This window comes from Bacteroidia bacterium (assembly GCA_027493955.1).
Lineage (GTDB): Bacteria > Bacteroidota > Ignavibacteria > SZUA-365 > SZUA-365 > JAOSJT01.
Window position 1 is genome coordinate 2,018,504 of sequence record JAOSJT010000001.1, and the last position, 57,671, is coordinate 2,076,174.

At 57.9% G+C, this 57,671-nt stretch carries 39 protein-coding genes (1 of these 39 cut by a window edge); 8 read left to right on the forward strand and 31 right to left on the reverse strand.

The features are described 5' to 3' along the window. Positions 1-111: 111 nt before the first annotated feature. The 3 genes from M5R41_07765 to M5R41_07775 all read left to right on the forward strand — a co-directional run bounded on the left by M5R41_07765 (position 112) and on the right by M5R41_07775 (position 2,841). Positions 112-1,131, forward strand: coding sequence for a histidine kinase (locus tag M5R41_07765; protein ID MCZ7556280.1), 1,020 nt, complete (start codon positions 112-114; stop codon positions 1,129-1,131). Continuing rightward, positions 1,128-1,826, forward strand: coding sequence for a response regulator transcription factor (locus M5R41_07770; protein ID MCZ7556281.1), 699 nt, complete (start codon positions 1,128-1,130; stop codon positions 1,824-1,826). The genes M5R41_07765 and M5R41_07770 overlap by 4 nt, the downstream gene beginning before the upstream one ends. A gap of 64 nt (positions 1,827-1,890) precedes the next feature. Next, the gene (locus M5R41_07775) at positions 1,891-2,841 is read left to right on the forward strand and encodes a hypothetical protein (GenBank protein ID MCZ7556282.1); all 951 of its coding nucleotides are present in this window, start codon (positions 1,891-1,893) and stop codon (positions 2,839-2,841) included. Between the two features lie 513 nt (positions 2,842-3,354). Here M5R41_07775 and M5R41_07780 read toward each other — a convergent pair. After that, a complete protein-coding gene (locus tag M5R41_07780; GenBank protein ID MCZ7556283.1) occupies positions 3,355-3,540 on the reverse strand; it encodes a hypothetical protein in 186 nt (61 codons plus the stop codon). A gap of 378 nt (positions 3,541-3,918) precedes the next feature. On the opposite strand from M5R41_07780, the gene M5R41_07785 reads away from it, so the two are divergent. Continuing rightward, positions 3,919-4,776, forward strand: a complete 858-nt coding sequence (locus M5R41_07785) for an ion transporter (protein ID MCZ7556284.1) — start codon at positions 3,919-3,921, stop codon at positions 4,774-4,776. Between the two features lie 143 nt (positions 4,777-4,919). On the opposite strand, the gene M5R41_07790 is transcribed toward M5R41_07785, so the two are convergent. From M5R41_07790 to M5R41_07805, 4 genes are all read right to left on the reverse strand, one after another. After that, positions 4,920-7,778 (reverse strand): T9SS type A sorting domain-containing protein, encoded by a 2,859-nt coding sequence (locus tag M5R41_07790; GenBank protein ID MCZ7556285.1) that lies wholly within the window; start codon positions 7,776-7,778, stop codon positions 4,920-4,922. 191 nt (positions 7,779-7,969) lie between these two features. Beyond that, complete coding sequence (locus M5R41_07795; GenBank protein MCZ7556286.1) at positions 7,970-8,572, reverse strand: DUF4126 domain-containing protein; 603 nt, start codon at positions 8,570-8,572, stop codon at positions 7,970-7,972. Next, positions 8,569-8,907, reverse strand: coding sequence for a neutral zinc metallopeptidase (locus tag M5R41_07800; GenBank protein ID MCZ7556287.1), 339 nt, complete (start codon positions 8,905-8,907; stop codon positions 8,569-8,571). Before M5R41_07800 ends, M5R41_07795 begins: the two co-directional genes overlap by 4 nt. 358 nt (positions 8,908-9,265) lie before the next feature. After that, complete coding sequence (locus tag M5R41_07805) at positions 9,266-9,874, reverse strand: hypothetical protein (GenBank protein MCZ7556288.1); 609 nt, start codon at positions 9,872-9,874, stop codon at positions 9,266-9,268. Positions 9,875-10,243: 369 nt separating this feature from the next. Here M5R41_07805 and M5R41_07810 point away from each other — a divergent pair, with 369 nt between their 5' ends. After that, complete coding sequence (locus M5R41_07810) at positions 10,244-12,676, forward strand: fibronectin type III domain-containing protein (protein MCZ7556289.1); 2,433 nt, start codon at positions 10,244-10,246, stop codon at positions 12,674-12,676. 378 nt (positions 12,677-13,054) lie between these two features. Here the strand turns inward: M5R41_07810 and M5R41_07815 are convergent, their stop codons facing one another. The 7 genes from M5R41_07815 to M5R41_07845 form a co-directional block, all read right to left on the reverse strand. Next, complete coding sequence (locus tag M5R41_07815; GenBank protein ID MCZ7556290.1) at positions 13,055-13,771, reverse strand: PIG-L family deacetylase; 717 nt, start codon at positions 13,769-13,771, stop codon at positions 13,055-13,057. Between the two features lie 76 nt (positions 13,772-13,847). Next, positions 13,848-15,188, reverse strand: coding sequence for a hypothetical protein (locus M5R41_07820; protein MCZ7556291.1), 1,341 nt, complete (start codon positions 15,186-15,188; stop codon positions 13,848-13,850). Between the two features lie 369 nt (positions 15,189-15,557). Beyond that, on the reverse strand, positions 15,558-18,743 hold the full coding sequence (locus M5R41_07825) for a LysM peptidoglycan-binding domain-containing protein (protein MCZ7556292.1): 3,186 nt from the start codon (positions 18,741-18,743) through the stop codon (positions 15,558-15,560). Positions 18,744-18,902: 159 nt separating this feature from the next. Continuing rightward, a complete protein-coding gene (locus M5R41_07830) occupies positions 18,903-20,588 on the reverse strand; it encodes a hypothetical protein (GenBank protein ID MCZ7556293.1) in 1,686 nt (561 codons plus the stop codon). Between the two features lie 6 nt (positions 20,589-20,594). Next, positions 20,595-21,758: a glycosyltransferase gene (locus M5R41_07835; protein MCZ7556294.1), complete on the reverse strand. Its 1,164-nt coding sequence runs from the start codon at positions 21,756-21,758 to the stop codon at positions 20,595-20,597. Further along, complete coding sequence (locus tag M5R41_07840) at positions 21,755-22,876, reverse strand: glycosyltransferase family 9 protein (protein MCZ7556295.1); 1,122 nt, start codon at positions 22,874-22,876, stop codon at positions 21,755-21,757. Before M5R41_07840 ends, M5R41_07835 begins: the two co-directional genes overlap by 4 nt. Before the next feature lie 26 nt (positions 22,877-22,902). Next, on the reverse strand, positions 22,903-23,859 hold the full coding sequence (locus M5R41_07845; GenBank protein ID MCZ7556296.1) for a glycosyltransferase family 2 protein: 957 nt from the start codon (positions 23,857-23,859) through the stop codon (positions 22,903-22,905). 323 nt (positions 23,860-24,182) lie between these two features. On the opposite strand from M5R41_07845, the gene M5R41_07850 reads away from it, so the two are divergent. Then, positions 24,183-25,451, forward strand: a complete 1,269-nt coding sequence (locus M5R41_07850; protein MCZ7556297.1) for a 3-deoxy-D-manno-octulosonic acid transferase — start codon at positions 24,183-24,185, stop codon at positions 25,449-25,451. Positions 25,452-26,616: 1,165 nt separating this feature from the next. Here the strand turns inward: M5R41_07850 and M5R41_07855 are convergent. The 18 genes from M5R41_07855 to fni all read right to left on the reverse strand — a co-directional run bounded on the left by M5R41_07855 (position 26,617) and on the right by fni (position 53,268). Continuing rightward, positions 26,617-27,375, reverse strand: coding sequence for a hypothetical protein (locus M5R41_07855; protein MCZ7556298.1), 759 nt, complete (start codon positions 27,373-27,375; stop codon positions 26,617-26,619). A gap of 18 nt (positions 27,376-27,393) precedes the next feature. After that, positions 27,394-27,882: a sigma-70 family RNA polymerase sigma factor gene (locus M5R41_07860; GenBank protein ID MCZ7556299.1), complete on the reverse strand. Its 489-nt coding sequence runs from the start codon at positions 27,880-27,882 to the stop codon at positions 27,394-27,396. Between the two features lie 355 nt (positions 27,883-28,237). Further along, positions 28,238-30,016 (reverse strand): 30S ribosomal protein S1, encoded by a 1,779-nt coding sequence (rpsA, locus tag M5R41_07865; GenBank protein ID MCZ7556300.1) that lies wholly within the window; start codon positions 30,014-30,016, stop codon positions 28,238-28,240. Between the two features lie 81 nt (positions 30,017-30,097). Then, positions 30,098-31,048 carry a 4-hydroxy-3-methylbut-2-enyl diphosphate reductase gene (locus M5R41_07870; protein ID MCZ7556301.1) on the reverse strand — a complete coding sequence of 317 codons (951 nt, stop codon included), beginning with the start codon at positions 31,046-31,048 and terminating at the stop codon, positions 30,098-30,100. Further along, positions 31,045-31,761, reverse strand: coding sequence for a (d)CMP kinase (gene cmk / locus M5R41_07875; GenBank protein MCZ7556302.1), 717 nt, complete (start codon positions 31,759-31,761; stop codon positions 31,045-31,047). The genes M5R41_07870 and cmk overlap by 4 nt, the downstream gene beginning before the upstream one ends. Positions 31,762-32,538: 777 nt before the next feature. Then, a complete protein-coding gene (locus M5R41_07880; protein ID MCZ7556303.1) occupies positions 32,539-37,770 on the reverse strand; it encodes a hypothetical protein in 5,232 nt (1,743 codons plus the stop codon). A 303-nt stretch (positions 37,771-38,073) separates the two neighbouring features. Then, positions 38,074-40,335, reverse strand: coding sequence for a hypothetical protein (locus M5R41_07885; protein MCZ7556304.1), 2,262 nt, complete (start codon positions 40,333-40,335; stop codon positions 38,074-38,076). After that, a complete protein-coding gene (ribH, locus tag M5R41_07890) occupies positions 40,332-40,814 on the reverse strand; it encodes a 6,7-dimethyl-8-ribityllumazine synthase (protein ID MCZ7556305.1) in 483 nt (160 codons plus the stop codon). The genes M5R41_07885 and ribH overlap by 4 nt, the downstream gene beginning before the upstream one ends. Before the next feature lie 14 nt (positions 40,815-40,828). Then, on the reverse strand, positions 40,829-41,656 hold the full coding sequence (locus tag M5R41_07895) for a PHP domain-containing protein (GenBank protein MCZ7556306.1): 828 nt from the start codon (positions 41,654-41,656) through the stop codon (positions 40,829-40,831). Positions 41,657-41,709: 53 nt separating this feature from the next. Continuing rightward, positions 41,710-42,480: a PEGA domain-containing protein gene (locus M5R41_07900; protein ID MCZ7556307.1), complete on the reverse strand. Its 771-nt coding sequence runs from the start codon at positions 42,478-42,480 to the stop codon at positions 41,710-41,712. Next, positions 42,467-43,597 carry a PQQ-binding-like beta-propeller repeat protein gene (locus tag M5R41_07905; GenBank protein MCZ7556308.1) on the reverse strand — a complete coding sequence of 377 codons (1,131 nt, stop codon included), beginning with the start codon at positions 43,595-43,597 and terminating at the stop codon, positions 42,467-42,469. The genes M5R41_07900 and M5R41_07905 overlap by 14 nt, the downstream gene beginning before the upstream one ends. After that, the gene (locus M5R41_07910; GenBank protein ID MCZ7556309.1) at positions 43,597-46,470 is read right to left on the reverse strand and encodes a BamA/TamA family outer membrane protein; all 2,874 of its coding nucleotides are present in this window, start codon (positions 46,468-46,470) and stop codon (positions 43,597-43,599) included. Before M5R41_07910 ends, M5R41_07905 begins: the two co-directional genes overlap by 1 nt. 30 nt (positions 46,471-46,500) lie before the next feature. Next, complete coding sequence (locus M5R41_07915; protein ID MCZ7556310.1) at positions 46,501-47,562, reverse strand: bifunctional phosphoglucose/phosphomannose isomerase; 1,062 nt, start codon at positions 47,560-47,562, stop codon at positions 46,501-46,503. A 253-nt stretch (positions 47,563-47,815) separates the two neighbouring features. After that, complete coding sequence (locus tag M5R41_07920; protein MCZ7556311.1) at positions 47,816-49,147, reverse strand: glucose-6-phosphate isomerase; 1,332 nt, start codon at positions 49,145-49,147, stop codon at positions 47,816-47,818. Between the two features lie 7 nt (positions 49,148-49,154). Continuing rightward, positions 49,155-50,945: a phosphoenolpyruvate--protein phosphotransferase gene (ptsP, locus tag M5R41_07925; protein MCZ7556312.1), complete on the reverse strand. Its 1,791-nt coding sequence runs from the start codon at positions 50,943-50,945 to the stop codon at positions 49,155-49,157. Between the two features lie 35 nt (positions 50,946-50,980). Next, positions 50,981-51,247: an HPr family phosphocarrier protein gene (locus M5R41_07930; protein MCZ7556313.1), complete on the reverse strand. Its 267-nt coding sequence runs from the start codon at positions 51,245-51,247 to the stop codon at positions 50,981-50,983. A 3-nt stretch (positions 51,248-51,250) separates the two neighbouring features. Then, entirely contained in the window at positions 51,251-52,231 is a 981-nt protein-coding gene (locus M5R41_07935; GenBank protein ID MCZ7556314.1) for a polyprenyl synthetase family protein, read from the reverse strand. After that, positions 52,228-53,268: a type 2 isopentenyl-diphosphate Delta-isomerase gene (gene fni, locus M5R41_07940; GenBank protein ID MCZ7556315.1), complete on the reverse strand. Its 1,041-nt coding sequence runs from the start codon at positions 53,266-53,268 to the stop codon at positions 52,228-52,230. Before fni ends, M5R41_07935 begins: the two co-directional genes overlap by 4 nt. 260 nt (positions 53,269-53,528) lie before the next feature. Here fni and M5R41_07945 point away from each other — a divergent pair, with 260 nt between their 5' ends. Beyond that, positions 53,529-54,704, forward strand: coding sequence for a DUF1624 domain-containing protein (locus M5R41_07945; protein ID MCZ7556316.1), 1,176 nt, complete (start codon positions 53,529-53,531; stop codon positions 54,702-54,704). 379 nt (positions 54,705-55,083) lie between these two features. Further along, positions 55,084-57,651: a patatin-like phospholipase family protein gene (locus M5R41_07950; protein MCZ7556317.1), complete on the forward strand. Its 2,568-nt coding sequence runs from the start codon at positions 55,084-55,086 to the stop codon at positions 57,649-57,651. Positions 57,652-57,657: 6 nt separating this feature from the next. On the opposite strand, the gene M5R41_07955 is transcribed toward M5R41_07950, so the two are convergent. Beyond that, a protein-coding gene (locus M5R41_07955) for a leucyl aminopeptidase (GenBank protein MCZ7556318.1) crosses the window boundary here: on the reverse strand, positions 57,658-57,671 show its 3' portion. The gene runs 1,489 nt beyond the window's last position; only the last 14 of its 1,503 coding nucleotides appear in the window; its start codon lies beyond the right edge, outside the window; its stop codon occupies positions 57,658-57,660.

Sequence of the window (57,671 nt, forward strand, 5' to 3'; positions counted from 1 at the left end):
CACTTTTCACACCGTCCGCACACACATCTCGTGGATGGGCGTTCACAGATCAAATGGGCCTTTTGCCAGCATTTTTCTTGCATTGACGCAAGCGGCGTACAATATTGGCACATGCTGCGATTCAAAGAGATACTCATACACGCAGGAGCATGGCTGCTGTATTCGGCCAACTCGGTGCTGACGTATCCGGCTGAGTATCTCGAACGATATGGCGTGCAGAGCATCGCTCTCAAGCAGGGGACATTTTACGCGGTCATGACCGTTGGCTTCTACATCAATTACTTTTTCGTGACACCGAAACTGCTCGCGAAAAAGCAGTACTGGGGTTTCAGCGCTGCGGTCGCCTTGCTTATCCCTCTGATGCTCGGTCTCTTTCTTCTGCATGCACTATTCCTGGACTGGTATTTCGATGCAGGTACGTTTTTCATCGATGATCGCATCCCCGCATTGTCGACCATCGCATTTCAGGTTCTTTTCTTTCTCCTCCTCAGCACCGGCGCTCGATTCACCAGAGACTGGTTTCGTTTGCAGCGGTTGAGTGCCGAATTGAAGCGCGAGCGCGAGAATGCGGAACTGGCGTTACTCCGTCAGCAGCTCAGCCCACATTTCCTTTTCAACGCACTGAACAATATTTATTCGCTTGTCATCAATAAATCAGAAGCGGCACCGCGCGCCATCGTCGTGCTTTCGGAATTGATGCGTGCCCTGCTCCGCACCGTAGACGAGAACGAAAGCACCTTACGCGAGGAAATCACGCAGTTGACCAGCTATCTGGATCTCAAACGTCTGCAGTACCCTGACGACAATCGAATAGCCTTCACCGTGGATGGAGACATTGATGAGAGAAAGGTCTATCCTCTGCTGTTGCTTCCCTTCGTGGAGAATGCCTTCAAGCATGGCGACCTGCATTCTCACGGAACAACGGTGAACATCCAACTCCGAGTGCAACCAGACCAGTTGCAGCTGATTGTGGCGAACACTCCGTCCGCAGGCAGGAAGGATGACACCAGCGGCATCGGCCTGCACAATGTGCGGAAACGGCTGCGCCTGCTGTACCCCAACCGCCACAAACTGGACATTTCCGCAGAACAGCACTTGTACCGCATCGATCTTATTCTGAAAACATCATGACCATTTCTTGCCTTGCCGTTGACGACGAACCCCTGGCGCTTGACGTGATCGAAACCTTTGTGCAGAAAATCAGCTGGCTCACATTGGTCGGCCGCTGCGGCACATCGATGGAAGCATTGCAGATTCTTCGCTCGCGTGAAATCGATCTACTCTTTCTCGACATTCAGCTTCCCGATCTCACGGGCTTCGAATTGCTGCGTACGCTGAGCAAGCCTCCGATGGTCGTCTTTACCACTGCCTACGCACATTTTGCCGCTGAAAGCTACACCCTGGATGCGTTGGATTACCTCGTGAAACCGTTTACGTTCGAACGTTTCGTACGCGCGGCACAGAAAGCGGCGGAAGAACGTACCGACAGACACGTGCACAACGGCTCGTCGCAGTTTTTCATTCATACCGATCAGGGAGATGTCTGTATCGACGTGCATGACATCCTCTACATCAAAGGCCTGAATGAATACGCGATCATTAAAACCGGATTGCGGGAGTTCGTCGTGCGGGAGTCGTTGCGCGATATCGAAGAACGTATCGCGCACTACGGATATCTCCGTGTGCACAAATCATGGATTGTCTCAATCAAGAGCATCGCGGTGATCGATCGGACCTTTCTCCGGGTTGGCGATGCCGTAATTCCCATCGGAAGAACCTATCACGAGCGTGTCCGGCAAGTCGTTGAAGAACGACGTCTGGGCTGATGGCGAAGGAATGAATCTGCAACTCATAGAGTACTTTTCCACGCACATGTACAGGAGAATCGTTATGCGTTTATTGCTCCTCATTGCACTGTTGGTTGTCATGCCCGCCGTGATGTTGCACGGACAAGGGCATGCCGGTAGTCCCCTCACCGATGCACGGGACGGCCAGACGTATCGTACAGTTATCATCGGCACGCAAACCTGGATGGCCGAGAATCTGAACATCGGATCCGTAATTCCATCCAATGCGCCGGGCTCCCTTATGAAGGACAACGGCGTTATCGAGAAATACTGTTGGGGAGATGACGAAGGAAACTGCGACGGAACCGGCGGAGTGATGAAACGTGGCGGATTCTATGAATGGCAGGAAGCGATGCAATACTGGAATGGTCAGCCGTCGCTCCCTGTTCAGGGGATCTGTCCCCAGGGATGGCATATCCCGTCAAATAGCGAATGGAACACCCTGCTCAATTATCTCGGAGGCGCGGGTGCGTATGCCGTATTGAACGATGGCGGAGCATCTGGTTTTGACGCCCTGATGACCGGGTATCGCTGCACGATGAACGGAGGCTTTCGCGTCAGCGCCATGTCTTCAGACACGCGCACCTATTTCTGGACCGCCGAACAGACTGATGCCGGAAATGCCCCCTTCATCGAGTTAGGGAAAAACTCTCTCCAGGCCATCAGCTTCCAGAAATCCATCGGGCTTTGCGTGCGCTGCGTCAAGGATGCCGTCAATTCGACCGGCAGGCTGGACGTACCGCGGGATCTTACCATACACTCCCTAACCGTTTCTTCACAGCGTCTTCTGACGGTGCGGTACACTGCGCAGGCTGGAGTGCTGGATGTGATTGTTGCGGATATTCTCGGTCGCGTCCTGTATCAGGGAACGCGGCAGGCCCTCCCGGGCGACAATGTTTTGCAGATTGATCTCGGAAACGCCGCCGCGGGTACGTGCATCATTCGACTGTCTGCTCATGGGCAGGCAGAGGCACGCATGCTACAATTTCCGTAGGTGCTACGGACTGGTAATGTCACAGCGCGATAATCATCGGCATTCCTCTGATGATTGTCACCGTTCTTCCCTCACACCTTTCGTAATATCGTAAGGGCTACGACAGAGGTAGTACCCTTATCACCAGCGTATCAACGAGGGATTAGGGAGTGTGTATCGCAGTTTCAGCACCAGGCCCCGTGTCTGGCGGCCTATCGTCCGCTCCGTAAAAAGTCCCTCAGTGAGGGACTTTTTCATTCCTTCAGAATCACGGAAATTGCAAACACAGATTGCCTCCTTCCTGTAGTGCATCTTGACGAAGAAGTGTGAACCGCTCCGCCGGGGCGATGTACACAGGTGCTGGTTCGGATGGAACAGTGGCCGGAGCAGATCGCCGAAATCGGACATTCTCCATCGGCTTGTCGGCAAGGCCGATCGAATGCAAACCCGCAGATCAATCCTTTTCCTCACAACACGCCGGAGTCATTATCCATCACCCTGGAACACGGAAGCACTGGGGGCTCGGACGTCCGGTTATCCCTTCTTTTCGCGCTCGCCGCCCGACTTCCACCCGGCAATGAATTGACGCGCGGCGACCCCTGCGACAATGATGCCGATGACCACGGCACCGTTCTTGCTCGCATCGATACCGCCGATGATCAGCACGAGACCCAGGAGTACCGCGACAGCGGTCAGGACCAGACGCACATTTCGCGACATGACACACCTCCATCCAATAATTCGATAACATTACATATACGACATGCTCACCTCGGAGTTTCGCGCGCGCCACATGAACGAACGATCCCGGTACACAACTCTTATCCATACTGCGGTGCAATATAACCAATCGCATCCTCCCCCGTCCTCTCCAGCAGTGCACACTCCTTGCCGCGTGACAGCGCGATGACGCGTGCCGATGCGAGCCGAAGGTTTTCCTTCCCGCCATGGCGCCCTAGTCCAGCGGTCTGCGACCGGAGTGATACTATTCCTGTGTTCTCAGCCAAATGCCGGCAACACCTGTAGCATACTCTGTGCAAAGCTCACCGTAAACCGCTATCTTTGCACGAAATCCCCAAACAACTTCCTGGAACTGCCATGGGCGCACTGAAACGGAAAATCTGGGAACTGATCGAAGCGGAGGACAGCGGTTCGAGCAGTCGCATGCGCTACGACTGGGTGGACCTGTTCCTGATGACGCTCATTTCGCTGAACGTCGTTGCGGTGGTGCTCGAGACGGTTCCGGAGTTGGGCCGCTCCTACGCCGCCGCGTTTCGATGGTTTGAGACGTTTTCCGTGATCGTCTTCACTGTCGAGTACATTATCCGCATCGCGGTGTGCACGGAGAACCCGCTGTTCAAAGGTGCTCTGCGCGGACGACTCCGCTTCGCTCTCACTCCCTTCGCTATCATTGACCTGCTCGCCATCCTGCCTTCCCTGCTGCCGCTGTTCTTCGCGCTCGATCTGCGCATACTCCGCATTCTGCGCATTTTCCGTTTCCTGCGCGTGCTCAAGCTCGGCCGCTACTCGCATTCCCTGCGGGTGATCGGCAGGGTGCTGGCGGCAAAACGTGCGGATCTCGCTGTCACCATTGTCGTCGTCTTGCTCTTGCTCACACTTGCGTCGAGCGCGATCTACGTGCTGGAGAGCGACGCGCAGCCGGAGGCCTTTACGAGCATTCCCATGTCCATGTGGTGGGGCATCGCCACGCTGACTACCGTGGGTTACGGCGATGTGTACCCCATCACCACGCTCGGAAAAATATTCGCCGCCATCATCGCATTGCTCGGTGTGGGTATCGTGGCTCTCCCCGCGGGCATACTCGCATCGGGATTCTCGGAGGAAATGAACAGGCGTGGCTCGATGTCCGCAACGACGGTCTGTCCTGTCTGTGGACATCGTTTCACCACCGACAACGGCGGGGTTGAGCACGCGCCGGGGCACCTTGAGCCATGATCATGTGACAATTGCGCAAGGAGATTCTGAACACGCAGGTCCCCTGCTTTTGACATCGGAGGATCCGGATAATGGATGCCATCCGAGATAGGGACCACAATCAAACGCCGGCAGACGCATGTATTCCGACGATGCGACAGCGCCTAACGGGCGACGACGATGCGGGATGTGCTGAGCGCATCGCCACTGTGCACGCAGAGGAGATACACGCCGGCCGCGAGATCATCCACAGCTGCCTGCACGTGCAGCGTCTCCGCTCCGTGCATTCCGTCGGAGAAGACACGGAGTTCACGTCCGAGAGCGTCGCGCAGCGATACGCGGTGCTGTCCGCTCGTCGGGAAATTGACGGCGATGTCGAGTCGTGCCACCACCGGATTGGGCCAGCAGTGGACCCGTATGCTTTGCGGCCGGCCGCCTCGTGCGGCGGGAACGACAAGAACGATATCGCTAATCTTTACGACAAACTCATCCGCTTCACCCGCACTTTGCAGCGCGCGTCCCCCGATGCTCGCGCTCTCCTGAAATACACCTCCGGCGTAAACAGCCCCGCTGCTATCCACCGTGATGCAGGTGATGCCGTCCTGGCCGCTGCCGCCGAGACTCGTTGACCAGCGCGCTACTCCTTTCTCGTCATAGCGGAGGATGAAGCCGTCGGAAATCCCGCGACTGACGAGGGACTGATCTCCGAAGGCCACTGCTCCAACGAAGGCGCCGGCAAGGAAACAGCCGCCCTCGGGGAGCGCCATCACCGTCGCTCCGCCATCGATATACACCCCGCCGCCGGATTGCGCCCACAGCGGCTGTCCGTCCGGTGCGAGCTTGATCACCGCTGCATCCTGCATCCCCTTTCCCTGCAACTGAAGGGGCCCGATGTCGGCGCTCCCCTGGAACACCACAGCGACGTACACATTGCCGCTGCCATCTCTGTTCGCAGACGAACAGGCGTCGTCGTAGGGACCACCGAGCTGCGTACCCCACAACGGAACTCCATCCGCGGAGTATTGCACGGAAAAACCGTCCTTCCCGCCCTTGCTGGTGAAGGTGATATCCGACGCCGACGACGTTTGCGGCCCGGAAGACGGCCCCCCGAACGTGGCAGCGGAGGAAAACAATCCCGACACGAGCGGACCGCCGTCCGTACCGACGCTGACATCTCCGGCGCCATCCTCACCGTCCCCGCCGGCGGCGCTGATCCACAGCAGAGACCCGTCGGGATCATAGAGCGCGATGAAGGCATCCTGCGCTCCCTTACTGTTGAGCGTCTTCGATTCGAATGTGGCGGTTTCGCTGAAGGCACCCACGACGACGCACCCGGCGGCGGACACGGCATTTCTGAATGCGCGGTCGAGCCCCGCTCCCCCGCCCTGTCGCACCCAGAGGAGATTTCCGTGCATGCCGTATTTGGCGAGGAACATATCTGATCCGCCGCGGCTGACGAGGTGCCGTCCGCTGAATTCCGCGGTAGCGCGGAAATATCCGCTGACGTACACGTTGGATTCGGCATCAACCGAAACTCCGATGGCGTAATCGTCTTCCACGCCTCCGGCCCGAACAGCCCACATGACCTCTCCGCTCTGGTCCCGTTTCACGACAACGGCATCGGATTTCCCTGCGCTGCTGACGCTGCGCTTCCCGTAGGATGCGGTATGCTTGAATGCGCCGGCGCTGTAGGTGAATCCGCGCGTATCCACCGCTACGGAGTATATTTCATCGTATCCTTCGCCGCCGCCCTGGCCAGCCCATGTTTCCTCCCCTTCCTCCGGTGGCGGCGCAGCATCGAAGTGGAAGATATAGCTCTTTCCGTGCGGACGGAAGTTCCACTGGCTATCCGAAGACGTCGATCCCCCCGCAACGAACAGACTCCCGTCCGGACGCCATGCGATACCACTCGATCCTGGACCGAGATAGGTGTTGGCCGGAAAAGTGAACACATCTTCGGGCGCATTCACTTTCCCGTTTTCCAGATCAATGGTTATCAGCTGCACTTGCCAGGGGTTACTGTTCGGCACGATAGTGTAGTAATGCGCTGTTTTTCCGTTCTGCGAAACAAATGGCCAACCGGAGTACGGATACGGACTGCCCGGTGCCAACGTGAAGCTGCGCGATACGGGGTCGACAAACATCAATCCGTACTCGGTGTCGCCTGATATGGGTCTGTAGACCGGAAGAGCGTAGCGGCCGTCGGCGAGCAGCATTTGGCTCATGGGATATCCGACCGAACAGTAGGTCTGCCAACCGGGATCATCGGCGATCAGGGCGTCGGAAACAGTCGTGAACGTGCGTGTTGCGGGATCGAAATACTCGACCTGACTGCCCGGCAACGTTTGTCCGGTATTCGTGAGCCCACCGACGACGAGGGCACCTCCGTCCGGTGTTGGAAACACATAGGGCAACGATCGCGGAACGTTTAACGGACCCGTTGCGATGAAGCGGTTTTCCGATGCACGCCAGAGATCCGGCGTCGTCGCCGAAGCGATATCATACCATCCTCCGACCACCAGCGCGTCTCCACTCGTCAGCAACGCACCGAAGGCATTGAGACGATTTTGCAAGGGACGCGGCAGCAGAGATGACTGGCCTGTCATGGCGTCGTATATCTCGGCGGTGGTGTCAGGCGAAGCGGTGCCGACTCTGGCCGAACCGCCCACCAGCATGAATCGCCCGCCGCCGAGAGGAATCACAGCCGCACCATCCCTCGGGCGCTGCAAGGTATGCTGCGCCGCGAAATTGTTCGCTGCCGGATCGTATACCAATACTGCGGCCTGCCCGATAAATCCTTCCCCATGGCCGCCGATCATGACAATCCTCCCATCCCCGAGAACGACTGTAGTCATGCTCATGCGCGCGACGGGCATATCCGGTCCGGGCGTGACGCTGCCGCCGTAATTCTGCGCTTTGAGCGCGAATTGCGGGAGCGCGACGAGGAGACACAGCGACGCCGACAGAATATACAATAGTTTACGATGCAAATAGCAGGTTAAGGAGGCAGAGGGATTATGCATGGCGGGTATCCTCGCAGGTGAGATGCAGGTGCATGGTTGTGGGAAGCGTGAGGCGGCGCGACGCGCAGCGCTCGGGATGAATCTGTTTCCGTACTGCAAAAATATCGAGGACGCGGACACGGCGCAATGTGTGCAACGTCTGCGTCAAACGTTGGCCGCAGCGTGGTATTCCCGTAATACCCGATGGCAGATCAGCCGGCTGAACGTCCCGTAAAGAGTCGCCGCCTGAAACGGATGACGATGATCGTTCCAAGAATCAGCGCCGCCCCGGCCGCAAACAGCGGTAGCAGGACCGCAAGCACTGTCATCACGGTAGAGCTTCCCAACTCCACCGTTGAAAGTATCGGATTCGACAATCCTCCGGAAAGTCCGGTGGAACCGGCGCGCAGCACTGTCGTCCCGGCCTGCACCAGAGCGGCTATACCTCCTCCTCCGATAAGCGCCAGCGACCAGCGCAACAGCGGTGACATGTCGCCGACAACGGATGCCGTTGCCATGATGCCGGCCAGGACCGCGAGCGGCCCCGTTATCGTGTCGAGAAGATTGTCCAGCCAGGGGATGTAGTATGCAGCGATTTCCACCACCGTGGCTGTGCCGAAGGCGATGAGCGCGGGCCAGCTCGCCATCCATGCGAAGCCGTCGCCGAGACCGACATGTCCGGCCATCGAAGCGATACTGATACCCAGCAACGGGACAAAGACTCTGAAACCGCACGCCGCGCTCAGTCCCACGCCGAGGGCAACGCTGAGCAGAATTTCCATGGTCGGGGCATCCGCAAGTCCGGCGACTGTCATCTCCACCCCCTCGCGTTATGGTAGGACTGCGATTTGATAGAGCGATGCTCCGGCATGCTCCGCCGGGACGGCGCCGTCCATACATGCTGCGTCTCCGCGTGCACTGCGGAATCAAAAGCCACGGGTTCCTTTACCTCTGATATCTCCTGATACTCCCCTGTCGGTTGTCCGCCGGAATAAGGGTTTCCGGTCTGTGCCTGCCCCGTACCACCGACACGAAGGCAGACGAGCAACGGGAGCACCACCGGACTGCTACCGCCACCCACCGTGGTTATCGGCAAAATTCCCCGAAGATCAGCCACGTTTGTGCTCGCTCTGCGTGCTTGCCATCGCATAGTCCTATGCCTTTCTTGTTTCCTGATGTCACATCGGTTGGCTGCTTCTTCGCGTCATGCGCCTTGTGCTCTATCGGGGTGGCCCCAGACGATGCAGACCGAATTGCTTCGCCGAGAAGTACTATCCAGTTCCCTCGAATCTAATGAAATCGTGCCGGAAAAACACAGATTTGCCATGTATTCGACATGGATGTCATGAGTGCACGTTGATGGGAGGAACTTGAAACAGGCACTGCGTGTGCGGCGCGAGACGGTAGTGCCGGCGCGGCCAAGTGCTTCATCTTCTGACACGAGCAAGAAAGCATGCAGCCGCCGGGGCTGATGATCCCGGTCGGCTGCTGTGATCTGTCTACGAGTGTTAGTGGTAGTACGGTACGCGCTCGATGCGCATCCCGCAAACGAAAATCTCCTGCTGCTCGACAGCTTCATCGTGTACGGCGAGCAACAGCTTCGTCAGCGTTTCACCGAGAAAGCGGTCCAGATCCCGTGTGAGTACGCGTTCCTCGCGATCGGCGAAGCACTCGCGCAACGCGCTGAGCGAGCGCGCGGCATCGATGATGAGCCGTCGTTCGCGCTCCTGCCCATGCAGGGTGAAGTCGCGCACCCGCAAGGTGCATCCCGCGCCGATGGCTTCGAGGTAACGGGCGACATCCACAAATCGGAGTTCACTGTCCTCAGCTTTCTCCATGTCGGTGATCGCCCGTACGCTGCTTCCCATCTGCATGGCAATGCAATCTTTCGAGTTGCCGAGTTCCTTGCGCATGAATTTCAGCCAATGCGCGAGTCGCCGCGGATGCTCGGCATCGCGGCAGTCGCGCAGGAATGACTCCTCCGTGCCGGTCGGAATTTCGTCATCGTAGATTGGCTGCCCCGTGTGGTCGACACAGATCATTCGGCGCGACGCATCCTCGTCGTCCGCATCGTGACGCGCCGGCGCCTCGGTGTCCGGATTGACGTGTTCATCCATGATATTCCCCTTGTACTATGTTGAACTGCCCCCGCAACTCCCGCGGGGATTCTGAAAACATACGCATGCCGAGTCGCCACTTCAAGGTAATTGCGTATACCTCATGGAGCGGGGAATGACAGTATCTTTCACGGGAGATTGCGCGCGACACCGGACATGGTACTCCTGCCGCAAGGGATGTCCGCGGAACGATGCAGCAGTTATCGTTGCCGCCGCGCGCACTTCCCGCGCCTTTCAGACCTACTCCTTGACAATGTCCGCATCGCGTGGCATATTGGCGCAATACGCAGAATGGCTCCCGGGCAACGAACCTGGTAAACAGCCGTGGCAACGTCCCGGGTTGCGCATCCGTGTTACATGGAGGCCGCAATGCAATTGTACGCACCTTCCCGCCCGACACGCGGGCATCATCCCTTGCGCACGCTCCCCGCGACAAAAGTCCTTCTCCTCGTTCCCGCTCTCCTGCTCGCCCTCACCACCCTGCCGTGTGCGGCGCAGACAGTGTTGGTCGATTTCGGTGCATCGGCGGGAGCCAACAGTTTCGGGCTCGCCGGCTGGAATACTCTCCTGAAAAGCTCGTCCGTGAACTACACTTCGGATGGTCCCGCCGGGCTTGTCGCCGATGCGTCCGCCGATGAGTATGCGGACTATCAGGGCGTTCGCGGTCAGGCACGCCAATTCCGGACAAGTGAACGCGTGCTCGTAACCTGGTACAATCGTTCGGATCAACATATCCGCTTTACCTCCCGCATAAGTTTTACCGATGCAGACGAAGCGGACGGCGGGAATTCGCACGGTCGCTGGTACACCATGCGCAGCGCGGCGCAGTATCGCGATACATGGACGGAGATCGGTCCCGGTGAAACCGCTCAGACCATGTTCGCGATACGCAATACCGGTGTGCATAAAACAGACAGCGTTTACGGGCTTGTCAACATCAATCTCGCCGTCGAGTGGGGCATGAGCGACCTCAAGCAGCACCTGGTCTGCAGCAGCATCGAACTGCGGGATGATGCCGACACACAGGCGCCGGCCGCACCCTCAGGCTTGCGTGTGAGCGACGCGACGGATTCCAAAATCCGGCTTACATGGGATGTGCCATCAGACAATACCGGCGTGTACGATTATCTCGTGTACCTGAACGGCGAAATAGAAGGCTACAGCAGAGAAAATGGCTATACCTGCGTCTATCTGGAATCGGACACGGAGTATCGTCTGTCGGTGACGGCACGGGATATCATGCTCAACGAAAGTCCGGCGTCAACGGCAGTAACCACACGTACACAGCCGTACACGGTGAAAGCCACCGTTGTTGCGCCTTCGGGCGTGCACTATCTCGGCGCGTTGCGTCTGCCTGAAGAATTCTCCTGGGGCGGCGAGGCGGTGGCGTATTATCCCGACGGCGACGGCGGCCCGTCGGGAAGCGGCGCCTCGGACGGTTTCGCCGGATCGTTGTTCGTGACTGATGTAAATCAACCCGAGCATGGACACGTCGGTGAGGTTGGCATTCCCGCGCCGAGCGTCATCGGAAGCAGTGATATCTCTCTCCTGCCGCTTGCCCCGATACTCCGCTCGCCTGTGAACATTCGTCCTCCCTCGATCGATGCCTGGGACTTTGTCGACATCTGGCGTACCGGCCTGGAATATCGTGCAAGCGAAAAGCGTCTGTACAGTTCCTGGAGTGTGCATTATACCGTGACGGGCGAAAAGCATGCCGGACTGAGCTGTACCAACGTGGACGGCATGGCCTCCGCCGCGCGCTACGGACCCTGGTATCTCGGCAACCCCGCCACACCGCCCATCGACGCGCAGTTCGCGGACTATCTTTTCTCCTTGCCGGAAACGTGGGCCAACGCGCACACGGCGGGCAGAAGCATGGTCGTCGGGCGCGCCCGCGATGGCGGCCTCAGCGGATTGGGACCTACCTTGTACGCATTTGCACCAGTGGGGAACACACCTCCCGCCGCCAATACCGCCGTGCAGTTTACGACATTGCTGGAGTACGGGTCCGTCGAGGGGACGGATAATTACCACTTTCCGGATGCTATTGACGGGTATAAGCATAGCGATGAGTGGCGCGGGGCATGCTGGATCGGCGCCGGGACGCAGGCAGCCGTCGCGGTCATCGGACGGAAGGCACACGGTGATAACTGGTACGGTTATCATGGCGAGCGCATGCCGCATGACTGGATCATCGCCGACGTGCCGTATTATGCGTTCGATGACACAGATCCCGACGGCAAGGGATGGAGGGCGCATCGCTTGCGTCCGATGATGCTCTTCTTCGATCCCGCCGATCTGGCCGATGTCGCAGCGGGCACTCTCCCGTCGCATCTGCCTCAGCCCTACGCCGCCATCAGGTTCGACGAAGCACGGTTTTTCGGTTCCGCGCGGGAAATTTTTTCCACTACATACGACGCGCAGCGCTCCCTGCTGTTCCTCACGGAATTCGTTCGTGAACACGATGGCGCACTGGTGGTACACGTGTATCGCATAAATGCCGTCGCGGTGGGTGTCGCGGAAGAGTCTCGGCCCAAAACCCCGGAGGTATTCAGCGCGCCCAATCCCTTTCAATCCTCCACCGACATCACTCTCACGCTCCCGCGTCCCGCGGACGTTCTTTTGTGCGTGTACGATATGCTCGGACGAAGAGTCGCTGTGTTGAAATCCGACAGATATCCAGCAGGATCTCATCGTGTTCGCTTCAACGCAGCAGAACAAGGCCTTGCGGGTGGCTGCTATATCGCGGTACTATCCGTTGATGGCGCCCTTTTCAGCAGGAGGTTGGTCTACAGCAAATGATCGCGATGGTGAGCTGTTAAACATGAAACGTGAAACGTTAAACGTTAAACGTTAAACGTTAAACGTTAAACGACATTAACCCGGAGGGCGACATCTTCCATACCCTCCAACGATTGTTGGTGGCCGCACAGCACACGCACATCATGGCACAGCCCACAGGACGACACTTCCTGCAACCTCGCTACTACGGGTCTTCGACGCCAAACTTCAATTGGGGATCGCACACCACACGCACATCACGGCACAGCCCGCAGGGCGACACAATCGATTCACGATTCTCGATTCACGATTCTCGATTCACGATTCTCGATTCACCCTTCACCCTTCACCCTTCACCCTTCACCCTTCACCCTTCACCATCAAGCCCGAACCGATGATTCAGCCCAGACCTTCTTCCAGCTTCCCGACTGGAGGCGTACAATCCTCCGCAAAAAATTCGAAGTACAGCGTACGGCCCACTTTCTCGATGACGCCACTCTCCTCTATCGTCTCCTGATAGGTGGCATAGCAGGAAAGCGCGGCCTTCATCGCGGCAGTGTCGGCCTCGGTCAACGGCATTTCGCAGTCGATGTCTTCCGGAGCCGAGTTCTTCAGACGTATTTTCCCGTTATCGAACGCGGATCCACCGGGATCAGGCAATGTAAGTAATGCGAGCCGTCGCAATCCGGGAGCACCCTCCTCGCACAACTCCACAAAGACGCGCTTCACCACGGCATGGGTGACAAGATGATCGTGAAAGCCGCTGATGCCGTGTACGGCATAGGTCACGACAACATCGGGGCCGACATTCACGATATACTCCCGCACCACACGTTCCAGTATTCTTGGATCCAGATCTTTCAACCCGTTATCCGGGTAATCGAGTACCGCCATACTCGTCAATCCCAGAACGCGCTCGACATCGAGCATTTCCCTCAGACGCACTTCTCCCATTTCTTCGACACTCAAACCCAAGCGATGCCGCTGCAACGTCGCGCCACCGCGCGTGAGCGTCAACAAGTGCACCTCGTGTCCTTCGGCGAGCTGGGCATGCATGGCCGCGGCGGGACCGAAGGATTCGTCGTCGGGATGGGGGAAAATGTATAAAAACTTCATCGACAATTCCTTTCTTAAAAGAGGTCATTGAAGCGGATACGGCCCGGAAACGGTAATGTTGCGGTGCTGCGGAGTCTCATGGCCGCACTATCGTCGCGACGCCTGGCCGTACTTTCCCCATCATGGAGTATAAAGCGTCCTCGGCCTGCATCATCCGGAGAATGCTGTCTCTTTCCTCCGTTCTTCCAAGCACGGACAGCGCCGTGATCAGACGACCGGCCATCTCATCCCGCACGGTGCGGCGTCGCCGCTGGTCGGGCACCTGTAGCCAGACATGCTGTTGGAACGGCGTCCACAGCAATTGGACGGCATCCCCCTCCGTGGCCCGTGCTGCGCGGGCAAGCAACAAGGCGATGCGCCGTTCCGCATTCACCCTCGCTGCCGGAATCTGCGAACGAATCGGGCCTGCTCCGCGTGCATCCCGGGCAAGATGTCGGTCGTAAGGGCTCAACACGCGCACATGGATCAACTCCGGACGCTCGGCGACACCGGCATCGCGGAGGAGAAGCGCCAGGCCGTGGCATTGTTCGATGTTGAGATTACTTTTGACGATCTGCAAGCCCTGCGATATCACTAGTTCGCCCATCGCCTCCCCAAGCAGCGGTAACACCCGACGCAGAGAATTGCCGATGAAGGACGCCTGCACGTAGCTGCGCGTGTGGTCTCCGTAACGATACCCCTCACGACGACGCAGCATGCGTACATCGCGGTCCGGATCGCGGTAACCGAGTATCTCCAGCACGCCCATCGCGTCGGAAAAACCGAACTCCATCCAGTATCGGATGCTGTCCCGGCCCGTGAGATGCGCGACGCGACGCAGCAGCGCTTCGCGTCCGCGCAACGGCAGAACATTGGCAAGTATGTTCCAGGCAGCGCTGTCGTACCCCAAATCCGTCGGTGTGCCGCGGGGTATTCCCATGATGGTCAATGATCGGGTATCTATGTCGATGCTGATCAACTGCAGTGCGTCGGCACGGCCGCGGCGCTCACCGATGCGGTTGTCGGTACCGATAAGAAGGACGTCAAGCGCCCTGTGTGATGCTCCGTCTTCCGTGCGTGGCCAGACCCACTCTCGTATTCCTGCCGACAGAATCTGCGCCCGGGCATGTGAACGGTGATGCGGAAACAACGCCAGCGCTTCGTTTCGGGCATGCTCTGACGCCGCAGGTTGTACGGAGCGGTACAGTTCGTCAACCAGCTCCGTGGTACCGCGAAACGCGCGGGAGACAAGCGCATTCGCAGTCTCTTGGGCCGTCGTGTACGCAGGGTCGCCGATGAGCATCGGAAGCAGCAGCAGGCACACGAGAATCCCCGTGCCGGCGATCAGCACAGTCGCAGCCGCTTGACGCCGCAAGCGCTTCGCACGCATACGCGTGAGGAGGAATTTCCTGTGTCTGTCGTACGTGCTGTACATCATGGATGGGAATGGAAAATCTGGTGCATAATCCTGCCACCGATACCGGCTTCGAAACTGGACAAATCAGACGAAAGAATACATCAGGCGCAGGACTTTTCCGAATGGCCTCGCTCGAAGTGCAGTCCTCCGGAAACGGAGTATCACCAGGCGGCTTCGAATACCGGATCAGCAATGCGAAAATCTACACCATCGGGAGATCGACGAGTATAACAGCAGCGGTAAGGGCTGCACCCTCCCGGCGGAGATAGAAGTTTCATGTACGACGGGGAATGGTGCCGGCAACTACGCGGCAAACGGCGCTTCAACCATCCCGCAGAGTGCATCTCCGTGTGGCCCTGCACGCACCCGGCTCGCCGTCGAGCGACTATCTCACTCGCTGGTGTAATAGGTGAGCTTTTGACCCGTCCTGAGTACATCGCCGAGCTTGTTCCACTTCTGCAAATCCTGCACGGTCACGTTCAGTGCTTTTGCGATGCTGTAGAGCGTCTCACCGCTCTGAACCACATGTTCCCGTTTTTGCTGTGTCGGGCTTGCCGCGTCGCTCTGCTGCGTGGGCGCTACATCCTCTTCTCCTTCGGAGGAGGGTGTGGCCGTCTTCGGTTTCGCAGCCGGAGCAACAGCTTTCGTCACGGGACTGCCGGTTAAAGGCCGGGCGTTATGCTGCGAGACCTCGCGTTGCGCATCGCGGATTTCCAATTCCTGCCCGATGCTGAGTGAGGTCTTCTTGAGGTCATTCCACTTCTTGAGATCGGAAACGGAAACGCCATACTCGCGGGCGATGCTGTACAGATTGTCGCCGCGTTGTACGGTATGCGTCACGACAGTGACAGAGCGCCCGCCACTGCGAACTACCGTGTCGCGGCGTGAAGCGTCGGAGGCCGTGGGGACCGGTGCGGCATCTCTCGGACCGCGAAGTTGCAGCACCTGGCCCGGCTTGAGATTGTCATGAGTCAGTTCGTTCCAGGCGCGCAAATCGTGTATGTTTACGCCCGTCGCGCGGGAGATGCTGAAAAGGTTGTCGCCGGCCTGTACCGTGTACGAACCGACGCTTGCCTGAGGATTCTCCTTCACCGCAGAGCCCGCGTCCACATTCTTCGTGGCGCTCCGGGACGCTGTGCTGTCGCGGAGTGTGCTGACCACGGGCTTCGTCGCGGTCGGCGAAGGTGTCGGCTTTGGGATCACAGAGGTCGATGCCTGCGCCGGGGCCGCTTTTTCACGCGCTGCCGTACGCGCCGTTTCCTTGACTGCGGCATTGTCCTGCGGGAGCTGCGTCGCTTTCGAAGCGGATGCCGAAGTATTGGATTTCCCCTTCGCGTCCCTGTCAAACAGGAGAAGAGACTGACCGACCAATATGTTCTCGTTCGCCAGACCGTTCCATTTCATGACATCCTTCACCGAAAGACCCCGCGCCTGCGCAATGCTGAAAAGGGTCTCACCCTTCTTAACGACATGTACGCTGTCCTGCCCCGCTGCGTCTTGCTGCGCACGCGGCTGCTCCTGACGGACGGCCTCATCACCTTTGGACGATTTTGTGGAAGTGGAGCGGATTTTCAAAGTGGATCCGCTTTTGACACGGGTATTCTTCAAATCGTTCCAGTCAATCAGATTCTGTACCGTGACGCTGAATGCATCCGCGATACTGGCCAGAGTCTCACCCCGCTGTACCTGATATTCCACCATGACGGCGGAGGCAACGGCGGGAGGGAGATCGCCGGCTTGTTCGCGGCTGGGTTCCGCGGCGGCGGAAGTCGCGGCGGATGCGAGTGATGCGCTGATCGCGCCTTGCCGCGAGCTGTCCCGTACCCACACATCGAGCACCGCGCCAGCCAGAAGTTTTTGATCCGCCTGCATGCTGTTCCAACGCATAAGATCGTGTACGGTCACTCCATAGTAATCCGCAATAGTCCCCAGCGTCATTCCCTTCTCCACCTTCACCATCAACTTGCTGCGTCCCTCGGTGCGCTTGCTCGGATCGCGATCCGGACGGGGTGTGGAGACGTTGTCCACCGCAGTGGCATACAAGGGTGTTTTGACAACTTCCTTGTGTGGTACACGAAGGACTTGGCCGACTTTCAAGGATCGGCTCTTCGACATATCATTGGCCTTCATGAGCTGACTGACGGTGATCTTGTGCTTGCGGGCGATTTTGTTCAGATTGTCGCCCCGTTTCACCTTGTAATCGGAGATGACAATATCGCCGGAGACGCTCTCACCTACCGTGACGGAAGATTTCACATTCACGATGGCTTCCGCCACCGCGTCGCGACTCCCTTTCGGAATACGTAAGGGATAGCGCTCCGGAGGTGTGACGCCCTGAAGCAGCATGGGATTCAGATCACGCAAGGTCTCCAGCGGAATTGCCAGCCCCTCCGCGAGATCCTTGAGCTGGTACGGCTTTTCCACAGGAAACACGTCGAATTCCAGAGGAGGCATCAGCTCGACTTCGTCCATATTGTATTCGTTCGCATCCAGCGCGATGATGGATACCGCGATGTAGCGGGGAACGTAATTCTGCGTTTCCTGCGGGAGCAAGGGACGAATGTCCCAGTACGACGGTTTCGTCTTTCCTGATTTTTTGATCGCACGGCTGATTCGTCCGGCGCCGGCGTTATAGGCCGCGAGCGCGAGATGCCAGTCTCCGAACATATTGTACAGATCCCGGAGATGCCGTGCGGCTGCGCGCGTGGATTTCTCCGGATCGCAGCGATCATCCGTGTAATAATTTCCGTCCAGTCCATACATCTCACCCGTGGACTTGAGAAACTGCCAGAGGCCAACGCATTTCGCCCAGGATCGTGCGATGGGATTGACTCCGCTCTCAATCATCGTCAGATAAATGATTTCGTCCGGCATCCCCTCTTCTTTGAGGATGGGGCGCATCACCGGGAAGTATTTTCCGGAGCGCTCCATCCATTTCACCATATGCTTGCGCATTTTCGTGGTGAAGTAGACGATGTTTTTTTCCACTTCCACATTCAGCGGGAGCGGTATGGTGGTCGGAGGCGGTTCCTTGAAGGTCAGCAGGGTCAGGTCAACGGTATCGGACTCGACACTTTCGTCGGCCAGCAATTGCAGTGCAGACATCGGCACTTCGACCTCGCTCCGCACGATGAGGGGTTCACAGCTCTTGTAGAGCCGGGTCAGATTCGCCATCAGCTCGCGATAGCCCGCATCGCTTTCTATCTCCGGCAGATAGCTCGCGCGGTCAAGTTTTTCCGCAGCAAGCGCGCACTGCTGCAGTGCGGTGGCCGTGTCACCGGCGTACAAGGATTTGCCTGCAAGAACGACATGCAGGCGCGCCCGGTCGAGCAATGGCTCCTTCTCGGCCTTACTGACATTGACCTCCTGCTCGATTTCACCGAAATCTATGTCGGGACGCGGAAGAAAGGGTTCGGACTCGCTTCGGGTGCTGTCGGGTGTGATGGCTGTGGCGGGAGACGTGCTTTGCGCCTCGTCCCTGACTACTTCCTTTTGTGATGAACACGAAGCCAGCAGCAGCATGCTCATGAAAAAAAGAAATCCCCGGGACGCGGAGTTACGAAGGTTTACGCGCATACTACCTCGATATCAAGTCTGGATTCGGCGGATCGTGAAAGCAACAGCTGCCCCGCCTGAACACGGGACACATCGGATCCATTCGTTAAAAGTACGAAGCGCCTATAAGAAAATCAATGAAATGAAAATCGTAACGCCTTGAAAATCAAGGAGTAATCATTATTGTCCTCCGCTATTCGGGATGGCGGGCGCGGCAGCATCCGCGGGAGGCGGCGTTGGCGACTCTCCTATTTTTTCAAATACCAGCACACCGAAAGTCCTGTCGGGCGCGATGATCTGTTGCAGCAACTTGAACGACGGATCCTGTTCGAAATACTCCATGGGCACATCGCCGCCAAACTGGTTGTGGCCGTAATGGCTGTCCCAGATGACGATGGAACCCGGCTCCGCGCTCCGTATGGTTTCGATCAGCATGGTGCGATCGCGGTTGTGGTCATTGATGTCTATATCCGCGAAGTAGCGGAAAAGCACGTGATTGCAGTACAACGGACGCTGCTGTAATTCCTCGGGCTGTGAGAGATACCATTCGACGGCCTGTTTGACCGTTTCCGCCTCGACATCCAGGGTACGCGGTTTCTCGGCGTACAGTGTGAATGCGGTGGCTCCGACCAGAAAAACACCGGCCAGCACACTGCCGCTCGGCACACGCACAAGGGCAGCGGCAGCAAGCAACAAACCGACCAAGACCACCATGCCGGAATGATCGAAGCGGGCAACGTCGGTGAGGATGAGGCCATTCGTATCACGTGAAAGAAACAAGAGAGCGATCAATGAGGCCGCTGCAACCGCACCCAGCAGATAGGATCTCTTGCCGGACTCGAAAACCGTGTTGAAACCCATCGCGGCATAGATCGCCGTCAGCGGCGCAATGGAAAGCATGTAGCGCCAGTGACCTGGATTCGCACCGAAGTTGGGAACATCCCACGCGGAGAACACCGCCCATGCGAACATGATGGTATAGGTGAAGAAGAAAAATCCGTGCTTCGAAATCTGTTCGCGCATACGGTCGAAGGGGAAGAAATTCCGGAAGTACCCGACCACGAGCAGCGCCAGCGTCACCGGACCCACCATATAGATGTACGTCTCGAAATAATGCCAGAAGGGTTTGTGCGGCACCTCCACACCAAGACCGATGCGGCGCATGTCGTCGAACAACCACATCATGTTGCCGGTGTGCAGCCAGCCGATCAACGCGAGCAGCACGGGCGTCCATCCCAACACCAGGAAGGGCAGCCACTGCCTGCGCATGAGAAAAATCACTCCCAGCCCGATTGTGACCAGCGCGAATTCCTGGCGGATGGCGAACACGTACGACGACGCCAGCGCGGCGAATATCCATTGCTCGCGGTAATACCAGTACAGCGAGAGCACGATGAACAGCGCCGCGGTTATCTCGCTGTAGCTCCTGAAGGCGAGCTGCAAATACAGCGGCTGCACCGCGAGAAGAATCGCCGCGATCGAGCTGTTCTTCATCTTCATCGTGCGGCCGAGTTTGTACGTCATCACAACGGTGAGCGCCGCGACGAGACAGTGTGCCAGCGCTACACCGGTAAAGCCGAACAACCCCGGCACGACCATCAGGATTTTCCATCCTGGCTTGGGCTGATTGCCCATGATGCTGAACGGATCGCCCCAGAACTGACGAATGTTGCGGTAATGACCGATTTCGTCGTCCTGGTAAAATCCGGTAGACCCGGTACTGAACCAGTAGTACAGCAGCACGAGCACGGGCACGAGCAGCCAGATGTACTTATCGACGACGACGTCGAGATCAAACGGCGCCAGGCCGGCGTCCTGTCCGCGTTTCTGTGCGGTCGTTTTTTGCGTCGTGCGGGATTTTGCCATGATATTTCAGTGCTGTTGCGTCAAACTTCGTTGATACAAGTCCTCAATGCCAGTTGTCATGTGCTCCCAGGAATACTTCTTTCTTTCCTCGATCACATTGTTACGGAATTCTTCGCAGCGGTCCTCGCGATAGAAGCGCAGCACAGCTTCGGCCAGGGCTGCAGGATTCCCGGGCGGCACGAGATAGCCGGTTGCTCCGTCCACGATCACTTCCCCGAGTCCGCCCACATCGGTCGCAATCACGGGGCGGTGAAAGTTGTAGGCGATCTGTATGATGCCGCTCTGCGTCGCCGATTTGTACGGCAGCGTCAATACGTCCGCCGCGGAAAAAAATGTGCCGACGTGTTCGTTCGCCACATAGTCGGAATGGAAACGGACGTTGTCTCCGATTCCGAGGCGCTCCACCTGATCGCGGTACTGCTGTTCGTTGTTGTAGAATTCGCCCACCACCAGCAGCGTGAGTTTCAGATCGCGCAGTATGGCGGGCATGGCGTCGAGCAACACGTCAAGGCCTTTGTAATCGCGTACATAGCCGAAAAACAGCAACACGCGCTCGTCATCCGCAAGCTGAATCGCTGGATCGGTCGCCGCCAGAGCTTTGCGGGCGGCGGATTTATCCAGCTCGTCGCCGAAAATCTCGTACACGGGATGCGGCATGAGTGCGAACAGCGGATCCTTTTTCCACTGTTTCAAATCACGCTCCACGGCTTTGGACTGCACCACATAGCTGTCGATAAAGCGGAAAGCGAACTTCGTCAGCAGCTTGTCGCCGGGACGCTTCTCGTGCGGAATGACGTTATCGCAGATGAACATGGTCTTCGTGCGTCGGCCCATTTTCGCGACGGCTGCAATGACGCCGTAGCTGGGTGCAAAAAACGGCATCCAGAATTTGAACACGATGAGGTCGGGGTTCATTTTCCGTATGCGGAGACCGGTGCGTATCCAGGAGAACGGATTGATGGAGTCTATCCACTGTTCACTGTCCACGGGAATGCCTGCGTCGCCGCTTTCGTCCTGCGTTTTACCCGGGAAGAGCAGCTTCGGATACTGGCGTGAAAAGGTGACGATGCTGACCTTGTGCGTGCGCGACAGGTACTTCCACAGCAATCCGACGTAATGCGCGATGCCTCCGCGCAGGGGATATGCCGTGCCGACGAGAACGATATTCATCGCGCCGCGCCGCTGCCCTGCCCCGCCCAGCGCTGTACCGCATCGAACACGCGCGCCACTTCGAGATGCTCCATGCAGCGGTACTCTTCGTTCCGGCACGTGGGCTGGAAAAAACAGGTGCAGGTTTTCGAGGGCTCGAGAATTTCGCCGCGGCCGTAGAGTTCGAATTCGTTGCGGTTGAAAATGTTGTTGAACAGTACCAGCGGTTTTTTCAGGCCGATGGCCAGATGCATAGCCATGGTCACGGCCGAGACAATCACGTCACAGCGGTTCATCAATGCGACAAAGGTGTCGAGAGAAAAATGTCCCGCGTACAACCCGCCACAAGCGGCGGAGAGCGCGAGGTTTTTCTCATGCTCCTGCTCGCCGCCGAGGAAGAGCGGCTGCGTGCCGGCGTCGCGAAGGCGTTCGCCCAATTCCACCCAATACGCGTCGGGCCACAACCTGCTGGTCCAGCGTCCCCCGCAACCGGTGTTGAGACCGATGAGCGGAAGCGAGGGATCGAAGCGCTGGCCCCGTTCCTCCACTGCGGCGGCGACATCGAACGCCGCGGGCTCGTTGACGATGTATTCTTCGCCGTCCCAGGCATAGCCGCATATCTCGAAAATCTCCCGCACGTAGTGTTTCGTGTTGCTCTGATTGAGATCGTCGAAAATGCCCGTGAGGAATTTGTGCCGCGCATCGTCGTCGATGGGCGCGCAGACGCCGTTGCGGAGGGTGAATCCGCGCTTGACGCTGGCGTGGACGCGGTCGGCGATGGCACAGGCCTCACGATCCTTGTCGAGATTGATGACGAGGTCGAAACTGATGGCGAGCAGCGAGATTACGCCGGCCATGTCGAAGCGGAGCTTTCTGTCCACCTGCGGCGGTAGCACTTCCGGCGTCAGCGTCAGCCACCAGATGCGGGCGCCGGGATATTCGCGCTTGAGCCGGTGCAGCAGCGGCGTAGTGCGGATCACATCGCCGATGGCTCCCAGCTTGATGATGAGGATGTTGCGGTCGGTAGCATCGTAATACACGCAGTCAATGCAGTGCACACCCTCGCGTTTATGGGGTGCGCAGGGAATGTCGCCGCGGAAGTGTCGGCAGTCGGCTTTGTAGAGAATATGTTCCGTCATGGCGGCGGTGTACTTCGTTGTCGTTGTCAGGGGAGAATTTCGCGAATGCTGTAATCGAGTTCGCCGCTGTCGCTTTTCGTGATCATTTCTGCGATCAAACCCGTGGATATGAGCTGAATACCGATAAGCATGAGCAGTATGCCCAGCAGCAACATCGGTCGGTTGCTTACCGGATAGCCCATGAGCCACTCAATCGTGAGCCAGGAATTGATGAAAAAGCCCAGCACCATCATGATGCTGCCGATGGTTCCAAACACATGCAGCGGACGCTGCGTGTAGCGCGAGGTAAACATCACCGTAAGCAAGTCAAGAAAACCCTTGAAAAAGCGGCTGAGACCAAACTTGGTCTTGCCGTACTTGCGCGGATGATGCAGCACGGGAATTTCCGCAACGCTGAAGCCGGCCATCTTCGCCAGCACGGGAATGTAGCGATGCATCTCTCCGTAAATTTTGACCGATTTCACCACGTCGTACCTGTAGGCCTTGAGCCCGCAGTTGAAATCGTGTATATCGATGCCGGACATTTTTCCGGTGACGAAATTGAAAAAACGCGACGGCAGCGTCTTGGAAATCGGATCGTAGCGCTTTTTCTTCCAGCCCGACACCATGTCGAAACCCTCGTCCAGCTTGGCGAGCAGATTCGGGATCTCCGCCGGGTCGTCCTGCAGGTCTGCGTCCATGGTGATGACGTGGCGTCCCCGCGCCAGGCCGAAGCCGATGGCCAGAGCGGCGGATTTGCCGTAATTCCGCCGGAATCGCACCAATTTGAATCGGGGATCCCTCTCATGCAGCGCATGGAGTGTTTTCACGGAATCGTCGCTGCTGCCGTCGTCGATGTACCACACTTCCCAATCCGGGGTGATCCTGTCAAGCACCTCGGCAAGCCGGGATGTCAGCTCAGGAATGGAATCATTCTCGTTGAATGAGGGCACGACGACGGAGATGTCGAGATCGGGCGCTCCCGGCCCGGATGCCTGAATCATTGTTTCGTACCCGCTTGAATGATGAACGTTCGGCAATTAGCTGCGCTGTTTGGGACAAAACATAAAATATTGACTTGAGCCCTGAATTCCAATGCACCTGAAATGGTATGTTCGGGTCATCGGCGACAGCATGCCTGAAGCACAACGGGCGACGGAACACTGTTCAACGTAAAAGAGGAGACGGCGATACGTTCCGCCAGACTCCTTCCACCGACTGTTCCTCCCGCCGACTGTCGCGATCCATTTAACTTTTACCGCGTAAGCTCGTACCTTAATAGTTTATTCCGCTTGCGGAATTCCAACACTTCCATCACTCATCTGCCGTGTGGAAATTTCTTTATAACGTTATCGTGCTTCCGGCCCTCTGGCTTGCCTTCCGCGCGCTTTGGCTGGTGAACCGCAAGGTCCGGCGCGGGTTGCGTGGCCGACACACCTCTTTGCAGCGGCTGCGGGTCTACCTGCGCGGCAATCCTCCGCCGCGACGGCTGTGGGTGCATGCGTCATCGATGGGAGAATTCGAACAGGCGAAACCCATCATCGAAGCGCTCAAACGCGAGGATCCGTCAATCGCAGTGGTTGCGTCGTTTTTCTCGCCCTCGGGTTACGAGAACAATCTCCGCTACACCGCCATCGATGCGCTGGTGTACCTGCCGTTCGATTCCTCCCGCGCCTCACGCAGCTTTCTCGAATTGTTGCAGCCGGTCGCCGCAGTATTCATCCGTTATGATGTGTGGCCCAATCACATCTGGGCCTGTCGCGAACTCGGCATTCCCGTCATGCTTGCCAACGCCACGCTCCGGCACGATTCGCCACGGCTGTGGCCGGGTTTGCGCGCGTTCCACAGAAAACTGTTCGACGGCATGTCCGCTATCCTCACCGTCTCGGACGACGACGCGCAAAATTTCAGGCGCTTCGGACTCAGGAATCCCGCCATCACCGCGGTGGGCGACACGCGCTATGATCGCGTTGCAGGCAAAGCGGCACAGGCGAAAGGAAACTCTCCCCTGCCGGACCGCGTCCGCGAGGGCCGTCGCGTGGTGGTATTCGGCAGCAGTTGGACAGAGGACGAGGAGGTATTTCTTCCCGCCGTGTTCAAACTTCTGGAATTGGATCCCACCCTCCTGTGCATCATCGTGCCGCATGAACCCACCATCGATCACCTCGAGTGGCTGGAGTACCGCTTCAGAGGCATCGCCGCGACGCGTCGCTTCTCCTGGATCAGCTCCTGGGAAGGCGAGCGCGTGCTCTTCGTGGACAGCATCGGCATACTGCTGCCCCTGTACGCTTCCGCCGATGTCGCCTTCGTGGGCGGCGGCTTCCGCAGCAACGTACACAACACACTGGAGCCCGCCGCCTATGGTATCCCCGTCCTGTTCGGACCGAAGTACGGCAACAGCCGCGAAGCCGGTGAACTCGTCGCCGCAGGCGGAGCCTTCGTTGTGCGTTCCCGGCAGGACATCTACCGCATCCTCCGACGTCTGCTCACCAATGATGCATTGCGCAAGGACGCGGGCAGCATCGCCGGTAATTTCGTCGCCTCTCGCGCCGGATCGACACGCCATATTCTCGACGCCCTGCGACCCATGCTGTGAGCGGAGAGCGGAGAGCAGAGAGCGGAGAGCGCCTGCCCGCCGAAGCCGCTTGACAGTCCCGCAGGATATCGATGATCAGATTTGGCGCTGGCGGGGAGGGCGGAGAGCGGAGAGCGGAGAGCTTAGCGCATGCATCTCGGAAATACATCGGAAATCGATAACCGTAAATCACGGCAGGGGCACGGCGGGCCGCGTGCATGATTGCGGATTGCGGATTGCGGATTACGGATTGCGGATTGCAGATTGGAGATTGCGGATCATTACATCCGGACCTGTAGGGGCACGGCGGGCCGTGCCCGCGTTGCTACGCAAAAAAGCGGATTGATTGCGTTCCAAGCTCAGCCTGAGGCTGACGACACTTCCTCTAACCCCGCCGCGGCGAGTCTTCGACCCATACGTGAGGGTGGTGGCTCGCACGGCCTCAACAAAACCGACAAGCCCGCAGGGCGACACTTCCTCAAACCCCACACGTGAGTGTGGGGGCACGCAGCGAGCAAAGATCTCCCAAGCCCGCAGGGCGACACTTCCTCAAACTCCACACGTGAGTGTGGGGCTCACGCACGCCCATCACAGATTCAGCTCCCAAGCCCGCAGGGCGACACTTCCTCAAACCCCACACGTGAGTGTGGGGCTCACGCACGCCCATCACAGATTCAGCTCCCCAGCCCGAAGGGCGACACCTCTCCTAACCCCCTACTTCAGTGGGGGGCTCGCACGGTCTCAACAAAACCGACAAGCCCGAAGGGCGACACCTCTCCTAACCCCCTACTTCAGTGGGGGGCTCGCACGGCCTCAACAAAACCGACAAGCCCGAAGGGCGACACTTCCTCAAACTCCACACGTGAGTGTGGGGGCACGCAGCGAGCAAAGATCTCCCAAGCCCGCAGGGCGACACTTCCTCAAACTCCACACGTGAGTGTGGGGCTCACGCACGCCCATCACAGATTCAGCTCCCAAGCCCGCAGGGCGACACTTCCTCAAACTCCACACGTGAGTGTGGGGCTCACGCACGCCCATCACAGATTCAGCTCCCAAGCCCGCAGGGCGACACTTCCTCAAACTCCACACGTGAGTGTGGGGCTCCCGCACGCCCATCACAGATTCAGTTCCCCAGCTCGCAGGACGACACTTCTTCAAACCCCATGCTTCAACGTAGGACGTCACCTTACTGCTTCTGCGCAGCCTGCCTGAACAGTATCGCTGAGACGGAAAAAAGCATAGCAAAAAACGCATTCAACATGAAGACGCCCACGATACCAGGGGGATCATCGAAGGCAGGCCTCCAGATGATAAATGCGATCACCGGGACAAGCATTTGAGCAATGGCTGTTGCAAACAATGCCCTGGACATCGCGAGCGGTTGGAAGCGAGCAAGAACAGCACCGAGTATTCCGACAAACAACACCGCGAGATACAACGCATTGGCAGCGTTATCCTCCGACCCTATGATGCCGACGGCAAGATTCACCCAAACAAGCAGTAATCCTGCCACTACCGCTACGCCGACGGCAACCCGGTACGACAGACTGTCCGAAATCCTCGAGAGCAGTACGTACGTCAGACCGGTGCCGAAAATCAGCATTCCCATGACAACGAAATCGAACACACCCCAGTTCACTTCCGTGGTGAAGACCATAGCCACCAAGGGCACCATCAAAATGGATGCCGTTGTGAGTGCAACATGCCACATCTGACGTCGGATGCTGCGGCGGATGCGGTTCATGGTCTTCATTTCAAGATCAGCAGGCGCGTCCGATACAGGTGCGATATCGGTGGAATCCAATCTCCCTGCGCGAATCATCTGCGCAATTTCCGGATCGGTTCGCGCAAATCGTTCGACCAGAGCCCGGGAATCTTCGCTGGCGTCGCCGGAAATGTACGCCGGCAATAGATCAATGATGATATTTCGTGATATGGTTTCCATAATGTACCTCCTGTTGTATCATTGTTCCTTGAGCTCGCGATTCGCCCGCCATTCCGCAAGTTTCAGCCGCAGGCGATGCACCTTGACTTTGGCCGATGCCACCGAAATAGTAAGCACCTGTGCGATTTCACTATATGCCATACCGTCTGCACGTAGGAGGAGCGTGGATCTATCCTCTTCAGGAAACGTCTGGAGGTAGATCCGCAGCTCTTCTAATTCCATTTTTTGCATAATAACGTCTTCCACCTGGGGCCGCATATCCGGAAGTTCAGGCGGGAGTTCCCCATGCTTCTTCCGGCTCCGCAGCGACTCGTAGTACAGGTTCCTTGCGATGGTGAGCAGATATCCTTTGACCGTTACAGACACCAGCGGCGTTTTTCCGGTAAGCGCACGCGCAAATGTTTCGGCGGAAATTTCCTTCGCCTCTTCCGGATCTTTGCAGAGGAAAAGGGCGAAGCGGTAAATATCACCGGCGTAGCGGTTGTATATCTCGTGAAAATCGATCATACGCTGCCTTCCATAGACATACTATGAAGTTGCCTCGCAAAAGTTACAGACTTCGGAAAAACAAATAGACCTCCCTGTAGATTGATTCGAGACCGGATTCCACTGCTGCCAACGTCATCCTTGATGTCGAGCCCCAAGGGCGCCAGTCTCTGGCGGAATGTGGAAAGTGCTATGTGAAAGACTCGCGTAGCGCAGAGGGCGTAGCGCTTAGCGCAGACATCTCGAACGTACAACGCACGATGCCAGCGATATGCATGCGCTAAGCCCTCCGCTCTCTGCTCTCCGCTCCCCGCTCCACCACTACGCAAAAAGCCCCGCTTTCGCGGGGCTTTTCTTGCTATTCACGGACGGCGACTCAGAGGTCGTCGAAATTGAGGTCTTCGGGTTTGACTTCCAGGCTTTCGGCCGCGGGAGCGTTCATCAGGCCGTGGGAAGCGAGGTAGGCATCCACTACTTCCTGATCCTTGCCCTTGAGGTATTCGACCACGGAACACACAATTTTCTTGTTCTCCTTGTCGAACTCGATGACACGCAGGGGCAGAGTGTCGCCTTCGCGGAAGTTTTCCGGAATATTCTTCACCTGCTTGGTCGCGAGCTGTGAAGCGGGGACGAAACCATCCACACCAGCCGGGAGCTCGACGATCACGCCCTTCTCGATCAGGCGCACAATCTTGCCGTCGGCATCGGTGCCCACGGAATACATGGTCGCGAACTGCTCCCACGGATTGTCCTGCACCTGCTTGTGACCGAGGGAAATCCGGCGCTGATCGGTGTCGATGCCGAGAATGACGACGTCGATGCGGTCGCCCTTCTTGACGATTTCTCCCGGATGGCGGATTTTCTTCGTCCATGACAGATCGGAAATGTGCACGAGACCGTCCACGCCGGGTTCGAGTTCCACGAACACGCCGAAGTTGGTCAGGTTGCGCACGGTGCCATCATGCTGCGAACCGACGGGATACTTGGCAATGAGATTGGACCAGGGATCCGGCTCGAGTTGCTTCATACCAAGGGAGATTTTCTTGTCCTGTACATCCAGATTCAGGATCACTGCATCGACCATCTGGCCCATGCTGACGACCTGCGACGGATGCTTGATATGCTGCGTCCAGCTCATCTCGGAGATGTGAATGAGGCCTTCGATGCCCTTTTCGATCTCGATGAATGCACCGTAGTCGGCGAGCGACACAACCTTGCCGCGCACCTGCGTGCCGGAGGGGTATTTCTGGTCGATGTTTTCCCAGGGATGCGGCTGCAGCTGCTTCATACCGAGGGAAATGCGGCGCTTCTCTTCGTCGAAGTCGAGGACCACCACGTTGACGGTCTGATCGAGCTTGACGATTTCGGTCGGATGATTGACGCGGCCCCACGAGAGGTCGGTGATATGCACGAGGCCGTCCACGCCGCCCAGATCGATGAACACACCGAAATCGGCTATGGCCTTAACGATACCCTCGAGGATCTGGCCTTTTTCGAGGCTGTCGAGAATAGCCTTGCGCTGACCCGCGATTTGCTCTTCGATAATGGCCTTACGGCTGACGACGATGTTCTCGGCGGGTTGATTGATTTTCACGACGCGCACGTCCAGCGAACGGCCAAGGTAAGCGTCGAAATCGCGCACCGGACGGATGTCGATCTGTGAGCCGGGGAGGAACGCGTCCACGCCGAACAGATCCATGACGATACCACCCTTGATGCGGCGGATACAGCGGCCCTGAAGAATTTCGTCGTGGTCGTATGCTTTCTGAATACGCTCCCAGATGCGCACGAAATCGGCGCGCTTGCGGGAGAGCGTGATGTTTCCATCTTTGTTTTCCACTGATTCAAGGAACACCTCCACCTCTTCTCCGATCTTGAGTTCGGAAGCGTTGGCGAATTCGTCGATGTCCACGATACCCTCGGACTTGAAGCCGATATCGATCGTGACATAGTCCTTGTTCATGTGGATGATTCTCCCCGTTATGATCTCACCCTGTTTGAGCGTGTTCAGAGTGTTTTCATACATGGCACGAAACTGGTCAAATTCCTGCGCGCCGTACTCTTTCTTCTCGATAATCGTGCCGACGGTTCTGACGACGACGTCGTCCTTCTGGGTGAGGTCCGCGGGTGCGGACGGGGTCAGTTCTTCAGACATGAAGTCTCCTGTGTTGAACATCACTTCCCGGCGTTGCCTGGCGGAGCCACCGAACCGCGAGGCACAGACCTGAAGCGTGAATTATGTTGTTTGTGGTGTGGTGATTGGGTTATTGGTGGCCATGGTGTCGAGATGCTCCGCCCCGCGCGGGGCGAAATGCTGTTCAATGTAATCCTTGACCTGATTCATGAGCCAATGCGGCGTGCTCGTCGCACCGCTGATGCCGACATGCGCAGCACCTGCGAGCCAAGCGGGATCGAGCTCTGCTGCGTCTTCAATGAACCAGGTATTCGGGTTGGCATCGCGGCAGATATCGAACAGCACTTTGCCGTTCGAACTTTTTCTGCCAGCGACGAAAATCATGACATCCTGCTTCTGCGCGTATTCGCGCAATTTTTTCTCGCGTCCGGAAACCTGCCCGCAGATGGTGTCCTTCGCGTGGAAGTCGGTTGCGATTTCCTCCATGCTGCCGACCTGAAACTCCGTGATGCGTTCCTGCAGGTATGCGCGGATGTCCTGAAACACATTTTTGTCCATCGTCGTCTGCGAGAACAGCACCGTGCTCCGGCGCAGGTCCACGACATCGCGCGCTTCGTCAAGGGTTTTAATGACGAGGCACTCGTCGTTGCAGACACCACGAAGACCGATGACTTCCGCGTGGTCGCGCTTGCCGAAAATCACCACCTGCCAGCCGTCGTCGTAGTATTTACGCACGCGCTCCTGCAGTTTGGTGACAATGGGACAGGTGGCGTCCACGAGATGAATGCCCCGCTCGCGCGCCTTGCGGTACGTTGCCGCGGGTTCGCCATGTGCGCGAATCAGCACCTTGGTTCCGTCCGGCAGCGTGTCGAGTTGCGTATGGTCGATGGTCGTCATCCCGAGTTGGTCGAGGCGTTCGATTTCCTTCGGGTTGTGTATGATGTCGCCCAGCGATACCAGGCGGCTGCCGTCGCGCAGTTCGGCTTCGGCGATGTCCACCGTGCGGACAACACCCCAGCAGAAGCCGGCGGTGGGATCGATGGTCACGTTCATTCCTGCGTTCCTTTCATGAATTGGTCCAGTCGCTTCTGTACCAAACCAAGAATCATCGTGACTTGTTCATCGATGGAGGTGTTGGTTGTTTCGACCTCGATCGCGTCCTTTGCTTTTCGCAACGGCGAGTGTTCGCGCAGTGCGTCGTTGCGATCGCGCTCTTCAATTTCGCGCGCAATGGTGGCAAGATCGGCGGTGAGGCCCTTTTCTTCGAGTTGCAGCTTGCGGCGCAGGGCACGTGTCTGCGCATCCGCCACGAGATAAATTTTGCACGGGGAGTCCGGAAACACCACCGTACCGATATCACGGCCTTCCAATATCGCACCAGTCGGTCCCTCGGCCGCACGGCGCTGCAGTGTGACCATGGTTTCGCGCACACAGGGGATTCGGCTGATATCGCTGGCGGCTTTCGACATCTCCTGCGTGCGGATATGCGATTCCACATCTTCACCGTTCAGCAAGGTGCGCTGCATGCCGTCGATAAGCTCGAGACGAATATTGACCTCCGGCAGCAGCGCGCACACTTCCTCCATATCATCCAGGGCAATGCCGCGTCGCAACGCCAACAGGGCAACAGCGCGATACATGGCTCCGGTATCGATATAGATAAAGCCGAGCAGCTTCGCCAGCGCCTTGGCTGTGGTGGTCTTGCCCGACCCCGCGGGGCCGTCAATGGCGACTATGAACGATGTGGATTTCCGCACAAAAGTCATAAGACAGGAAAAATAATGAACTTACGGTTACGGAGCAACCAGAATTCTTTGTGCTTGATAAATGGGAAATGGGAAGCGGGAGATGGGAAAGGGTGAAGAGTGAAGAGCCCGAGGGGCAACACTTCCTTTAACCACGGACTTCAGCCCGGGGCTGCACACGCCAGCCACGACCTCCCGAACCCGGAGGGCGACACGTGAAGGGGTGAGGAGTGAAGGATAAAGAGTGAGGAGAGAATCACGTGAAATTGTATATCGATGAGCCACAACGAAAGCGAGTATTATTCGTTGCACCACCGTCCGGCTCGCATGGCCGTGCGCTCCGCTCTCAGCGCTCCGCTTCCTGCACCAGCGCATGGCTCGCATGGCTGTGCTCTCTGCTCTCGGCGCTTCGCTTCCTGCACCACCGTCCGGTTCGCATGGCCGTGCGCTCCGCTCTCGGCGCTCCGCTTACTGCACCAGCGTCCGGCTCGCATGGCCGTGCGCTCCGCTCTCGGCGCTCCACTTCCTGCACCAGCGTCCGGCTCGCATGGCCGTGCTCTCCGCTCTCGGCGCTCCGCTTCCTGCACCAGCGTCCGGCTCGCATGGCCGTGCTCTCTGCTCTCGGCGCTCCGCTTCCTGCACCAGCGTCCGGCTCGCATGGCCGTGCTCTCCGCTCTCGGCGCTCCGCTTCCTGCACCAGCGTCCGGCTCGCATTGCCGTGCTCTCCGCTCTCAGCGCTCCGCTTCCTGCACCAGTGTCCGGCTCGCATGGCCGTGCTCTCCGCTCTCGGGTCGTCACTCATCGGAGCTGGAGCAACCGCGCGTCCCCGCCGTGCTGATCTATGAGGCGCAGGATATAGCTGCCCGCTGGCAGTCCGGTCAGGTGCAACGTGGTGATGCGTCGGCCCGACGCGCCACCAGGGACCGCATAGCTGCGGACGCATCTCCCGAGTACATCGTACAACTGCAGCACCGCCTCGGTACTGCTGCCCTCCAATCGCACGTGCACGATACCGCTGGCGGGCTGCGGCCAGACATCGAGCAACCGGAGCTGTGTGGCGTGTGCGCGAAGCCCCTCCATGCCCGTACCGATGTTGATGGTGCGGAACAACCAGGGCTCGCTCCAGAGGCTTGTGCCACGGGCGGTAGTGACCGCCATGCGCCAGTAATACGAGGTGAAGCTGGACAAACCACGAAGCTGCAACCCTGCCCCATTGATCAACGTGTCGCGAAGAATTGTCGTAAACTGATTGCTTCGCGAAAGTTGGAGCCGGTAAATGCGTGCTCCGGCCACCGGATACCATTGTAGCACCGGCGAGAGGGACACATCCGGGTAACCGTTAAGCGGGGCAAGGTGACGTGGCGGCGACGGTGCGGTGCTGAATTTTGACGTAGCGCTCCACTGTCCGAAGGCTGTTGAACCCTCATTGCCCCCGCGGACTCTCCAGAAATAATCCCCTTCCGGCGCGAAACCACTGAAGCCATTTGTCTTACCGGTCAGACCCATTTCCTCGCCGAACAGCCGCGAGAAATTCGGGAATTCCGATACCTGAATGTGCCAGGTAGCGGCTGTATCCGATGCTGTCCACGTAAACTGCACGTTCGATCCCATACTCAACGCTCCATCGAACGGCAGGACCAATGTCGGCGTCCCGAAAATGGAGGCACCGGTGGTGAAGAACCATACCGTGGACCACTCGCTATAGCCCACGCCCAGCTTCGCGCGTACCCGCCAATAATAGGTGGTCGTCACGGCGAGCTCGGGCGATGTGAAGGTGGTCCCGTTCAGGTCGTTTCTTTCGAAGGTCAGAAAGCCGAAACCCACATCATTGCTCACCTGCAGATGATACGCCACCGCTCCGAAGAACGGTCGCCAGATAAAATTCGGCCGGGTCGAAGATGCATCGGACGCGTTGCTCGGCGCGAACAACGTCGGACGTGTGAGCGATTCGCTGATACTGAACACGCGTGGTGAAATACTTTCGAGTGTACTGTCGTAGGTATCGCGGATACGAATTCGTGCGATGTCGGTTGGTTCCACCGGCACCAACCAGGTAAAGGCCGCCTGCGCAGCCGGCTGATTGACAGCGACTGTGCGCCAAAGCACGCCGTTATCCGTCGTGTAATCGATATCCACGCGTTCAATACCGGCGCTCTCCCACCGTATCGTTTCATGTGACGCAATCTCCCAGAACTCGCCGCCCACGGGAGCGCGCAGCTCCAGCCGTGGGACAGGAATGATGGAGAACACCGCATCGCTGACGTCGAACAGTGAGGGGTCACCCACAGCGCTGATGCGAATCCTGCAGGCATCGGATTCCAGTGCAGGAATGTGCCACGAAGCGCTGCCGTCCGTGGCCGGGACTGCCAGGAGCTGTATCCAATCGCCTCCATTGTTCGTGGAATAGGCAATTTCCACGCTGTCCACCGCCGCGCTCTGCCAATGAATAAACTGCGTGCTCCCCTCCTGCCAGCGTTCGCCCCCATTCGGGCTCAGGACGGTTATCGCGGGAATCGGTGTGATGCTGAACACGGCTGGCGATACGCCGGTGACCGGCGGCTGTTGCGCGCCGCTGAGACGCATGAGGCAGGAATCGGACGGTGTCACCGGAATGGACCATAGCCAGGATCCGGCACGGGCATCGATTCCGGACGTCACCGGAAGCCAATCCCGACCGTTATTGACGGAATACGAGATTTGTACATCCTCAACAGCAATCACTCGCCAGCGAAGCTCCTGGACACTCGACACCTGCCACCGTTCACCTCCGGCTGGCGAGAGTATGGTGATCTGCGGAGTCTCGTACACCGTGAAGAACGCGGACGAAGTATCGGCGCGCCAGCCATCCGAATGGCTGATACGCACAAGGCAGCGGGTGGATGTGAGGGCGGGAATGACCCACGGAAAACTTCCACCAGGCGAGGGATAACGCATGGCAAGTGCTTCCCATGTCCCCCCACCATCGGAAGTCCAATGAATATCCACAAAAGCCGGAGCTTCTCCGCGCCATCGCACCAGCAGGGTGTCGCCGCTTCTCCACTCCTCGCCACCGACCGGCGACAGTATCTCGAGCCCGGTGCGGACATGCAGGGCAAGACTGGCCTGCCGCGCGATGCCACAACCTCCGGCGCGTGCGTCGAGATCGGCATCTATGATGTGCGTGCCCGGTGTTTGCGGGACGTACAACCCGCTGAACACTCCGTCGTTTGCGAGCGTATCGGGCGAGAGTCCATCGTCCCGCAGCACAACCGCCCAACCGACACCAAGACTGTCTGTTGCGAGGCAGCGAATCCGGACACTGTCGGGGGCCGGGACAGCGGTGCCGTACACGTTGACCCGCAATGAAATCGTGTCGCCCGTGAGCGCCTGCGACGCGGAGGCGCGGAGATCTATTTCAACGCCCCCCGTCCGTGAGAAAGCCAACATGCAGCGGTCGGGCAAGGCCATCTGGCCATCGAGTTCCAGCGTCCATGTACCGCTCAGCGGCCGCACGATGGTGAGTGACATCGTTGCCAAGGCGGGATCCTGATGCAGGAGGATGGTTGAGTCGTTTGCATCGAACGCGGTGAGTACGGTGGCGTCCGGCGCGAAAAGCCGGAAGGCCGGCGCCACGCGGCCCGCATGATTGATCAGAAAACTGAGCTGTTCGGTGAGACAGTCCGTCGCGAACTCCAGCGCTCCGCGGGTGATTCCGTGCAATCCGGCCGGTCGCTGCAGCATGCGCGCCGTTTGCGGCGTGAGCCGAAGATCGCTCACCGTGGCACGCGACCAATGCATGTGTAAATCTCCGCTCAGGGACTGTACATCGAAACGGCGACCCAAATCGTCCGTGGTGGCGAGAACGGGATCGGCCAGGAAGGTCTCCGTCGGCTGCGGGATCTGCCATCCGAACCCCTCATGCGTAATGGGTTGCTGCAGCAGCGGATGCACCGCACCGGAACGTGAGACAGGGAGAAGAGCGGTAAACGTTTGTCGCAGAGCAGCGTGAATACCGGAGGCCGGAGGAAGCTGTGGGGTATAGAGGTACAGGCCAGCATCAGAATACATCGCTTCGTTTCGCACCGGCTCAAGCACGAGACGCGGGATACCCTGCACCGCGAGTCGCATGCGCCATGCCTCCGCGGGATGGAAAGGTGTATCGTCCGCGGAGGTCAACCGTAAAAGCGGTACACCTCTGTCCGCGCGAAGTGTCGTAATCGACGGCTGTTGATATTCCGGCTGTGCGAAGCGCATGCTGTCCGGCGGATGCAAAAGTAAAAATTGGCCGGTGAGAGCGGTGAGAGCGGTATCACTTGCGAGAAATGCCGCTGTGATGTGCGGCAGCAAAGCAGGATTGCTATGCGGATTGCCTAGCTCGTCCGCCGCTGTTGAACGCAGCATGGAGGCGGAGAATCCGGCGAGCACCGCATTCCACACTGTTGGTCTGTCGAGCATCGCCGAGGATACGGCGACCTCGTAATCGTCATGGTTCTGCGCTTCATCCGGCGGAAACGGCGTGGGGAGCGTTGGTCTGCTTCCCGCGATCGAGAGCAGGCGAACACCTGCTGGGAGCGTACGGTCCGCCAGTTTCATCAACGCTGTCGCTCCCGGGGTCAGTTCGCGCAAGGCGGGTGCATAGGCATCCATGAAACCCGGCAGGAGCTGCGGATTGCCGTACGCGAGACCCGCGCGCAGCTCTCCCGCATGGGGAACGCCCAGAAAAACACCGGCGTGCAGGTCGCCTCGAAACGCGACAGTATCCGTCGGCACCGCAAAAGAAAGATATCCGCGTGCGCTTCCCTGTAAATATGCGCGCAGCACCAATCCGCCCATGCCCTGCGCCACCACCGCCGCCATCGCTGTATCGTACTCGGTAAACAGCAGTTGAAGATCTCGTGCAAAAAGATAGCCGCTTTCTTCCCAGGATTGGTCCGGTGGGTACACGTACTGCCAGACATCATAGCGGTCGTCCCAAGCCCTGTCGCGTTGCTGGACTCTGCCCGGGAGACTGGTCCAGACGTAGTCTTGTTTTCCGCCGAATTCCGGCTGTGAAAAATCGGATACCGAGAGTACGCTCCCATCTCCTCCCCATGCCGCATCCCGCTGGCCAAGGCCGTGTACAAACACCAGCGGCATTCGATCGGAGCGAATATTATCGAGTCGATAACTCGCGTTGGCCGGTGCCGCGCTGTCCAACACGGCTGGAGGTAGGAGCATGCTGACCTGATACAACGGACCCGAAAGCGGATCTCCTCCCTGCACGAACGGCAGTGCGGGTTTTCCGGGAAGCCACGGGAAACGCACGGCGGCAGGGAACTTCCAACCCGTGAGCAATGGCTGCTCCACGGGATGGTCGTGATATGCGACGAGATCCCGATGGACGACAACTATCGCCTCCTTGCGCCGCTGCGCTGCCAGATCCTTGAGGGGATAATGGAAGCCGGTCTTTCCGATGACGGCACCGGCCGTATTCAGGATATATAGATCGGTAATATTCTGCGTCATCATCGGGATGAACTTCGCCTTGTAGAACGTGGCGAATCCGTTGCTATCGAGGCGGATACGGATGGAAATCGGGGAGAAAGGCATGGGGATTCCGCTTCCGGCATAGCCCCAGAGCTCCACTGCCGCCGCGACAGGCCCCCATTGATCCACCACGCGAATGCGAACGGCTATCTCGCTCTCCTCGACGGGGGCCACGTTCACGAACGCCGTGCGCCGCAGCGTGTCATACGTCGCGCTGTCCGCCACGATGAGCGTCACGGTATAGAGACCCGACACCTCGTACGTGAACCGGGGATTTTTCTCATCCGAATCGGTTACGCCGTCACCGTCCAGATCCCAGGCCCGGAAAATGACGGAGTCCTGCGGTGTGGACAGATCGAAAAACTGCACGGACAGCGGTGCAGCTCCGGAGTCCACATCCACGGAGAAATCCGCGTTGACCTGGCCATGTCCCTGCACGGACAGGAGACAGATCGCCGTGATGAGAAACACGATGAAAGCGAGAAAGCGGCGCAGGCGCCGTCCGGAGTGAGAACGTCGGATCATGGCCGGTCTCCGGTTGTTCTTGGCGGGTAATTTCTTACGAAATGGCGATTTACACCATTCGCCTGAAGTTACGGTTTATCGGTATTTGTTGCAAGAGATGCGAGGTTGTTGAGCGTGGCGCGCTCATCCGCATATATCAGGTTATTTTGTGGGTTTTCACGAAAAGGTGAGAAGGTCAAAGGGTAAAAGGGTGAAAGGGTAACAAATTCTTACCTTTTCACCTTTTTTCCTTTTCACCTTTTTACCAGCGCCCGTTTGGACCTACGGAGTAAGCAGATTTCGGAAATCGTACGTCACACACCGTCAGTCCTTTATCACGGCGACTTTGGCAACACCCGCCTGTTTGCCGTTCGCGGCTGCGGCCACGACGAAGTACATCCCCGAGGCGGCAGCTTCCCCGGTCAGAGTCCGTCCGTCCCAGAATCCGATCCTTCCGCCGGGAGAGGGCACCTCCGCGACGAGATCCCCGGAGACACTGAGAATTTTGATGATGGACCCCTCAACCAGACCGTCGATACTGAGTTGCCCGTCCACCGCCGGACGGAAGGGATTAGGCGCCACAGTGACGTCTCCGAATGTCACCACAGGTTCAACGTACGGCGTTGCAAGGCTCGACAATCCACGCCGCGTCGCGATATAGGCAACACCGGTCTGAGGATGCACCAGTATGTTGATGATGTCGTTGTCGAGGAGCGGACTGTTATCGGTGTTGTACTGCGCCAGGATCTCGCTCCCATCGGGTGTAAGCACAAACACGCCATCCTTGGTACCGAGCCATTTGTTGTTGACGGGATCGATGGCGATGGCGGAAATATACAAGCCCTCGATATTGCAACGGGTATTGAAACAGGTTTTCGAGACCCTGTCGTTCACTCTGGGATTGAAGATTGTTCGCAGACCGCGATCGGTACCAATCCAGACATCGCCAAGCATATCCACCGCGACGGACGTCACCTCATTCTCCGCGTTGATGCCGCTGGCGTCATTCGCGTTGAAGCGGGTCCAGGTGTCGTCGGAGGTAGTGGCGAGCGTTCCTTTGTCGTCGAACACCAGCAGGCCGCGGAAGTTCGAGGTATTCATCATAATCCACTTGCGGCCGGATTGATCGACGGCAAGTCCGGAAACAATCGTCCCTTTTGGCAGCGAGGGATCGCTGTAGAAACGCCAGCTTCCGTCAGGGGTCCTGCACCCGAGCAGTCCCCCACCGCTGCGGAAGTGCAGACTCCAGACATTCCCCCTGTTGTCCCGCTTGATTCCTTCCACGGCGGGGAACAAGGGATTGTCGTCCAGTCCTGGAAAATCGGGCACCGTACCGACAGTGTGATTCACGAACGTTCCGTCTGCTTTGCGCTCAAGCACTCCCCCGCCGCGCGTGGCAAACCAGACGGATCCGTCCGGACCGTCGGTGAGGTCCATCACGGTGTTCGAAGAAATCTGGCTGACGGATTTGCTGTCGTAATTCATCCAGCGTGTCCCGTCATACGCATAGATACCCTTGTCCGAAAGTCCGGATGCAGCCCAGAGCACACCGAAATCATCCACTGTGAGAGCTTTGAAAAAATTTGACGCCGGGCCATCGGGACGCGCAAAGCTCCATGCGTTCCCCTGCACATGTATGCTGATTCCATCCGTGGATGCGACAACGATATCGCTGCCATTCGAGGCGAGGTCCGTAAATCGCGGATTTACGGGATACGAGCCGTTGTCCAGTCGATCTCCTACCTGAATGGCATTCCCCCCGGAGTCTACACGAAACACGGCCACTTCTGTCACGAGATACAGATCGACACCATGCACGCGAATGCGACGGTGTGCGCCGGCTCCGAGAGCGCCGACATGCAGCGCGAAGGCGCCGCTCTCGAAGCGGAGAATTGCCGCAGCGGTGGTTGCGTGCAGAGCGTCGTTGCGGATGGCGAGCGAGTGCACCTCCGGCGAGCCGCCCCCGGGAAACGAGGTATAGGACGTCCAATTCGTCGGATCCTTCAGATTCGGATGGCGAAGGTCCGCCGCAGCGATGCCATGCTCCGTAGCGACCCAGATGTCATTGCCCAGAACAAGGACATCGTTGACGCGACCCTGCGACGGCAAATTCCCGAACTTGGTATAGGTATCGCCAAATTCCCTGCGATCAGGATCGTACACCGTCAAACCGAATTCCGTGCCGACGTACAGCTTCCCTGCATGCTCGTAGAGACAGGTGATTCCCCTGCGTTGGAATTGCGTCGCACGCACAATGTCCGAGACCTCGCTCCATTCTCCGCCGCTGCTTCTGATGTTCAGAAATCCGGTGCTTGCCCCGGCGACAAGGCGGCCGTCCGGGAGCGTCGTCACCGCGGTGTAGTCTATGTCCGACAGTCCGTCCACATTGGTAAAGCGTGTGAAATCCGTTCCGACGCTGACGAAAACGCCACCGCTGGTTGCGGCGATGACACGACCGTTGGACACGGCGATGTCGCGGACGTTTTTCATGTCGGTGAGTGTGCGCCAGGTACCCGTTTGCGCCACAGCCGCGACCGCAAACAGCGTAAGCCCGGTGAAGATGTGGAGCAATCGGTGGAGTGTCACGAGCGACCACCTTCGTCAATGATTCCGAAGAGGTTGAGCATTTCCATGGCGGTGAGAGCGGCGTCCCAGCCCTTGTTTCCATGTTTGAGTCCGGCGCGCTCGAGCGCCTGTCCGGTGCTCTCCGTTGTCAGTACACCGAAAGCGATGGGTACACCGCTGTCCATGGAGAGATTGGCGATACCCTTGGTGACTTCCGCGGCGATGTAGTCGAAATGGGGGGTTTCACCTCGGATAACCGCACCGATGCAAATCACGGCATCGAAGCGACCTGCCGCGACAACACGTTTGGCAACCAGCGGGAGTTCGAAAGATCCCGGGCAGAGAAACACTTCATACTGCCGGGCTTCCGCGCCATGCCGTTGCAGACAATCGATGGCGCCTTCCACAAGTCGTCGGGTAATGACATCGTTGAAACGACTCGCGATGATGGCGAAGCGGTGAGATCCGGCTTTCAGATCTCCCTGAATGGGGGTGTACATAAACTTCCTCGATGTTATTGTATGAACAGCCGGCGCTTCATCGCCTGCACGGTATCCTGTGAAACGGTATACGTCCCGAAGTTGGGATAGTCGTTGCGTTTGCCTCCGTGGAAATCCGATCCCCCGCTCTCCAGCAGAAAATACTCTGATGCTATTCCGCGGTAGAACCGGACCCGATGCATGTCATGCGCGGGGTGCACCACTTCAACACCGTCGATGCCGGCATGAATCAAATACGAAAGGTCGTGCTCGCTCACGTACCAGCCGGGGTGTGCAAGGATGGATACTCCGCCGGCATTGGCTATGATCTCCACCGCATCCTCGGGCGAAATTTTGTATTTCGGCTCAAACGCCGGGCCGGATTCTCCTATATAGCTCTCGAAAGCCTCGGCGTAATCCTTGGTCAATCCTTCGTCCAGCATCGCCGCGGCAATATGCGGGCGACCCACAGCGCCCTGGCCGGCATGTTCGAGCACGATATCGAAATCGAGCGGGAGATCCAGATTGTTGAGTTTACGCACGATACGCTCGGCCCGGATAAATCGCTCGCGCTTGAGAAAGGAAAGCGTTTCGCGGAATTCCTTGTTTGAGGGATCGAACATATAGCCCAGGATGTGAATGTCCTTCGTTCCAAGAGTGGAACTTAACTCTACGCCGGGAATGATTTCAATCCCAAAATCTCCCGCCACTCCCAGCGCTTCCTCGATGCCGTCGATGTTGTCATGATCCGTGATGCTGAGTGTGCCGATGCCAACCTCATGAGCACGCAATACCAGCTCGCGCGGCGAAAGCGCCCCGTCGGAGTAGTAGGTGTGCGTATGCAGATCGACTTTCCCGGTCATAATTTCTGCCTGAAGTTGTGGAATGGAATTCGCGGAACACTCTACCGGCACCCTCAATCCCCGAAAATACGGAGAATGAAGTACCCCAACCCGAGTTGCATCAGGGCAAGCGACAGACCTGCATAAATATCGTATTTTTTCGCGTCAGATAACAACGCTTCATCCCGGCTCCTGAGGTACGCATCATATCGTCCGTCGGCATACTGCTTGAACATCACAGCGGCGACACCCGCTGCGAGTGTCGCTCCGGCAGGAAGAACAATGTCCATGCCGGGCATACGCAGCGGCTCATCCACGAGAGCGAAACCGGCCGGACGTTCGCCCGATGCAACGGGCAGGACGACAAGTAATGCTCCCTCGTGTGCGTTGCCCGTGCGCACAATCTGAGACAGATAGCCAGGCTTCCGTACCGAAAGAGCTGCGGTGTCCACCGGGAGATCGACCGGTGTGTAACCGATAAATTCCTCACCGCGATACACCGCGGCACCATAGGGCACACTGCGGATCTGTAGTGTGCGGGTGAATCGAACATGCATCACCCCCAAATGCGCCGGAAGAGGATCGGGACCGAGAGCGCTGCGTTGCGCATTCCATGCCGCGCGTTCAGGGTAATACAGCACCAGATGTGCGGCATCACTCCTGAGAACACGAAGTGGCGTCCTGCCCATGAGACTATCTCCGGCGTACACTTCGGCTCCCTGCGGATCGCTCTCGATACTGACGAAGGGCGATTCGCGGGGTTCGATATCCTGTGCTGTTACTCGCCCTGTGCCGCCGATGAGAATGATCAACAGCAGTGTGCAGAGGCATTTAATCAACTGCATTCCCGGCTCCTTTCTCCATCTGCCTGCCAAACAAGGATGCATTTCCTTCTTCATCCACAACAAGCACGCCATGGACCGTGAGCAAGGGACGAACACTGCTTCGAAGCTTCATTGCCGCGAGAAGCACTGTTTCATCCGAGCCATCCCCCAGGGCGTGTACGCGCCCGTCGCGCGCGAGCAGCAGAAGACCTCCGCTCGCAGGTACGGGGGTGGCACCCGGGAGACGACCCGTACGTACCCGTCGAAGCTCGCGGCCATCCAGAGCATCCACCCATACGATATCACCACCGGACAGGGCTACAACAATTCCATGTTTCGTCATGAGAGGTGAGACGTGCACGGGTTCATTGAATTTCCGGATAAAGCGCACCGTCCCGCTTTGCGCTTCTGCCGCGATCAGCGTCCCGTTTCTGGTCACCGCACAGACGACGCCGTCATCTGCGGCCGGGGCGACGAGTATGGCTTCGCCGCTTGCCTGCGTCCAGCGCACGGCGCCGCTCACCGCAGAGAGTGCGGAAAGATCCCCGTTTGCCCCGCAGACAAAGAGAAGACTATCCTCTGCGACGAGCCCCGCACTGAAAGCGCCGGACAGCCGGCGGGTCCATTTGGGAATCGAATCATGCAATCCGAAACACATCACAGTACCGCCTCGGCTCACAAGAAACAGATTGTCTCCGCTGACACAGACAGATGCGTCGCTCGCTTCTATATCTGCCGACCAAAGCAGTGAGGCGTCATCGAGACTGTGGCATTGCAGCGTGGATTGTTCCGCCAATGCAATGAGATAGAGCCTGTTTGAAACCGCTACCGGTGCTGCATGAACATACCCCTGCGCGTTGATTCGTCCCTTCTGCTCTCCGCTCGGTATATCCACCACATCGATGATGCCGGTGATCGAAGAAAGCAGCGCATAGTCCTGAACAAGCAGGATTTCGTTGCGTCCCGCGTAGCCGTCAAGGGAATGCTCCCACCTGAGATGCAGCGGCGCATCAGGCAGCGTGATGTCGCTGTGGTGTTGCGCCGGTCCGGCTTGGCCGTTTATAGGCGAATCAAGATCACTCGCGCTGCCGCAAGCGGAAAAAAACATGGCACAGATCATGAGCGGGAGGAGTCGCATCAGAAATCCCATCCGAAGAAAAACTGATGAAACATGTCCGGTTGAATCCTGCTGAAATTATCCTCGATGCGCTTTCCGAAATCGTAACGTAGCACCAGCACACCGAACAGGCTGAAGCGCAGGCCCGCACCGAAGCTCCCGAGGGAGGCACCGTAATCGTCATCCCAACTGTTCCCCGCATCGACGAATACGGCGCCGCGCAGGATGCCAAGATTGATTGCCCCGAAGGGAAAATCAAAACCGACGCGATCAAGCAAGGGGAAGCGCAACTCCGTGCTGGTAAGCCAGCGCTTGGTCCCCCGAATGGACCAGCGCGGCCAGCCACGCAAATCCCAACTGCCGCCGAGAAAATACCTGCGCGCTTCCTTGCCGTGGTTGTACAGAAACTCGAAGCGGGTAGCAACGGCGGAGCGCAGTCCTATGCGGAAGTACCTGCGGTAATCGAACATCGCCGAGTAGTAGTTGACGTTCGAATAGCGGATATCCGTGGTGTACGATAAGGTCACGTTGAAGCGGTTGCCGTCTATCGGACCGGTCCAGTAGTACAGCGCGTTGTCTTTGACGTACGATATCGAATTCGTCAATAACAGCGCTTTGCGCTGTCGCACCTGGGCGAGGGCTTCCTTGTCCGAGCTGCTGAAGCTCACCGCTCCCTCAATACGCTGAAACTTGGACAGCGGATATGCGGCGGCGAAATATCCTCCAAACGCCCGCTCGTTGAAGTACAGATCCGGATCGAGCAAATCGTAGCGCCGCCCGCTGTAATGGAAGATGCCGTAGCTGTAGGGATACTTCTGGCCCACCGACACGCGCGAGACCGCTACATTGAAGCTGCTCAGCAACTCGCTCGACGTTTGCGCGGTGTTGGACACAAGAAAATAATACCGGTCGTCCCCCAACATGTCGCTGATGCTCAGCGCGGCTCCCCCAAGCGTACCGAACACCGGATCGGTGGATATCGCGCTTTGCGCTATGTCGAGCTGATACGTCTTATCGTAACGCAGAGAAGTCGCTTCCTCTGCTCCCGCGTATTCCTGCACCAACCAACCGGACCGAGGCCGGAAGGGACGCATTCCCGTGCTCTCAGGGAGAGAGTCGGTCCGCTTCGCAACCTGTTCGATGGTGTTGATGGTAAAGGAAAACCGATCAAAGGCCGAAAACAACAGCGATCCGGTCGGGGTCCACACCGGATCGAAGGCTGATGTGGTAAAGCGCGACACCTGCTTGACTGGCGGCAACCATCCCGGCTCGAGGTTGAACGGAATCACCTGCAAATTGAATGTACCATCCCGATCGCTGGTACAGGCGATGGAGCGCCCGTCGGGCGACCAGGATGGCGACAGAAAGTTGCAGCTGTCCTGTGTCACCGCCCGGATGCGACTGGTCTCCACATCAAGAGCATACAAATTGTACAGGCCGTTTTCACCCCAGGCACCGCGATCGGATGCGAAAACCAGCGTGGCACCGTCCGGAGACCAGGCGGGATCGCGGTCATCGTAAAAATCGGCAGTCCGGCGATCCAGCGTCCGATCAACCAGATCGGCGATGTACAAATCCTGTTCTCCCGCCAGGTTCAGCGCCGAAAACGCGATGCGCTGATTGTCAGGCGACCAACTCGGCGATCCGATCATTACGAGACCCTCGAATGCGAGCGTCTTTGTCAAGCGTCTCGCCGGCACATCGTAGAGGTGCAGCACATCACTCTCCCCGCTTTTCGTGACGAAGGCCAGCATCCCGTCGCTGTTCACCGCCATGCGTGGACCGAACAGGTGAAAGGCCTCGAAGCGGTCCGTTTTTTCGCCCTGGATCAGCCGCTCACTGCGTCCGGAAGCAAAGGTGCGGAAATACACCCCCGCGTAGCCGTCGTTATTCGCGATGTAGAGCACACCCGCTGAATCTCCCTGCGCGTAGTACACCGGCTTGGCATTGAAACCCTCGGGCACCACAGGCGTACTGGCGTCGGAAGGACTGTCATTGTCCGCCACCAGAGGATAGTATTTTTTTTTCAGCCAACGGACCCACTCTTTGTCGAATTCTTCGTACGTCTTGCCGAGTGTGTACTTCATTACCTGGCTGAATTCCTCCGCCACCCAGAAATTCTCGATGAGCTGAATGATTTTCTCTTCACCATATTCTGCCGCGATGAATTCGAGCGCGGACTGACCCTCCTTGTACATGAGGAAGCTCCCGCTGATCATCCAGATTGTGGACAGTGGCGCGAAGTATCCATTGAGCACCGCATCGCGCAGCATCATCTCGGCCTGGCTGTCCCATTTGGTGGAATAGTACTCGGCCAGTCCCTCCACGAACCAGAGCGGCAGATAACGGTCCATGCGCATACCGCGGCTCCGGAGCGTCATCTCCAGCTTGTTGTGCATGAACACGTGTACGAGCTCATGATTGATGACGTGACGGAATTGCTCCAGCGATCCGTTGCTCGGGATGACTACGCGGCCTTTGAGAAACTCGAAAAAGCCGCCTACCCCATCCGGAATGAACCCGGGTGTGACATTGGTCTGTTGAAAATGAATGGGCGAGCTGTAGAAAATCAGCGGAATGCGGTGCAGCAGGGTGAAATTGAACTGCCCTTCGAGACGGCGGAAACTTTCCTCCGCCATGGTTGCTCCCATCGCCGCGAGACGGGCCATTTCGGGGTAGTAGTAAATATCGAAATGCTCGGTTTTCAGAACACGCCAGTCAAAATCCGTATGCGCGATTTTATTTCGCCCGAACGGAAGGAACTGGGCGTCCGTCGTCCCCGGCCACGCCACAGTCGCTGCGAGGAGCAGGGCAAGGAGTATGCAGAACCGGTGTTGGGCGGACACTTGCCCGGCGACCGTCGAGAGGACGCGATGTGGGGTCTGTCTACACATACTGCCGGAGTTCCGAAATTCCGTCGTTGGCTATTGCGACTTGAGCGCGTTTTTCAGGTGATTGATGTTGCGAATGGGGAAGGGATCCACGCCGCTGCCCACAGCAAGGTAGAAGCTAACCCAGTCACCTAGCAGGATCAAGCCAAAAACGCGTGACAGTTCATTTTCTTCGGTCGCGTGCACTTCAATGACATTTGCAGCGAGCGGCCGCACAATATCCAGCGTAATTGCCAGACGTTTTCGCAGCGGCGCCGGATCGGCGAGATCATGCAAGGCGACGACGGAGATCCTTTTCAGCACATCGGGCAGTTGCTCCCACCCCACAATTTCGTTGTGATTCATTTCCGGAAGTACGTTGCTATACGCGAGCACTTTGGCATTCTCCTCGATCTGGCAACGCCAGCGTGTGAGTATGGCATCCATGAACGCCTGGCCACCGTACAGCACCGGAATCGTGCCGCGCAGGCGCTCCGCGATTCGCACGGCGGGATTCTCTTCATTCGTGTAGTCTGCAAGATCTTTCGTGGCAGCTTCCACATCCATCAGCAAGGCACGCAAGGCGGATTGCCCGAGGTCGAACACATCACAGCGGGCCGCGATCACCAGCAGCGAAAAAAAGAGATACCCCAGTGCGCAACGCGGCGCCAAACCGCCGGGCACGATGGCCACCGGAACGCCATCGCGTTCCGCGCGCTCCAGCAACTCGCCGCCCGAGGTCACCACGATACGCGCGGCACCGCGGACGCCCGCTTCATCATAGGCGGAGAGGGACTCTTCGGTACCACCGGAGTAGCTCAGCACCACCACCAGCGTTCCGTGATCGACCCATGCAGGTAAGCCGTAGTCGCGGTTGACGAGAATGGGAACGGGGCTTTTCGATGCGGCGAACACCCGAAAAATATCACCACCGATCGCGGAACCGCCCATCCCGCAGATAAGCAGATTGCGAATAGCGTTCGTGTCAATGGTGCTCAGGTTTACCGTGTTGCCAATGTCTAACCCGGTCCGAATCTGTCCGGGATAATCACAGAGCACGCTGTACATATCGGTGCTGTCATATGTGGCGATACGGTCTGCGTAGGTTGAGGTCATACTGTTCCCGTCTGCGTTAGGAATGGATAGTGTTTTGGCGAAAACCGGGATCGCGATCCCATCGGCGGGTGCGTATTCATCTGCTTCACCTTTCAGCGATGCTCGTGCGACAGGGATGGTCGGGTCCTTCGTTACCCCTGCACATGATGAAACCGTTCCATCAATGCAACATATCATGATGACGAGGCCGCCAGCCCGTCACGTACGCCTTCAAGCAGTCCATGCACAGGCGGCGTTATGCACACCGGGGCCTCTAACGAGCATTGTTGTGCGAAAGCAGGCGAGCCCGCAGGTCTTCATACCCCGGCTTGCCGAGGAGGGCGAACATGTTCCGCTTGTAGTCCTCCACGCCCGGTTGATCGAAGGGATTGACGCCCAGAGCGTAGCCGCCGTAGGCCACCGCCGTTTCGAACATATAGAGCAACGCGCCGATGGAAGCCGCGCCCGTGTCCATGAGATGAATGGTACTGTTCGGCACTCCGCCTTCGCTGTGCGCGAGCGCGGTACCGAGATGGGCGTTGCGGTTTACATCGAGAAACGACTTCCCGGCCACGAATCCCATGCCATCGGCATCCTCGTCGGTGGTCGGAACAGCGATATCGCCGTCAACGGCATCCGCGACGAGAAAAGTCTCAAAGAGCATGCGCTCCCCGTCCTGTATGTACTGCCCGAGCGAGTGCAGATCCGTGGTGTTGTTCACCGCTGCGGGAAAAATGCCCTTGCCGTTCTTACCTTCGCTTTCACCGAAAAGCTGTTTCCACCATTCGGTAATACCCGAGAAAGCCGGGACAAAGGACGCGAGCACCTCCACCCGTTTGCCGCTCCGATACAGCGCATCCCGCACAGCGGCGTAGGACAGTGCGCTGTTGATCGCGGGGTCATCACTCATGGAACGCTCGAGCATAGCTTCGGCACCATCGAGCAATCCGGCAATGTCCAGCCCCGCCGCCGCGATGGGTAACAGGCCGACTGGTGTCAACACGGAAAAGCGGCCGCCGACATCATCGGGGATCACATAGGTTTTGTATCCTTCCGCGTCCGCGAGACCGCGGAGAGCGCCCCGTGCCGCATCCGTGGTCGCGATGATCCGTTGCGATGCGCCCTCTCTGCCGTAGCGCCGTTCCATCCACTGGCGCAAGACGCGGAATGCGAGCGCGGGCTCCGTGGTCGTGCCCGATTTTGAAATGACGTTGATACTCACGCGTTTGTCATCGAGATGCAGCATGAGCGCACGCAGCCAGGCACCATCAATGTGTTGTCCGGCATAATGCACCTCCGGCCCTCCCGCGAAGGGCGGCCGGAGAGCCTCTATCACCGCCCGTGCGCCAAGGTAGGAGCCGCCAATACCGACGACGATGAGAGCATCGGAGTTCTCGCGAATCCTCGCGGCGGTTTCAGTGATGTCGGGCAGCAAGGATCGCGCATTGCGTGGAAGTTCCTTCCAGCCGAGAAAATCATTCCCCGGGCCATCGCCCTGCATCAGAATGCGTTGGGCCTCTTGGATCCGCTTGCGCGCCGCATCCCATTCCTCCTGCGGGATTGCGGGAATACTGTTGGAGAGATCGATGCGTAGTGTATTGGTCATGCTTGATTCAGGTTATAAGGTCCGCTGTGTCGTTATTTCCGTTTTCGACGGTGGAGAAAATGTCCGGATCGCGCTTCAGTAAATCCGCCCGCAACAATGCGCGAACATCCAGAGAAGTGGAGAGTGCGAGCGCCTGTTCGGCGAGGAGCTGTGCTTCCTGATGGGGAACGGAGCGAATGATCTTCTTGATTTCCGGAATGACCGAGGGCACCATACTGAATTCATCAAGCCCCAGTCCCAGCAGCAGTGCGGTCGCAAGGGGATTCCCGGCCATCTCGCCGCACATGCCCACCCAAATACCATTCCGGTGCCCGGTGTCGATCGTGTACTTTATGGCACGCAACACGGCGGGATGGAATTCCTGATACAGATTGGAAATCAACTCGTTGTTTCGGTCGACCGCGACAAGATACTGTACGAGGTCATTGGTTCCGATGGAGAAGAAATCCACTTCGCGGGCGAGTTCCTCGGCGACAAAAACGGCGGAGGGTACCTCGATCATGACACCGATTTCGAGTTGCTCGTCGAAACGATGTCCTTCCCGCCGTAATTCCTCCTTCACATGTTCGAGGCGACGCAGGACCTCGCGCAATTCGAGCATACCGCTGATCATCGGAAACATCAGCTTGATATTCTTCATCGCCGACGCGCGGAGGATAGCGCGCAGCTGCTGACGAAAAATCTCCTGCTTGTCCAGCATCATCCGGATACCACGCCATCCGAGGAAGGGATTATCTTCGCGCAGAGCGCCGCTCAGCAGCTTGTCGCCCCCAATGTCGAAGGTGCGAAAAATCACCGGCTGCGGATACATGATATGCGCGATCTCGCTGTAATCAACATACTGCTCTTGTTCGGTGGGGAAATCCCCTTTCGCCAGATACAGGTGTTCTGTGCGATACAGACCGATTCCGCGCGAGCCCTGCGTGATGATGAATTCCAGTTCGTTGACGAATTCCGCGTTCGCCGAAAGCTCAACCTTGCGGCCGTCCGGTGTGACGCAGGGCTTGTCCACCACATCGGCGAGGGCGTGTTCAAACGCCTCTATGCGACGGATCTTTTCCCGGTATTCCGAGATGTGGTGGTCACTGGGATGCAGAATCATCAGTCCCTTTTGTCCGTCGATGATGACGAGGTCGCCCGTCTCCACGCTTGCGGTGATGGTCTGCAGACCGGTCACTGCCGGGATTTTGAGTGAACGGGCGAGGATAGCGGCATGCGAGGTGATGCCGCCGAGGTCCGTGGCATAGCCGAGCACGTCGCCGCGGCTGAACAGCACGGTATCGGACGGGGTGAGTTGTGTGGAGATCACCACGTGCTCGCCTTCGATGTTCGCGTGCAGCCGTTTCATCTGCATACCGCGCAACAGCCGCTGCCCCACCTCGTCGAGATCCTCCACGCGGGCGCGGAGCATATCGTTGTCGGTTGCGGACAGGATGGCTTTATGCTTTTCGATTTCCTGATGAATCAGGAAGTCGGCGTTTTTTCTCTCTTTCCGGATGCGATCGCGCAATGCGCGTAATAGCTCCACATCCTCGAGCATAAGCAATTGGCCTTCAAAAATGGCTGCCGCATTCTCATCGAGGTTTTCGCGCGCGAAACCGGCAATTTTCTCCAGCTCATCCTTCGCGCGCGTCACAGCTTCATCAAGCAGGGTCAGCTCGTGATCGATCTCGCCGTTGTCAAGCGTTCGTTCGTGGACGTACACCTCTTCACGTTCATACACGAAGGCCCGGCCTATGGCGATTCCCCCGGACGCGGGTAATCCCTTGAGAATACATTCCTGTTTGTCAACTTTCATTGCATACCCTGCTGTTGCGGTATGGATCGTGGCAATCAGAGTTCGCCAAAACCCTCGTTGAACAGTTGCACGATGGCCTCGGCCATTTCCTTCTCATCGATACCCTCAAAACGCAGGGTCAATGCGGATCCCTGTTCCGCCGCCAGCGTCATGACACCGATGATACTCTTTCCGTTGATTTCAAATCCGTCCTTGGTGATATAAAATTCGGCCTGAAAACGTGCTGCGGTTTTGACCAGCGTGGCCGCCGGCCTTGTATGCAGACCCGATCTGTTCCGTATTACGACATCCTGTTCCAGCATGTGTCAGTATTTCCTGTCGAGCAGCATGCGCGCAAGCCAGACGAGCATGTCGCGTCCGTTATTCGCCTGCAGAGTATCCAGCGCAGCGATGGCTGCGGTGGTGTCTTCTTCAATACGTTTTCTCGCAATGTCCAGCACGCCGAGCGTATCATACAGCATACGTACCTTTTCCACGAGGCCTTCTCTCCCTGCGGTACGCGTCGCGACACGCTGCAGCAGTTCGAGGTCCGCACCTGTTGCCAACCCCATCGCATTGACGAGCAAATAGGTTTTTTTCCCTTCCAGAATGTCGCCGCCCACAGGCTTGCCGAACTCCTCTTCCTCGGCGATGGCGTCGAGCAGATCGTCCTGTATCTGAAACGCGCGCCCGATATGCCGTGCGTAACTGAGCAGCGCCGCGGTCCGTGCCGGTTCGGCGTTGCCGATGATGGCACCCAACTGCGCCGAAATCGCGACAAGCCAGCCGGTTTTCTTGCTGATCATCATCAGGTACTGCTGTTCCGTAACAGCCGGGAGAGCTTCGTACTCTTTGTCGTAACTCTGTCCTTCGCAGACCTCGATCACGCCGTCGGTGAAAACGGAAATCAGCTCGCGAATATCACCGGACCGCGTGTTGAGCAAGGTCTTGTAGGCAATGCCCATGAGCTCGTCGCCCACAAGGATGGCGATGTTGGCATCCCATTTTTTGTGCACCGTCAGCCGGCCGCGGCGCGTATCCGCGCTGTCCATGATATCGTCATGCACGAGGGTGAAGTTGTGGAGGATTTCGACGGCGACACCCGCGTCGACGGCATCGAGGGGATTGCCGCCCACCGCTTCGCACGCGAGCAGAACGAGTACCGGCCGGATGCGTTTCCCGCCGCCGCTCAGCACGTAACGGGCGGGTTCGTACATCGTAAGGGGTTCGTCCCTGTCGATAATTCCGTTCAGGCGTTCATCGATGAGGGATTTCAGGTGCTGATAATATGCGTGTTGGCTGTTCATGCCTGAGTGGTACTACGATGAATAATAGGGGCCTGCCGGAGATCGTTCAGCGAACGACTGCCGGTCAGGAACATGGCTCCGGTGAGGTCATGCTGCCAGCTCACGATGCGATTGCGCAGGGCCTCCTGTCCCCCCTCGAACAACGCGGTCAGGAGAGGCCGTGCCGCGCCGGTCAGATCCGCACCGAGCGTGATGCATTTCGCGATCATCAGACCGTCCGTAATACCTCCCGAGGCTATAAGCCGCAGGTCGCCGGGTCTGTCGGCGCGGAGCGCCAGGAGCGCTTCCGCTGTCGGGATACCCCAATCGTGGAAAGCGGACGCTATTTCAATATCGTCGTTGCGGCGCAGCATTTCAACCCCTGCCCAGCTCGTTCCTCCCGCACCGGAAATGTCAATGCAGCGCACACCGGCCTTGTACGCGCGCCGGGCGACGTCGGCGGATATGCCCGCGCCGACCTCCTTGAGAATGACGGGAACAGAGAGTCGCGAGCAGAGCATACGCAACGCATCGAGCACACCGCGGAAACGGGTATCGCCTTCGGGCTGGAGAAATTCCTGCAACGGATTGGTGTGCACGACAAGCGCGTCGGCCTCGACGAGTTCGACAAGCCGCTCCGCGGCGGCAGTGTCATGCATGCGCGCGACCTCCGGGGCGCCAATATTCGCGAGCACCGGGACCGCGTTGGCGTTGCGGCGCAGGATTTTCCAGGAGGCATGAAAGCGATCATCCTCCAGCGCCTGCCGCATGCTTCCCGCCCCAATGGCGATCCGGAGTTCCTGGCACACCTCGGCGAGCATGCCGTTGATGCGTTCCGCATCGGCGTAGCCGCCGGTCATGCCGGTGATGAGCAAGGGGAAGGACAATCGTCTGCCGAGAAATTCGGTGGAGGTGTCAATCTCCGACGCGTCGATCTCCGGAAGCGCGTTGTGGATATAGTCCCAATCCTCCAGTCCCGTACGCTTCGTACGATAACCGACCTGCCCGCTGACGCAGAGTTCGACGTGTTCCTGTTTTCTTGATGAGGTTTCGGACATGATTCGCGCTTGGAATCTGCTGTGGTATCCGGATCGTTGGATTCGCAATAATATAGCACAGAACAGCGGAATTCGCGATAAACGATTGACGAGGTACGAGGTACTATTGACGATGGACGAGGCTCAATGGAGTCCTGTCAAAGAGTGCCCTGCCGTGAGTAGCGGCCTTCGAAGTTTACGTTTCACGTCCCCCCCCCCGCCGAGCACCTGCCGATGGAACGATTGGCCTTGTTCTCCGGGAAAATACTTTATACATTTGTATGATAGATCATAACCATCCGGTAGGAGAATTGGAAAATACTCTGCAGAACAACAACCGCCTCGTGTTACTCGATGTGATGCGTGCGTGGGCTGTGTTCATGATGATCCAGGGGCATACGATCGATGCGTTGCTCTCGGATACGTATTATGCATCGGACTCTTTTCTGTTCAACCTCTGGCAATTCAACCGCGGACTTACCGCCCCGATATTCCTGTTCGGCTCCGGGTTCGCATACGTCATTGCCACATTCAGAAAGATGGAAGGAACGCGTGTTCCCCTCTCCGTCGTCGTCAAGCGTTTGCGCTGGATTATCGTCCTTTTCGCGATCGGCGCGCTCATGCATCTTCCGGGGGGCACCCTGAGCTACCTGACGACGCTGTCGGGCGACGAATGGGTACGTTTTTTCAACGTTGATGTGCTGCGCCTGATGGCCGTGTCGTTGTTCGGCCTTTTCTCGCTTCTGCTGCTTACGCGAAATCGCGAACGTCTCCTGGTGTCTGCAGTTGCGGTGGCGGTCGTGTTGTATGTCGTGGCACCGTTCACTGCCATGGTCGACTGGACGCTGCATATTCCGCAGTGGGCCGCGGCTTTCATGAATGCCAAGACCGGCTCCTGGTTCCCGATATTCCCCTATGCGGGGCACCTCTTCGCCGGCGCAGCCGCAGCCGCGCTCTATTTGCGTTGGAAAGAGCGCGGCCTGGATAGCAAGCTTCCTTTGTATTTTCTTATCGGGGCACTCGCAATTCTGCTCGTGAGTTTTGTCCCGCGTTTGATTTTCGGTTGGAAATTGCCGCTGAATGACGGGGCCTCGAGCATCTGGTTGAGTTTCAGCCGTGTGGGCTGGGTGCTTCTGCTGTGGTCGGTGATCGGCTTTGGATTGCGCTATGTGAAGCGCGTCCCGTCCATCATCACGATTTCCGGACAACACTCTCTGCTGATTTACGTATCGCATATTGTCGTACTGTACGGTTCGGCATGGATGCCCGGCTTCCGGCAGATGTTTGGCAAGACCATGGACCTCGATGCGGTGATGGCTGTCATCGTATTCCTGCTGATTTCCACCACATGGGCGGCAAAAGTGGTTCACCAGTTGAAGGCCGAGAAATCCCCGATTTATCGCTATACGCCGTACGCTGCGGGGATTTTGATTTTGACCTTCATGGTCTTCGCGTAAGGAAGCACGTTCTCTCCGGAGAGGCCGGCCGAACAGCCGGCCTTTTCCTTTCAGGGAGAAGCGGAAAGGAGTATCCGGTCCAGCCCGCTCCCGCTTCAGTGGATGTTCGACGCGGCCACCCGACAGAAGAAGGGGCTTTTCACCAATCCACACCGGTGCGCGTACACGGGTGCTGCAGGGCAATACGGATTGGCTTGCAAGTGCCTGACCCTCCCAGTAATTTGCCAGAATGCAATTTCCGAAGCTTATAGTACTCCTCCTCACCCCATTCTCTCTGTGCTGTTCACCAACCATGGCTCAAGAGATGGCAACTCCCGCTCCTGTTGCAGCTGGATTCCGCGTCGCGCCGGGGACAGACGGAGCTTCGCAGACAGCGGCCGTGAACGATACAAGAACCGGAAAGCGATTCGGTCTCGTGCTCAGCGGGGGCGGAGCGCGCGGGCTTGCGCAAGTCGGCGTTTTGAAAGCGTTGGAGGAAGAAGGTATCCGCCCGGATTTTATCGTCGGTGTCAGTATCGGCAGCATCATCGGCGGACTGTATGCCGCGGGATACAGTGCTACACGACTCGAGAAGGCCGTCCGCGATCTGAACTGGAAGGAATTACTGCAACTTTCCGATGCAGCCGACAGGCGCATTCTCACTATCGACCAGAAATCGATGGCGGACCGCTCCATCCTCACCGTGCATCTCGACGGTCTGCAGCCTGTGTTACCCACCGCCGCTTCCAACGGTCAGCGCCTCATGAACGCGCTCAATACGCTCGTGATACAAAGTCTCTATCATAGCACAAATTTCGATTCACTCGCCATCCCTTTCCGCGCCGTGGCAACAGATTTGCACAGCGGCCAACGGGTGGTATTGCGCCACGGCAATCTCGCCGAGGCGCTCCGGGCGAGCTCCGCCATCCCGGTGATGTACTCTCCCGTTGCGCGGGACGGCATGCTGCTGGTGGACGGCGGCCTCGTCTCCAATGTTCCTGTCGATGTCGCCAGAGAGGCCGGTTGCGATATCGTCGTGGCCGTAAACACCACAAGCCCCCTCCGCACGCCGGAGCAGCTTTCCAATGTGCTGGAGACGCTGGATCAGGTGTTCAACGTGATGATGACCAAACAGGCGGAGAACTTGTGCCGTCTTGCGGATATGGTGATTGAGCCGGGACTGGGCAGCACTGCCGCCACGGATTTTTCCAATCCGGACAGTCTCGTCGCGATCGGATATATCGAGGGAAAAAGGACAGCGCGGGCATTGAAAGCTTTACTCGCGGCTCGCACATCTTCCGCGAATCCGATGTCCGCATATTCGGATCTGAGGAGTACGCAACTTTCCGATCCCGCTTCACAGTCCTATGCAAGCACGTTACGGACCTCCGGCTCAGCTGAAGGGGACCCTTCCGACGTCAGCGTCGCAGAGGAAGATACGACAGCAGGTACAGCAGCCACCCGAGGGGGCTCGATAGCGAACGCTACCGTCACCCGTGCCATCAGCACCATCCGTCTCCATGGCGTTTCTGCGCTCACGGAAGCAGGAATCGCCGGCATCGAGAGCCGCTGGTTGCGCCAGCCGTTTCATCAGGAGAATCTGCGTTCGCTGCGCGAATACATTCTGGAAGAATACCGGTTGCGCGGTTACTCCCTCGCCTACATCCGAGAGATGGACGCAGATCCGGAATCCGGAAGCATTCGCATCGTGATCGAAGAAGGACGCATTCGCGACATCCGGGTCGAGGGAAATGAGAGAACGGATGCCGTGGTAATTCTTCGGGAAATTCCGCTCAAGGCCGGCGCCATTTTTCGCATCGGAGACATCGAACAGGGGATGAACAATCTCGCGGCGCTTCCGCTGTTCCACAACGTGACCTTCGACGTCGAGGATGTCGAAGGTGATCCCGTGCTTATCATTCGCGTCCAGGAGCGGACCTCGCAAATGCTGCAGGTCGGTGTCCTTGTGGATAATGAACGCAACGCCCAGCTTGGGGTACTCCTCCGCGACGCCAGTTTTCTTGGGAGCGGGACCGAATTGCGCGGCTCGTTCTTCAGCGGTGCTCGGAATCGGCGTTTTGCGGCGGAATACCATACGAACCGAATGTTCTATACCCCCTTCAGTTTCACTGCGGAAGGCTACTACGGCTTCAGAGACCACAATGAATACGGCGATGTGGAAGGGCTTTCGCGTTCCCGATTCGAGCGTGAGGTGCAGTCCGTGTATCGCGCCATCGGTTATGGAGCGCAGGCGTCCCTCGGAATGTACGCAGGTCGCTTCGGTATCCTGAACGGAAGACTCCGATACGAGCAGCAGAGCATACGCACAACAGAATTCCGGAAAAAGGATGCCGGGGATCTGGCCGAAAATCACCTGGTGGTATCGGTCGGCTTCTCCGTTACACTGGACACACAGGACAGATATCCTTTCCCGGACGAGGGTGTCCATTTTCAAGGAGAATACCAATCCGCCCAGCGTTTCCTTGGCGGCGAAGTCGCATTCTCGCGTATCGATGCACGGTACGAGTTCTATCTTCCCCTGATTGAAGATGTCATCGTGCTCCATCCCAGGCTGCAATTCGGCTACGGCGACAAAACCATGCCCCGGTACGAGGAATTTCGTATCGGCGGATTATTCTCCTTTATCGGGATGCGGGAAAACGAATTCAACGGCCGGCAAATCGCAGTGGGCGGCATAGAGCTGCGATACCGCCTTCCGTTCGACATTCTCTTTGATTCCTATCTGTCGCTGCGCTACGATATCGGCCGCACATGGTCCAATCCCGAGTTGATACGTATCTCGGAATTGCGACAGGGAGCGGGTTTTGTTCTCGGGCTCGACACACCGATAGGCCCCGCGCTGTTCGGCGTAGGAAAGAGTTTTCTTCCTGTGAAAAATAATCCTGAAACCTCTGTGAAGATTGGTCCGACCAACCTGTACTTCAGTATCGGCGTGCCGTTGGAATGAAACGCATCACTCGGTTTTTC

Excerpts from the sequence above, each read along its gene's own strand:
- M5R41_07765 (MCZ7556280.1), top strand. The coding sequence starts at position 112 with ATGCTGCGATTCAAAGAGATACTCATACACGCAGGAGCATGGCTGCTG.
- M5R41_07770 (MCZ7556281.1), top strand. The coding sequence starts at position 1,128 with ATGACCATTTCTTGCCTTGCCGTTGACGACGAACCCCTGGCGCTTGAC.
- M5R41_07775 (MCZ7556282.1), top strand. The coding sequence starts at position 1,891 with ATGCGTTTATTGCTCCTCATTGCACTGTTGGTTGTCATGCCCGCCGTG.
- M5R41_07780 (MCZ7556283.1), bottom strand. The coding sequence starts at position 3,540 with ATGTCGCGAAATGTGCGTCTGGTCCTGACCGCTGTCGCGGTACTCCTG.
- M5R41_07785 (MCZ7556284.1), top strand. The coding sequence starts at position 3,919 with ATGGGCGCACTGAAACGGAAAATCTGGGAACTGATCGAAGCGGAGGAC.
- M5R41_07790 (MCZ7556285.1), bottom strand. The coding sequence starts at position 7,778 with ATGCATAATCCCTCTGCCTCCTTAACCTGCTATTTGCATCGTAAACTA.
- M5R41_07795 (MCZ7556286.1), bottom strand. The coding sequence starts at position 8,572 with ATGACAGTCGCCGGACTTGCGGATGCCCCGACCATGGAAATTCTGCTC.
- M5R41_07800 (MCZ7556287.1), bottom strand. The coding sequence starts at position 8,907 with ATGCGATGGCAAGCACGCAGAGCGAGCACAAACGTGGCTGATCTTCGG.
- M5R41_07805 (MCZ7556288.1), bottom strand. The coding sequence starts at position 9,874 with ATGGATGAACACGTCAATCCGGACACCGAGGCGCCGGCGCGTCACGAT.
- M5R41_07810 (MCZ7556289.1), top strand. The coding sequence starts at position 10,244 with ATGCAATTGTACGCACCTTCCCGCCCGACACGCGGGCATCATCCCTTG.
- M5R41_07815 (MCZ7556290.1), bottom strand. The coding sequence starts at position 13,771 with ATGAAGTTTTTATACATTTTCCCCCATCCCGACGACGAATCCTTCGGT.
- M5R41_07820 (MCZ7556291.1), bottom strand. The coding sequence starts at position 15,188 with ATGATGTACAGCACGTACGACAGACACAGGAAATTCCTCCTCACGCGT.
- M5R41_07825 (MCZ7556292.1), bottom strand. The coding sequence starts at position 18,743 with ATGCGCGTAAACCTTCGTAACTCCGCGTCCCGGGGATTTCTTTTTTTC.
- M5R41_07830 (MCZ7556293.1), bottom strand. The coding sequence starts at position 20,588 with ATGGCAAAATCCCGCACGACGCAAAAAACGACCGCACAGAAACGCGGA.
- M5R41_07835 (MCZ7556294.1), bottom strand. The coding sequence starts at position 21,758 with ATGAATATCGTTCTCGTCGGCACGGCATATCCCCTGCGCGGAGGCATC.
- M5R41_07840 (MCZ7556295.1), bottom strand. The coding sequence starts at position 22,876 with ATGACGGAACATATTCTCTACAAAGCCGACTGCCGACACTTCCGCGGC.
- M5R41_07845 (MCZ7556296.1), bottom strand. The coding sequence starts at position 23,859 with ATGATTCAGGCATCCGGGCCGGGAGCGCCCGATCTCGACATCTCCGTC.
- M5R41_07855 (MCZ7556298.1), bottom strand. The coding sequence starts at position 27,375 with ATGGAAACCATATCACGAAATATCATCATTGATCTATTGCCGGCGTAC.
- M5R41_07860 (MCZ7556299.1), bottom strand. The coding sequence starts at position 27,882 with ATGATCGATTTTCACGAGATATACAACCGCTACGCCGGTGATATTTAC.
- rpsA (MCZ7556300.1), bottom strand. The coding sequence starts at position 30,016 with ATGTCTGAAGAACTGACCCCGTCCGCACCCGCGGACCTCACCCAGAAG.
- M5R41_07870 (MCZ7556301.1), bottom strand. The coding sequence starts at position 31,048 with ATGAACGTGACCATCGATCCCACCGCCGGCTTCTGCTGGGGTGTTGTC.
- cmk (MCZ7556302.1), bottom strand. The coding sequence starts at position 31,761 with ATGACTTTTGTGCGGAAATCCACATCGTTCATAGTCGCCATTGACGGC.
- M5R41_07880 (MCZ7556303.1), bottom strand. The coding sequence starts at position 37,770 with ATGATCCGACGTTCTCACTCCGGACGGCGCCTGCGCCGCTTTCTCGCT.
- ribH (MCZ7556305.1), bottom strand. The coding sequence starts at position 40,814 with ATGTACACCCCCATTCAGGGAGATCTGAAAGCCGGATCTCACCGCTTC.
- M5R41_07895 (MCZ7556306.1), bottom strand. The coding sequence starts at position 41,656 with ATGACCGGGAAAGTCGATCTGCATACGCACACCTACTACTCCGACGGG.
- M5R41_07900 (MCZ7556307.1), bottom strand. The coding sequence starts at position 42,480 with ATGCAGTTGATTAAATGCCTCTGCACACTGCTGTTGATCATTCTCATC.
- M5R41_07905 (MCZ7556308.1), bottom strand. The coding sequence starts at position 43,597 with ATGCGACTCCTCCCGCTCATGATCTGTGCCATGTTTTTTTCCGCTTGC.
- M5R41_07910 (MCZ7556309.1), bottom strand. The coding sequence starts at position 46,470 with ATGTGTAGACAGACCCCACATCGCGTCCTCTCGACGGTCGCCGGGCAA.
- M5R41_07915 (MCZ7556310.1), bottom strand. The coding sequence starts at position 47,562 with ATGACCTCAACCTACGCAGACCGTATCGCCACATATGACAGCACCGAT.
- M5R41_07920 (MCZ7556311.1), bottom strand. The coding sequence starts at position 49,147 with ATGACCAATACACTACGCATCGATCTCTCCAACAGTATTCCCGCAATC.
- ptsP (MCZ7556312.1), bottom strand. The coding sequence starts at position 50,945 with ATGAAAGTTGACAAACAGGAATGTATTCTCAAGGGATTACCCGCGTCC.
- M5R41_07930 (MCZ7556313.1), bottom strand. The coding sequence starts at position 51,247 with ATGCTGGAACAGGATGTCGTAATACGGAACAGATCGGGTCTGCATACA.
- M5R41_07935 (MCZ7556314.1), bottom strand. The coding sequence starts at position 52,231 with ATGAACAGCCAACACGCATATTATCAGCACCTGAAATCCCTCATCGAT.
- fni (MCZ7556315.1), bottom strand. The coding sequence starts at position 53,268 with ATGTCCGAAACCTCATCAAGAAAACAGGAACACGTCGAACTCTGCGTC.
- M5R41_07945 (MCZ7556316.1), top strand. The coding sequence starts at position 53,529 with ATGATAGATCATAACCATCCGGTAGGAGAATTGGAAAATACTCTGCAG.